This window comes from Streptomyces spirodelae, from assembly GCF_017676385.1.
GTDB lineage: Bacteria > Actinomycetota > Actinomycetes > Streptomycetales > Streptomycetaceae > Streptomyces > Streptomyces spirodelae.
In genome coordinates, this window is the sequence record NZ_JAFFZN010000010.1 from 114,073 (window position 1) to 171,212 (window position 57,140).

Sequence of the window (57,140 nt, forward strand, 5' to 3'; positions counted from 1 at the left end):
GGGACTTTGGTCGGCTTTGTGCCGTCCATCGAGGGCTCCGAGGACTTCGACCTCGATCAGACCGTCGACGCAATCGTGCGGACGGACTACGACAAGCCGATCGCCCGCCACCAGCCCACTGCTCCGCCGCCGTCACCCCCGCTGGCCCCCGAGGGCGGCCTTTTTCGCCGCTTCCTCGGCGGTTTCCGTGAACGCTGAGAGAGACGGTCTCCTTGCCGGCCGCGAGCACGAGCATCGGTGATGACCAATAGTGGATTGCGCATCAGCTCGTCGCCCCTTCCGTCTCGTCGCAAGACGCAGAGCGGCGCTGGCGTCGGCGGCGCCTTTCGGGTTTCCGGGTTTCCGGTTTCCTGGATTTCCGAGGCAGCCGTAGCGGTGAACACCAGAACGCACGAGTCCGAGCAGTACCGCCAGCCCGGCGGGTAGAAACGGCGTCGTCAGTCCGCCTTCCCCTTGAGGCGGCGTGCGAGAGGTACGCGCGGATCAGCACCGACGCTGGCCCATCGCGTGTACACCGCCAGCAGGCACAGGTATGCGACCGGCACCTGGGCGAACTGGTACCGAGAAGCGCGTGCTGGCCGACCTCGGCTCCGCGCCGACTTACCACGGCGTCCAGGGCGGGCCCGCCGCAGGCCCCCGACGGGCCACGATCAACGACATGGCGTGACCGTGACGCACCGTAGCCGGTGACGCACCGTATGCGCTATGGCCTACGATCCTCTCCTGGCCGCTGTAGGTCTGTGCAGGGGCTCTCCACCCGTCGGCAGGGTTGACAGTACATTTCCGGCGGATTTCGATCCCTGTCCTCCGGTCCGGCGGCCCGTACAACTCTTGCGCAAGGGAACAGGCACACCAAGGACGGTGACCCATGGCCGGTACAGCCATGACTGCGACGTTTCTCGCGGTGCTCGCCGGGGCGTCGCTGCTCGCGGTCACCGCGCGCCGCCTGCGTCCCAACGACCGGCTTCCGTCCCTGGAGGGCTGGGCGCTGGCCGACCGGAGCCTTGGACCCCTGTGGACCTGGGTTCTGCTCGGCGGCACGATCTTCACGGCGTACACCTTCACCGCCGTACCAGGACTGGCGTACGGCAACGGCGCGCCCGCGTTCTTCGCGGTGCCCTACACGGTACTCGTCTGTCCGCTCGTCTTCGTCCTGCTGGCCCGGCTGTGGACGGTGGCCCGCCGGCACGGCTACATCACCGTCGCCGACTTCGTGCGCGGACGGTACGGATCCGCGCCACTTGCCCTGGTGGTCGCGCTGACCGGGATCCTCGCGACGATGCCGTATCTGGCGCTGCAGCTACTGGGCATACGTGCGGTGCTGACAGCCGGCGACATGTACCCGCGGGGCGCGACCGGCGATCTGGTGATGGTGGCGCTGTTCGCCGGGCTCGCAGTGGCGACCTACCGACACGGGCTGCGGGCGCCGACCGTCATCTCCGCGCTCAAGGCAGTCGCTGTTTTCGTCTCACTGACCGCCGTGACCTGGCTGGTCCTGGTGCGGCTCGGTGGTCCGGGTGCGGTCTTCGAGGGCGCCGCCCAGCGGCTGGGTTCTTCCGCGCTGCTCCTCAGCCCCGCTCATCAGCCCGCCTACGCCACCCTCGCCCTGGGCTCTGCGCTCGCCCTGCTGATGTATCCGCACGTTCTCACGGCGGGCTTCGCCTCCGACGGTTCGCGCACCCTGCGCAAGACCGCCGTGGCGCTGCCCGCGTGGACCGGGCTGCTCGCACTCTTCGGGTTCCTGGGAATCGCGGCGCTCGCGGTGGGGGTGCGGGCGCCGGAGGGTGCGGCCGAGGCGGCCGTGCCGATGCTGGTGGACCGGCTGATGCCGGGTCCGCTGACCGGGCTGGTGTTCGGAGCGATCACTGTGGGGGCGCTCGTCCCGGCTGCGGTGATGTCGATCGCGGCCGCGACCAGCTTCGTCCGCAATGTCTATGTCGAGTACGTCCATCCGACGGCCACGCCCAAGCGGCAGGTGCGCGTCGCCAAGCTGGTGTCGCTCACCGCGAAGGTGGGCGCGGTGGCGTTCGTTTTCGGGCTGCGCGATCAGGACGCCGTCAACCTCCAGTTGCTCGGCGGGGTCTGGATCCTGCAGATCTTCCCGGCTGTGGCCGTGGGGCTGTACACCCGGTGGCTGCACCCCCGGGCCCTCCTTGCCGGGTGGGGCGTGGGCATGGTGGCCGGGACGTTCCTCGTGGTGCGGGAAGGGTTCTCGCCCATCGTGCCACTCGGCACGGCTGCCGGACCGCTGGAGATATACGTCGGACTCGTCGCGCTGCTGCTCAATCTGACTGTCGCAGTCGCCGGGAGCGTCGCTCTCGAACGTCTCCGCGTCCCGCGCGGCGCCGACCTCACCGACCTGCCCCCGCGTCTGACCGTCAGGCGGCGCCCCGAGACGGGAGCGAACAACCCATGAGACACAGATCCGGCATCCCTGTGCCCGTGCCGCAGCCCGCAGTTCCAGCCGAGGCACTCGCCCCCGCGATCGACGACCCGGCCGACGCGGAAAGGGAGGCCGGTGTTGCTCGGCTGTTCGAACTGCACTACACCCCGATGCTGCGGCTCGCCGTGCTGCTGGGAGCCGACGATCCGGAGAACGTGGTCGCCGAGGCCTACTACCAGATCTACCGCAGATGGCGACGGCTGCGGGACACCGCGGCGGCTGAGGCATACCTGCGCTCCACGGTCTGCAACCTGACGCGGATGCGGATACGCCATCTGCAAATGGCGCGCAAACACGCCGTGAGATCGCCCGACGAGATGGTCGCCTCGGCCGAGAGCACCGCGCTGCTGCGCGACGATCAGCGTGCGCTGATCGACACGCTGCGGCAGCTCCCGACCCGGCAGCGTGAGGCGCTGGTGCTGCGGCACTGGCTCGGGCTGAAGGAAAGCGAGATCGCCGCTGCGATGGGCATTTCCCCCGGATCCGTCAAGACGCATACGGCACGCGGTATCGCAGCGCTGACCCAGGCGATGGAGGCCCGGAAATGAACGACACCAGTCCCGACCGGACGGAGAGGGAACTGGGCGAGGCCCTGGCCGCCCTCGCGGACGGGGTGCGGGGTGCCCCCGACGCCTACAGCACTGCGCGCGGCGACTGGCTGCGCCGCGAGCGTCGGCGCAGACTCGTCCTCGCGGTGCTCATCGCGGTCGTCTTCACCCTGGCCACGCTGATCGGCCTGTGGGTGCTGAACCAGACGCCCTCGGACCGGGGGGTCATCTTTTCCGGTGCGGGGTCCACCAGCGGGGTTCTCGCGTCACTCCCCCGGACCCTCCCCGGCTGCCTCGTGCCCTGCGCCTCAGCCGTGTGACCGCTCGACCGGTTTGATGCCTGCTTTGTTCGCGTAGTCGGCGAGGGAATGGAGCCGCCGTATGCCGGGGAGACCTCAGATGAGACCAGCGGTGATCACACCGGCGCGGGTCGGCATCGCCCTGTGTCTCGTCGCCCCGTTCGTGGCGATGCTGTGGGTCGGCTCCTACGCCAAGACCGACCCCGCCTTGATGGGCATCCCGTTCTTCTACTGGTACCAGATGCTGTGGGTGCCGATTTCCGCAGTGCTGACGATGATTGCCTACCAGCTCTGGCGACGTGACCAACGGGCACGTCGGCGCGGGGTGGCCGCGGAGTGAAAGACGGGGTCCGTGGCGTTTGGTGTGTGCGTCGCGCTGCTTGAAGACCGGGCCCGTCGAGAGTTCCCCGGGCCCGCACAACCGCCGCCCGCCGCCCGCCACCTGAAACTCGCGGAAATCTCCTGTCAACCGAACCGCAACCCCCGGCAACTCCTGAGCAGACCGCCGGGCGACCGGCTCGCGGCATCCAAGCAGGAGGTCAGGGGGCAGCATTGGCGGACAGCGGGTACGGACTCACGCCGGGCCGGGCGGTGACCGACGGCTACGGGCAGGTGTGTGTGGCCGTGACGGGAGAGCTCCGCCACCGCCGCGGCACAGTCGCCGCCCACGCGCAGCACCCCGTGACCGGGTACACCGCCGAGCCGTGCAAAGCGGGCGCAGGCGCCCGATTCCCCGTTCCGGTCGCCGGTCTCCCTCGGTCGAGGAGGGCCACGCTCCACCGTCCACGCTGTCTGCCTGCCAGGCGCACATCCCGTGCAGGGCAACGGCTCAATTTCCCAGAACCCAGAGAGCGTCTCGCATGAACGCACTTCCGCTGCTGTTGATCGGCCTCGCGATATTCGCGGGCGGATATGTCCTCTACTCGAAATTCCTTGGCAACCGGGTCTACAAGCTCGACGCGTCCTTCAAGACGCCCGCGCACGAGCTGCAGGACGGCGTGGACTACGTCCCGACCAACAAGTTCGTGCTGTGGGGTCACCACTTCACCTCGGTCGCGGGGGCAGCGCCGATCGTCGGCCCCGCAGTCGCCGTGATCTGGGGCTGGGTGCCCGCGTTCCTGTGGGTCACCCTCGGCACGGTCTTCTTCGCGGGCATGCACGACCTGGGAGCTCTGTGGGCCTCGGCACGCAACAAGGGCCGCTCGATGGGCACGCTCTCCAGCCGCTACATCGGCGCCCGGGGCGCGAACCTCTTCCTCGTCGTGATCTTCCTGCTGCTCCTGATGGTGATCGCGGCCTTCGCGGTGGTCATCAAGGACCTGCTGATCTCCACCCCTTCGGCGGTGATCCCCGCCTGGGGCGCGGTCGCGGTGGCACTGCTGGTCGGCCAGGCCGTCTACCGCTACCGGATGAACCTCAGCCTGGTCACCGTGGTGGGCGTCGCCGCGCTCTACGGCCTGATCCTCCTCGGCGACGCCGTCCCCGTAGAGCTGCCCGACCCGATCCTGGGCATGTCCCCGGCGACCTTCTGGATCGTCGCCCTCTTCGTCTACGCCGGCATTGCCTCCCTGTTGCCCGTGTGGGTGCTGCTCCAGCCGCGTGACTACATCAACGGCGTCCAGCTCTTCGTCGGGCTGGGCATCCTGTTCGTCGCAGTGCTGCTGAGCGCCCCGACGGTCGTCGCCCCGGCCTTCAACGACACCGTGCCCGCGGGCACCCCGGACCTCCTGCCACTGCTGTTCGTGACCATCGCGTGCGGTGCGATCTCCGGCTTCCACGGCATGGTCTCCTCGGGCACCACCTCGAAGCAGCTGGACAAGGAGACCGACGCCCGCTTCGTCGGCTACTTCGGCGCGGTCGGCGAGGGCATGCTCGCACTCGGCGCGATCATCGCCGCCATCGCGGGCTACCGCACCATGGCCGACTGGAAGGCCGTCTACACCGCCTTCGGCGAGGGCGGCGTCGGGGCATTCGTCGAGGGCGGCGGCGAGATCGTCAACAGCGGCCTGGGCCTGTCGGCCTCGCTGAGCTCGACGGTCCTGGCCACCATGGCGATCCTGTTCGCCGCTACCACCATGGACACCGGTATGCGCCTGCTGCGCTTCGTCGTCCAGGAGGCCGGCGAGGTCGCGAAGTTGAAGATCAGCAATGGCGTCGGCACCCTCATCGCGCTCGCCGCCGGTATGGGACTCACCTTCAGCCAGGGCGCCGATGGCGCCGGCGGCCTCCGTATCTGGCCGCTGTTCGGCACCAGCAACCAGTTGCTGGCCTCCCTGACCCTGTCCATCGTCGCGGTCATGCTGATCCGCAAGCGGCGCAACCCGGCTCCTGCGCTGGTGCCGCTCGCGGTGGTGTTCGTGATGGCGTTCTGGGCCGCGCTCGCGCAGCTCGGCGACCTCTACGACGCCAGGGACTGGCTGCTGCTGACCATCGACGTCGTCATCATCGTCGCCGCCGTGTGGGTCGCCTTCGAGGCAGTCGTCGCGATGCGGCGGGCGTCCCAGGAGCCGCCGGAGGCCGCTGACGCCGATGTGACGGAGAAGGCAGAGGTGACGGGGTGACATCCCGCTGGGCCTCGTTCCGGGCCGGGCTGGAGGAGTTCTACGCCGGTCCCTACCGGCGTACCTTCGCCCGCGCCCGGCGCGAGGAGGACGACCTCTTCCGGATGGTCGTCCTCGCGGAGGCACTGGGCGTGCCCGACCCGGCGGCGTACTACACCGTCGAGCTCATGCCCGCCCTCTACGAGGACTTCCACGCCTGGCACCGCCGGATGGGCATGGACCGCTCGCCACTGGAGCATGTCGGGTGCTGCTAGATCTCATCACCTCACACAGGGTCGTCTTCGTCGGCGGCAAGGGCGGGGTGGGCAAGACGTCCATCGCCGCGGCGCTCGCCCTGGGCCGTGCCAGGGCGGGCGCCCGCGTGCTGCTGGTTTCCACCGACCCCGCCCACAACCTCGGCCACCTCTGGGACCGCCTCGTGGGCGACGAGCCCACACGCCTCGCCGGCCCCGGGGACCTCGCCCCCGGGGCCGGGACGGCGGGTTACGTCGACGGGCTGGAGATCGACCCCGAGCGCACGGTCGAGCAGCACCTGTCCGCGGTCGCCGGGACGATGCGGCGGCTGCTGCCCGAGCGGATGCACGCACCGGCCGCCCGGCACCTGGAGCTGGCCCGGCTGGCACCCGGCACCCACGAGTCGGCGGTGCTGGAGCGGATCGCCGAGGCGGTGGAGCTCGGGGAGGAGGCGTACGACCTGGTCGTCTTCGACACCGCCCCGTCCGGCCACACGCTGCGGCTGCTCGCGCTGCCCGAACAGCTCACCTCCTGGACCGAGACGCTGCTCGCCAACCGCGACCGGTCCGAGCGGTTCGGCGCCGCGGTGCGCGGCCTCGGCGGCGGTGAGCACACGGACCGCGACGCCGAACTGCGCCGGACCCTGCTGCGCCGACGCGACCGCTTCTCCCGGCTGCGCGGGGTGGTGACGGACCCGGCGCAGGCCGGGTTCGTGCTCGTGCTGACCGCCGAGCTGCTTCCGATCGCCGAGACCATGGAGGTGTACGAGAAGCTCACCGGCCTCGGCGTCGAGGTGGCCGCACTCGTCGCCAACCGCCGTTCCCCCGCGGACGCCGGTGAGGTGCTCGCCCGGCGCCGGAGACAGGAGGACCAGCACCTCGTCCGGCTGCGGCAGCAGGTGGACGTACCGCTGCTCAACGTGCCGCTGCTGCCGGGGGACCTGGTGGGCACTCCGGCCCTTGCCGCGCTGGCCGACCTGCTCGGACCCTCCTCATTCCGAGTTTCCGGATGACTTCGGACCACCTGCTGACCGCTGCCGCGCGACGCCCGCTGGCCGCGGGAGAACCTGTCCTCAAGCCAAAGGGACAACAGGCCCTCAGGTCCCTGGTGTCCTCGTCAAACTGCGCAGTCAGCGGAAGGAAGGGGGTTCGGGGCCGTCTTCAGGAACCAGACCCAGTGCGCATGCTCTGGGGCAACCGGGGCTCGTGGGGTCGGGCGAGCAGTACCACTCCCAGTACCCGTGCCACGGGAAAGTAGCCCAATTGCCGTGAATCGACGCTGTGATGCGCGTTGTCCCCGAGAAGTACGAGACGTCCGCGCGGTACGGGCGCGGCGGGGAAAGCGCCGAGAAACCCGAACACCCTGGGCACGCGAGACGCCCGCCGAACCGCCGTCGGCGTCTTCGGTGTTGTCGGAGCCGGCGGTTTCATGTGTCGGCTGACCCCACCGCGGTCGGCTCGGTCGGCGGCGTACGCTCGCATGAGTTCGCAGCGGTGGCGCAGGAAGGCGCGAGCCAGCGCGAGCCGTTGGCCGCTGTCCTCCGGACAGCGTCACGCCCTCCTCCGGGCTGTCCCCTCGCTGTCCGAGGTCATGAAGGCTGCGCCTGGCGCGAGGTGGCGTTGCCCGCACGCCCTGAGGCGCCGATCTGACTTCGAGGACCTCCCCGCAGAGGCAGACCGAGGACATGCGCGACTGCGGGCAGGGCATGCTGGCGGGAACCAGGGCGCTGGGGCCGCGTGCGGTGGTGGCGTTGCCCGGTGCATTCGCGGTGGCGCCCTGGCGGCGCCGAGTCCGAGAGGGCCGGACGCTGCTCGTCCGGTCAGGGGGCGTGCCTTACGACACGTAGCGGCGTACCGCGCGGAAGACCGACGTCCGGTGCCGCGCCGCACCCGCGCCGCCCCGGCCGGGCTCGCGGGAAGGCAGTCGGTCGGCCTCGACGACGGAGGCGGCCTCGATGTCGGGGACGCCCTCGATGTCGGAGGCGAACGTTCATGGCGGCCGTCCCCGCTCACGGCTGCGGAACGCAGCCTTGCTCCTGTGTGCCGCCCGCTCGGACGTGCCCCTGCTTCGGGAGTCGTCCGAGCCCTTCTTCGCGGTCCGCCCTGTTGTCTCCGAGCCGTGGCCCGAGGCTTTTCCCGAGACCTTGCCGGACACCCGGCTCGTGGACTTCTTCGCCGCACGTCCGGCCGACTCAGCGGTCCCGGATGCGGTGTCCCCCACCTCCTCGGCAGCCCGCCCGGCACTGCCGGCCACCTCCTCGGCGGCCTTTCCGGCTCCCCCACCCACGTCCTCGGCGGCCTTTCCGGCTCCCCCACCCACGTCCTCGACCGCCTTCCCGGCTCCCCCACCCACGTCCTTCACGGCTCCGCCCGCGCCCGCCCCGACGTCTTCCACGGCCTTGCCCGCCCCCTGACCCACGTCCTCGACCGCTTCGCCCGCACCCTCCCCCAGCTCGCCAACCGCCTTCCCGGCGCCGCCGCCCAGGCTCTCCGCCGCGGACCCGACGCCGGAGGTCACCTGCTCCAGGATCTGGGGGTTGCGGTCGATGGTCGACAGCACCCTGCCGACGATCGCGGCGACGTTGTCGAGCCGGACCTTGAGCAGGGCCTGCGCCTCCACGCCCTTGATGTCGAGTTCCACGCGGCCAAGCGACACGTCGGCGCCGACGTTGAGCTTGAGGAGGTCCAGGACCTCCGCCTGCAGGGAGACCCTGGCCTGCAGGTCTTCGACCTGCAGATTGATCTCCTCCACCCTCAGCTGCGGTACGTCCAGGAGAACGTCCGGGTCACCGGACCTGTCAACGGACGACGGTGCCTCTGCCAGCTCGCCTTCCAGAGGCTCGTCACCGCCGTCCTCCTCGGCCCACTCCGCGTCGGCCGGCTCCTCGTCCTCACGTTCGTCGTTGTCGGACGGAAGTTCATCGCGCTCCTCCTCGTCCGCACCAGTGTCGTCCCTCATACCGCACCTCAAAGCATTTGCGTGCTTTCCACCGTTTTCACACTAGGGGAGGTGACGGCCTTCCGCGCCCGGAGGCGGGTTGCACCACCCGGCGCGGGATGTACGGACAGTGAACCCGCCTCGCGGCCGGACAGCTCCGTCTCAGCGACGGCGACGCCGGTGGAGAGAAGTGCGCCATTCGCCGGGGTGGAGGCGGCGCCGCGAGCAAACGGCTCGGCTCACCGTCCGAGCGAGGCCAAGAGTGCGCCATGGGCGCGGGGCCGCCACGACAGGGAGCAGCGAGCGCGTCCCGTGCCGTTCTCTGGCCTCATACTCACTCCGGAACTTCTGTGTCACGTGGGGTACTTGAGTCCGGCCATCGGGCAGTGGCGCACGATGCCGCTCGTCGGCGGCATGGCCGGGTGGGACCCGCCCGGCCTCACCTGACCGCCGGGCCCCGCTCTCCCCCAGGGACCGCGAATCGCTCGATCACAACCGAACGGAACCAGCGGGCAGCTGCTCGGACGTGAGGCTGCTGGTCACCTGAGAACGCTCGACTCCCGGCAGCAGCCCGGACGTGCAGCGGTGTGGACCACCCCTCGCTCTCCTCACACTGCCTGCGGGTCCGCCGAGATGCGCAGGGCCTCCACCAGCTCCCGGTACAGCACGTCCGTGGCGAGCAGCTCATCGTGGCTGCCCCGCGCGCGTATCCGGCCCTCGTCCAGCACCACGACGGTATCCACGTCGATCACGGTGGACAACCGGTGGGCGATCGTGACGACGGCGCCGGTCTCCGCACGGGCACGGATGCACCCCTGGACGGCGGCCTCGGTCAGCCCGTCGAGCTGGGCCGTCGCCTCGTCCAGGAGGAGCACGTCCGGGGCGCGCAGAAGGGCCCGGGCCAGTGCGATGCGCTGCCGCTCGCCACCCGAGACGGCCGTGCCGGACAGAGGCGTGCCGAGCCCGTCGTCCAGGGCGTCGACCTTCTCCGCCAGCCGCACCGCGTCCAGCACCCGGCGCAGTTCCGCGTCCGTCGCGCCGGGACGGGACAGCAGCAGGTTGTCCCGGATCGTCCCGGGCACGATCGGGGTGTCCTGTTCGACGTACGCCAGGCGGGAGCGGATCTCGTCGTGGGTGTGGTCCCGGTAGGGGCGTCCGTCCAGGAGCAGTTCGCCTCCGGTCGGCTCCAGGAAGCGCAGCACCAGGGAGAACAGGGTGGTCTTGCCCGCTCCCGACGGTCCGACGATGGCGGTGTGCCCACGCCGCGGAATCGCCAGGTCGACACCGCGCACCGCCGGTTCGGCGTCGGGCCCGTAGGCCGCGGTGACGTCTCGCAGTTCCAGCACGGGGGTGTCCGGAGCGGCGGGCTCGCGCACCGAAGTCTGCCGCGCGGGTCGCCTCACCGCCTCTTCCGTCCGGAGGTCTTCCGTCTCCCGGATCCGTTCCGCCGCGGCGATGCCGGACTGGAGCGCGGTGACGTTCTGGCCGAGTTCACTGACCGGTTCCATCAGCCCGAACGCGTACAGCAGGAAGGCGACGAGGCTGGAGACCTCGAGCGCCCCCTCAGAGACCCGCCACGCGCCCACGCCCAGAACCAGGACGATCGCCAGTTGGATACCGGCCCCCGCGATCGTCCAGGCCAGGGCCTCGCGGCGGACCGCGCGGATGCCGTACTCGGCGGAGGTGCGCGCGTCGGCGACGATGCGCTCGGCAGTGCGGTCCTCGGCCCGGCCTGCCTTCACCGTCCGGATGGCGCGCAGCGCGCCCTCCAGGTTGCCGCCGAGCCGTCCCAGATGGTCCTGGGCGTGTCGCTGGGCGGTCGCGATCCCGGGCATCAGGACAGCGAACAGGGCGCCGACCACCGCCACGGCCACCACGACCGTGCCCAGCAGCACCAGGTCGAGGACACCCATGAGGACCAGGGTCCCGAGGAGCATGATGACAGCATTGATCAGGCCGACCGGGGCGCTGGTGGCAGCCTCGTGCAGCAGGACCGTGTCGGACGTGACACGGGTGGCCAGTTCACCGGGAGGCCGCCGGGTGACCGCGGGCACCGTGGCCCGCAGGAAGCGATGCACCATCGACTCGCGGGCCCGGAGCACCACACGCTCCCCCAGAGCGCCGATCAGCGTCCACTGCCAGTATGTGACGGCGCTGCCGACGACCAGCAGGAACAGCAGGGCCAGCAGCGGTCCTTGCAGCGAGCCGGAGCTGCCGAGCGCGTCGAGCACGCCCTTGGTGACCATCGGTGTGGCCAACCCCATGCCGGAGCCCACCAGGGCGAGGAGCAGGGCCAGGGCCAGGGATCGCCGGTACGGACGAGTGAACGACCAGAGGAACCGCAGCCGCGGAACGGACACCTGGGGAGACATATCTTCCGGAACAGTCATGCTGCTGGATAGAACAGAGTTGTTCCATAACGGTCAACCGATTTTCATCACGGAAAGCAGCGCTACCGTATGGCGCATGAGTGAGGAGCGGACAGCGGCGGCTGAGAGCGGAACACGGGCACGCACGCGGCGCGCCATCGTCGACGCCGCCGTCGTCCTGTTGGCCGGCGAGCCCACCGCGTCGCTCGGCGACGTCGCGGCAGCGGCGGGGGTGGGGCGGACGACCGTGCACCGCTACTTCCCCGAGCGGTCCGACCTGCTGGCGGCCATCGGCACGGACGTCCTGGAGAAGGTCGACGCGGCGACCGAGCGCGCCCGGCTCGACGACGGCCCGGCCACCAAGGCGCTGGAGCGGCTCTGCCAGGAGTACTTCGAGCTCGGCGACGGCCTCACACTGATGTTCGAATCGCCGCAGCTGGCGACCTGGTCAGGTTGGGACGAGGAGACCGCAGCCGACCACGACTTCCTGCGCACGGTCCGGCGCGGCCACGCGGAGGGCAGCATCGACCCCGAGCTGGACGAGGAGTGGGTCCGCAATCTGGTGTGGGCGCTGCTGTACTCGGCCTGGGAGCACACCCGCAGCGCCGGGGCGTCCAAGCACACCGCCTTGACCCTGTGTCTGCACACCCTGCGCAAGGCCATCGCGCCCTGACGAGTTCGTGCATGGTCGGCGACGAGGCGCCGGGGTCTCATGCGCCACCGGCGGAGCCGGAACGTGCGTGCAGCGAGCCTGGCGCCCGGTGATCTGCGAACCTGCACAGCGTTCCGGCGGCCCGGTCGGCGGAGCTCCGCCGGCGGCGGGCCCCTCGAAAGCTACCGGGGCGCGTCGTCGCTGCCGGCCCCCGCCTCGTACGCCTCGTTGAACGCGGCGAAGGCCCGGGCTCCGTAGATGGTCGCGGGTCCTCCGTTCATCAGGAAGGTGACGCCGATGGCCTCGGCGGCTTCCTGCGGAGTCGCGCCCTGCTGGACAGCGCTGTGGGCATGCGCGGCCATACAGCCATCGCATTGCTTGCTGACGGCTACGGCAAACGCGATCAGTTCCTTGATTTTTGCGTCGAGGGCGCCTGTCTGCAAAGCGGCGTCGTGCAGTTCCCGGTAGCCCCGGTAGACCCCCGGGATGGCGTGGCGCAGCTCCCGGGTGAGCGGGCGTAGCTCTTCCCGGACAGCCCTGCCGTAACTGCTGCTCATGACGTGTTCCGCCTCCGCAGGTCGTGGGTCGAGGTCGTCCGGCACTTCAGTATGAGCCTGGCGACTCCGTACGACTCGAACGCTTCGCTTCGGCGTGGTTCAGCCGCTGGACGGAGGTGCTCGCGGCTGACGCGCGCACCGGCTCACGCGTTCGGCCGAACAGGGTGCCCGCCTGCATCTTCGCGTATCCCGGCGACGCCGGGCGGCATCATCACGGGTCCGCGGGGGCCTGCCTGTTCGCACGTGTCGAGCTGACCCATGTGGCCGACCCGGCCTTGGGCCGGGTGGGTGTTCGCTCGGCCGATCGGGACGTCAACTGCCACCCTGGCCCGCGCACACGTCGCCGCCGCAACCGTCAGCCGCGAATCACCCGACGAGGGTTCCTTCGAGATCGAGATGACGGACTACGATTTCTTGGCTGTTCACCGACATCGACACCGGTGACGACAGCGTGCTGTACCGGTCCGGCCCGACGAGCCACCGCCTCGCCCAGGCGCACACCGGCCGGGAACGCGTGAGTGACACCGCCGTACCACTCACGATCAGCGGCCTCGCCGCTCCCCGGAAGAACGTTCGAGACCGAGCAGCAACTGGACCTGCCCGGACACCCATTCGTGTTCCTCGCCGACGACACCACCGGGCAGCGGGGAACGTCCTGTACCACCGCTACGCGGGCCATCACGGCCCCATCGCCCCCACCGGGCGGGGGCCCCGCCCCCGCCAGTGCCCGACACCCCCGGTCATGCCGGTCATGCCGGTCACGCCGGTCATGCCGGTCACGCCGGTCACGCATGGAAGGAACCACCACATGGCACAGAACGACGCTCCCGGCCCCGACACACCACCCACGGCGGCGGCCCGGCTGAGCCGACTGGAAGCACAGGTGACGACACTGGCCGAGGCCGTGCGCGCGCTGGCTCGCGGCCTGGAGGCGGTCCCGTCGCAGGACACGCCGCCGGAGGAAACAGCCCGCGGCGCACGGCTCGCCCACGAGATCCTGCTCTCCCAGGGCCTGTAGCGACGCTGTCACGCTGAACGGCGCGTCCGGCACCACCTGTCCGACGAGGAACGCCGACAGTGGTTGTCTCGGCTGCCATGCCGCAACATCCGGCCTCGTCCCGGTCCGGGCCGGTTCGCCACGGCAGTTGTGGCCGGCCAGGTCGGTCCTGCTGCCCCGGGAGACGACGACGGCGGCCCGCACATCCGGTTCGGCAGCCGCCACAGCACGGCGGTCGCCCCGGTGCCGGCGCCGAAGTAACCGACGACCAGTCGGTCACGACGACTCCGGCGGAGCACCCTGTCAGGGGTGCCCATCAGCCGGGTCGGGGCCGACACCGTCACTGTCCGCAGCGCCCGTCTGTCACCCGGCGGCCCGTTTCCCTCCTCGACCTCGACCGGTCCGCGCCCCCTTCGCTAGCGACTGCAGGAGGCGAACCGGATCAGGACGCGAGCGGAGTCGCCGGCCCGCCGAGTCGTCGGGCAGCGGTGTACCAGGCCCGGGTCAGCGCACCGCGAGCCAGGGCAAGCGCCTGTGCCTGGGTCAGTTCGCCGCCCAGCCACAGCGGAGCGCCGACGTGCACCTCCAGACCCGTGCGGCGGAGCGGAGCGCTGAGCAGCCTGGCCAGCACTTCGGCGGGGCCGCCCGAGGCAAGCGCCCGGGCCCCGGCCTGGCCGACCGGCACGACCTGGGCGCCGGTCGACCGCGCGAGACGGAACACGCCCGGGTGGAAGGGGCGGGGCGGGGCCTCTTGGACGCCCCCGCGGTGCGGAAGCCCACCTTCCGGGTAGAGCAGGACAGACCGGCCGGCGGCCAGTGCGGCCTGGGCGTCCCGCAGTGCCTGCGTGGCCCGCCGGTCGTGGCGGTGCACCGGGATGTGTCCCTCTCTGGTGAGGGCACGGCCCAGCAGGGGAATTCGCCACAGCCCGGCGGCCGCCAGGGCGACGGGATCGGGGTCGGGGCCGGGGTCGGGGCCGGCATCCAGACGGCGCAGCGCGGCAAGGATGATCGCGGGATCGCTGAGGGAGGTGTGGTTGGCGATGATGATGCTGCCCGCCGCCGGCGCGGCACCGGCATCCGAGGTGATGTTCAAACGGCCGAAGACGGGCACCACGACGCCTGCGATACGGCTGAGCACGACACCCCCTCGGCTTGGCTGACGATCAGCGGCGTACCTCGTCGCCGCAACGGCGCGAACGTTGTGTGCACTTTATGCCGTGTTCGGCTTTATCCCACTGTTGCCGCACTGTGGCCATGGTCGAGCGGAGCACCGCCAACGCCTACGGCACGGCACCGGCGATCCACTCGGCGAGTCCTGACAGTCCCCCGTACGACGCGCTCTCGGAAGGGAGTTGGAGACCTCGACAACCACCCTCACCCGACCACGCCGCCCTGGCGAGCCCGGATCGCTGATCGTCTCGGACCACATCTCCTGGCTCGACGCCCTCGCGCTGTTCGCGGTGGAACCGGCAACCACGCTCGCCAAACGGGAGGTGGCACAGTGGCCGCTGTTCGGGACACTGGCCCGGCAGGCAGGCGTGCGCTTCATCGACCGGGACCGGCTGCGCACCCTCCCCGGCACCGTGGCGCAGGTGACGGCCACTTTGCGCGACGGCCGTTCGGTCGTGGTCTTCCCGCAGGGCACAACCTGGTGCACCGAGTCCGGAAGCGGCTTCAGGCGTGCGATGTTCCAGGCAGCGATCGACGCCGATGCCCCGGTCCGGCCGGTGACGGTCAGCTACCGGCAGCGCGGCACGCCCAGCACCGTGGCGGCGTTCCTCGGCGACGACTCGTTCGGCTCCTCCCTCCACCGCGTGATCAGTGCCTGGGAGCTCAGAGTGAGCGTCATGGCTCATCCCGAACTACGCCTCTATCCGGACAGACGGAAGCTCGCCGACAGCGCCCATGCGGCGATCCGTGGCACGGAAGCGCCCGCGCATGTCTGAACCGCTCGATGACTTCACCGGCCGTATGCGGGGCCGCACGGGCTCGCCGGAGTCCGGTGTCGGGACACAGGATGCGCTGCTGATCAGGCCGTCCGGAAGGTGGTCAGTCTTCGCGGATGCTGAGCAGGTCGCCGGGCTGGCAGTCCAGTTCGCGGCAGATCGCGGTGAGAGTGGAGAAGCGGATCGCCTTCGCCCGGTCGTTCTTGAGAATGGAGAGGTTGACCACCGTCACCCCGACCCTGGCGGCGAGTTCGGACAGGGTCATACCGCGCTCGGCAAGCAGTCGGTCCAGGTGGGCCTGGACCCGGTGTTCCTCCTCAGGCGGCATCAGACCAACCCCTCGGTATCGGCGCGCAGCTTCGTTCCGCGCCGGAAGACTTCCCCCAGCGCCAGGATGAGGAAGGCCAGCAGTACGTAGTCGCCGGTGAAGGTGGCCGAGAAGGGAATCTGCTCGGCCAGCGGGGTACCGCTGACCAGTATCTCCGTCGTGAGCGCCGGCAGTATCGGGGCGAGGACGGCCTGCACCAGCACCGCGATCCCCATGATGCTCAGGCGTCGGGCGTTCATCGGCACGAAGACGTCGCCGCCGCACAGGGTCCGGGCCATCTTGAGGAGGAGGGCCAGGATGAGGAGCAGGAGCAGGCTGCCGACGATCTCCGGCAGGGCGAGCAGCAGGCGCTGACCCAGGTCGGGGTCGGCGAAAACGAGATCGACCCGGTGGTTGCCGGAGAGGCTCATACCGTGCCCCGCCACCGCATCGGTCACGGTTCCCGGTACTCGGGCCGCCGTCTCGGCCTCGACTTCACGGGTGTCCGTCGGATCCGTCAAACCAGCCACCCCGAGGGCAGGGAGCAGCACCCCGAAGATACCGACCAGCAGAACAGCCAGGCCCAGAGCCGCTTCCAGCAACCGGCTGTCGGTCTGGCTCCACCAGGACTTTGCACCCATGATTCCCCTGCCCACTAGCATGCTTATCGCTTGTCGATATTATCGACAAGCGATAATATCCGTCGTCGGTCGGTCACGGGGACGGCCTTGCGCGCGCGGCCGCGCACCTCACTTCGTCGGCCGTGGCCGCCGGAACTTCCGTACGCCGAACAGGGCGTGCGGCGCATGGAACCTGCGCCCCGACTACGGACAGACGCAAAGCCCCTGGCAGGACAAGTCTCACCGTGCTGGTGCTGCGCTGGCTCCGCGAGCATGGATGCGTCCGCTGTCTCGCCCGGATGCCGGCGTCTCCCAGGCCGCCGGCTACCGCTACCGCACGAAGGCGCCGACGTCCTCGCCAGCCAGGCCCGGACTTGCACGAGGTACTGCAACACTGCCCGCCCGAGGGCATGAAACACGTGATCCTCGACGGCACACTCATCGAGACGGTCCGGCTCGCCGACGTCCTTCGGAGATGGCTGGTGACCCCGGGTGGTGCAGCTGCGTCAGCGATCGATTCGTCAAGCGGCCCGTGTGGTGTCAAAGCCCGGACGGTTCGGCTCAGTAGGGTGCTCCAGGTGAACGAGGAGAACCCCGTTGTCGGCGCAGGGAACGGCGCCCAGCGGCTGCTGACGCTCTCCGACGGTGTGTTCGCCATCGCGCTGACACTGCTCGTCCTCGACATCTCGGTCCCCGACGATCTGGGTGTCCGGGAGTACGACAAGGCGCTGCAGGAGACCACGACCCAGCTGTGGGCGTACTTCCTCAGCTTTGTGATCATCGCCTTGTTCTGGCGTGAGCACCAGCGGATCTTCCGCACCACGCAGTGGGTCGGTCCGGTGGAAATGAATCTCACCCTGCTCGGACTCGCGCTGGTGGCCCTGCTGCCGTTTCCGACCTCTCTTCTGTCGGACTACAGCGAACACTCCTCGGCCGTCGCCTTGTACTCGGCTAACGTGGCAGCCACAGAGGCGGTGTTGATAGTGCTGTGGCACATCGTGTGGAGCCGGGAGGGAGTACGTCGGCAGCCGGGCGCCGCAGAAGTTCGCCGGGCTTCGGTCACGGACACGGTCCCCAGCGTGGTGATCTTCACCGCTTCAGTTCCGATCGCGTTCCTCTCCCCCGCCGGGGCGATGTGGCTGTGGGCCTGCCTCATCCCCGTCAAGGCCATCACCGGGCGGAAGCTCGACCGAGCGTGGCGGCAACTGGGAGTCTCGCGGTGAACACAGCCCTGTTCCCGTGACCACCACCGTGCCGGAGCCGGTCGGCCACCGGATCGGTCTCGGCTCGCAGGGAGACAGTGACGGCGACCCTGGCGACCGCGCCGTTCAGATCGTCGGCGGCACGCGCGGTGACGACGATGTGCCCGGACCTGGCCCGGCGTGGCACCCGGTGCGACGCCGGTCACTTCCCCGGCGGGTGAGACGGACAGCCACTCGTCCCCGCTGTCCTTGGCGAAGAGGACCGGCCGGCCGAAAGAGGTCAGCAGCCCGGCCAGCGGAACACAGACCGGCTGCCCGGGGGTCGCGTCAGGGGTGGTGAAAGAGCTGGTGATGAAGTACGGGTCGCTGGTCAGGACGAAGGGGCCGGTTGCTTCCACCTCGTAGAAGACGGGAATGTCCGCTCCGGACCGCAGCGGCTCACTGGTGTACAGGCTGATCCTGTTCGGCATCGCTGGCTCCTGTCACATGACGGCCGGACAGCCGTTGGCCTCCAGAGCGTCGTTGAGTCTTCAGCGCGGACTTTCTCCGGACACTGATGCCCTCTTTCGGGGTCTCCGGCCTGATCTCGGTGTTCGTCGCGCCCTTCCAGCTCGGGGGCAGGGGAACGAGGCTGAAGCGTTGGCTGACGCCCTTGAGGGTGGCGGCGATGAGGTGTCCGCCGTCCGAGCCTCGGCCTCCCCAGCCGCCGACGAGCGTCTCGCACTTGGTCCGCGGCGAGATGCCCTCGGCCGGGTTGATGGCCTTGGCCTGGCCGCGGCGGCCCTTGGAGGTCGATGTTGTGGAAGGTCCACGCGGACCTGATGGTATGGCGGCATGGGCTGTCAGGTACTTCCCGCGGGGAAACTTCTCGTCGCCCGGGGAGGCATGGGCCGGATGCGGGGACCGCAGGACGCTCAGCGCACCGGCCGCGCGCAGGGCTGTCATGGCACGGCGCTTCGCGAAGGAGGGCATGCCGGGTTCCTTTCGGCATGCACCGATACGCCCGCTCCTCCACATCGATTCCATCTTCTGGCGTTTCGCCCCGTACGAGCGGGCAACCCGGCGGTAGTTGTCGCAGGCTTCCACCGTCGACACCGTTGCCCGTCGACCACTGCGGCGCCTCCCACGACGAGATCGGCGGCGGATCGGCAGCCCGGTCCCGCAGCGCCCCAGCACCGTCCTCCCCCGCTGCGGCGGAACCGCTACCGGCCACCGGCGGCGTCACCGTCAACACCGCCGGCACCGCCGCCCACCTGTTACGTCGGTACCAGCCCACACGCGCCATGGCCACTCCCCACCCGGGATCCGACTTCAGTGAAGGGGGACATGCCCCACGACCGGCGATCCGGTGTGAGCAGACCAGAAGCTTCCACCCATCGAAGGACGGACTGTGGCATCAGCAAACGCCAGAGGGGGAATCCCACAGCCACCGCCCACGGAGCAGTGCGGCACGATGCCGACACGGCATGGTCCTCCGGACCGATGCGGCTGCGCTCGCGGGCCTCGACGCCGACTCACCGGGCACAGCACGCTGAAAGAATGAACGGCGAGAGTGGGGACAACGACGGGCTGGACCGGGCCGCACAGCGCGGAATCCGGCGTGCCGCCAGGGGCCCGCCGCCCCTTTTTCAGCCCCTGCCCGGCCCTGCCGCTGCCGGCCTTGTTCGCGTCCTCTCTTCGCCGGGCGGCTCTTCCACTGGCACCGGGGCCACTGGCACCGGGAAGCCCTGGCCGCGGCAGTCGGTCGGCTGGTAATCGCGCGGGGCGTGGCACGGGTGCTGGGCCGGGAATTCCGCTCGCGCCGCCCGCGACAGGCGCCCGCCCGGCGCCGCCCGCAATCCGCGGAATCCGCCCGGGAGGGCCCGTCCGTCCCCTGGGCTCCCGCGGACCGAGGGCCGGTCGGGGGTGACGGTGCGGACGCGGTCCATGTCACTGGTCCTTGTCCGGGGGGAGCTCGGTGGGATAATCGGCGGCCTTCCATGCGGTCATTCCACCGAGCACGTTGAGGACGGGCAGGTCGCGGTGTGCGGCCAGCAGGCTGGCGGCGACAGAGGAGCGGTAGCCGCTGCCACAGGTGAGCGCCACGGGCTTGGTGTCGGGTACCTCATCGAGCCGGTCGGGCAGTTCTGCGCCGGTGATGCGGATGGCCCCGGGCGCGTTCCCGTCGGCCCATTCGCCGGGCTGTCGGACATCGAGCAGGTCGACCTCGCCGCGCTCCAGGCGCTGCTTGAGGTCGTGGACGGTGATCTGCGGGGTCGTCTGGACCGGTTTGGCCGCAGTGCGCCAGGCGGTCATGCCACCGCGCAGCCAGCCGACAGGGGGCGGGTAGCCGATGCGCAGCAGCTGCCGGGTGGCTTCCCCCAGGTCTTCTGGCCGGTCGAGGACGAGCAGCACGCGGGCCTGTTCGGGCAGCACTGTTCCCGCCCAGGTGGCGAACGCCGTACCGAGGCCCACGTTGAGGGCGGCGGGGATGTGACCGCCGCCGAAGGCTTCCGGGGCACGGGTATCAAGTACCACGGCTCCGGAGCGGCGGTGGTGCTCGAACTCGTCAGCGGTCAGGGCGGGTGGCTCTGCCGGCACGCCCAGGGGTTCCACGCCACGCAGATTGCGGCTACGCATGCGCCGCCAGTACGGGGGCACCGCGGGCAGGTTGTCCATCCGTATGCATTCGCGTACGAAGTCGTCCTTGGAGTCGACCTCGGCGAGGACCGGATTGGTGCGCCGCTCGTAGCCGATCGTGGTGGACAGGCGGCTGCCGATGTTGCCTCCGCACAGCGAGCCCGCCACGTGGGTGGGGTAGACCTGCACGTGGTCGGGCAGGGCCAGCAGCTTGGTCTGGACGGTCTCGCAGAACGTCTCTGCCGCCTGGCGCGCCTTCTCCTGGCCGCCGAGGAGGTCCGGGCGGGCCAGGTCGCCCACCAGCAGGGCGCCGCCGGACAGGAGCAGCGCGGGTTCGTCGGCGCTCATGGCCCGGTCGTAGATAAGCAGGCTGAGGTGTTCCGGGGTGTGCCCGGGGGTGTGCAGAACTTCGACGCCGACGTCCCCGAACTCGATGACCTGGCCGTCCCGGAGCGGCTGGTGGAGGTAGCCGAGGTCGGCGGAGGCTGCGCCCCACACCTGGGCGCCGGTGTGGACGGTGATCTCGGTGAGCCCGGAGAGGTAGTCGTTGTGGCCGTGGGAATCGGCCGCGTGCGTGATGCGCAGGCCGTTCTCCCGGGCGGCCTTCAGGTAGGGATCGACATCGCGACGCGGGTCGAACACCAGTGCCTGGCCGGTCTGCTCGTCTGCGACGAGGTAGGAGGCGTGTCCGAGGGAGGGGAGGTAGAACTGCTGGAAGAACACCGTCTACGCCACCTCCCCCGGCTTCTCGTCATGCGGCCGGCGCAGGGGCAGCCCCTGCTCGGTCCATGCCGTGACACCGCCGTCGAGGTTTTCCGCTCGGTAGCCACGCTCGGTGAGGTAGTCGGCCATCTGGCCGCTGCGGTGTCCGCTGCGGCACACCGTGACCACGGGACGTTCCCGCTCCAGCTCGTCCAGCCGCCCGCTCAGCTCCCCCATGGGTATCCATCGGGCGCCGGGAATCCGTCCGGCGTACCACTCGGACGGCTCCCGCACATCCACCAGCTGGACCCGGTCTTGCTGCTGCTGCAACTGGTTGGGTTCCATCATGTCCTCCTTGATCATTTCGTTTCCGCGCCGGTCATCCGAGGACGCCAGGGTTGATGGCGGTCTGCACCGCGACGAAGGCCGCCACCACGAGCACCAGCACGGCAAAGCCCCGCCGCACGACCCGCTGGGGCACCCGCCTTGCCAGTCGTCCGGCTGCCAGCGACGCAGCCAGCGCAGCCCCGGCGAAAGTGCCGGTGACGCTCATGTCGAGGCTTGTCTGTCCGAGGTGGGCAGCCAGCCCGGCAAGGGAGTTGATCACCAGGATCGCCAGGGAGGTGGCCACCGCGGCCGGGAGCTCCAGTCCGAGCAGCCACATCAGGGCGGGCACGGTGACGAAGCCGCCACCCACGCCCAGCAGCCCGGTCACAAAGCCCACCCCGGCTCCGGTGAGCAGTGCTTTGGGCAGGCACGCCCGCCAGTTGATCCGGCCACCGCTGACCGCGCAGGCACCTTCGGGGGCGGGCCCGGAGCGCAGCATCCGCAACCCCACGATGACCATGAGGAGCGCGAAGAGCCCGAGAAGCACTCGCGCGGGCACCATGCGGTTGACCGCCGTACCGGCGAAGGCCGCTGCCGCCCCGGTCACCCCGAAGACCCCGGCCACCGGCCAGCGCACCAGGCCCTGCCCCAGGCGCGGCGCCAGTCCCGCGGCCGATGAGACAGCCACCACCAGCAACGAGGTGGGCACCGCCTGTGCCACCGACTGCCCCAGACCGTAGACGAGGGCAGGCAGGGCCAGTACCGCGCCGCCCCCGCCGGTCAGGCCGAGCGCGGCGCCGGTCACCAATCCGAACAGCACTGCCAGCGCGAGCATCACATCCACCTGAGCACGCCACAGGACGGCTCGCACCTGCGCACCAGCGGTCTCCCCGTGCCCGTAGACAACCTCCCTTCGGGCGCGGGTTGCCCTCGATCGGCCCAGGCAATCCTCGCCCCGCCGCTCAGCCGGTCTCTGTTGCCGGGTCGCTGCGGGTTCCGTCGCCACTCCGCTCGCGGGCTCCGCGGCGGGGCTGTCTCACCGGACGACAAGCACCTCGAGCGTACGGGGGCCGTGCACGCCCGCCACTCGTTCAAGTTCGATGTCGCTGGTTGCCGAGGGGCCGGAGACGAAGGTCAGTGGCCCCAGCGGGTCCAGCCGGGACAGCGCCTCCGGCACGGAGGCCACCACCTGTTCGGCTCTCAGTACGCACAGGTGGCGGTCCGGCACCAGCGTTGCCGCCCGACGGCCCTGACCGGGGCCACCGTCCAACACCAGGGTGCCGGTGACCGCGATCGCCGCCGCCGCGGTGGTGACCACGGCGTCGACGGCGTCCAGGTCGTCCGCCGACAGCGGACCTTCGTCGCCGAGCACTGCGGCGGCGGGCAGATGGGCGGACCACGGTGCCGGGAAGCGGCGCGGCACCAGCACCTGCTCCGCGCCCCAGGACGCAAGCGTCTTGGCCACCTCGGTGCCGGTCTGTGCGGGGCTCACCGTGCGTACCGAGGCACCGTAGTCGGCGAGCCGCTCGACGAACAGCGACACCGTCTCCTGCACACCGGCCGGTGCGTCAGCGCCGGTGGCGTACTGCCGTGCCACCGGGACGTCGGCGGGCCGCTCGGGTTCCGGGACGTCCGCAAGTGCCGCGCGCACCCGGGCCAGGATCTCGTCACGTGCTGCGTTCATCGGTGCGTCCTCTTCCACCACTGTCGAAACGATTCGCGGGCTGGAGCCGGTGCGTCCCGGGCGTCGGTCCAGCCGGCGAGCGGTCCTGGGAGCCGGCCGACGCGCCCCCGGCTGCCCACCGCACGGCCGCCCAGTGCCGCGACGCGCTGTGCTGCCGCAAGCCGCGCCGGGGAGGAGAAGACCCATCGGGCCGCCCGCATCGCCAGTGCCTCCGGGCTCGGCGTCCGGCGTCGCTCACCGGTCTCCTCGACCACTCGGGCACGCAGGTGTACCAGCACCTCGGGGATATCGATCTTCACCGGGCACACTTCGTAGCAGGCACCGCAGAGCGTGGAGGCGAACGGCAGTGAGCGGTCCACCGCGCCGCCGGTGCCGCGCAGCTGAGGGCTGAGCACCGCACCGATCGGTCCGGGGTAGACGGACCCGTAGGCGTGCCCGCCTGTTCGTTCGTAGACCGGGCAGACGTTGAGGCATGCCGAGCAACGGATGCAGTTCAGTGCCTGCCGCCCGATCGGGTCCGCGAGGGTGTCGCTCCTTCCGGCGTCCAGCAGCACCAGGTGGAAGCTGCGCGGCCCGTCCCCGTCCTCGATACCGGTCCAGGTGGAGGTGTAGGGGTTCATCCGCTCGCCGGTCGAGGAGCGGGGGAGCAGTTGCAGATAGACCTCCAGGTCCTGCCAGGTCGGCACCACCTTCTCGATGCCCACGACGGAGATCAGCGTCTCGGGCAGGGTCAGGCACATGCGTCCGTTGCCCTCCGACTCCACCACCACGGCCGTCCCCGTCTCGGCGACCAGGAAGTTGGCACCGGAGATGCCCACCTTCGCCCGCAGGAACTTCCGGCGCAGATGCCGCCGTGCGGCCTCGGCCAGTTCCGCCGGTTCGTCCCCCACCTCACCGGCCTCCGCCATCTCCCGCCGGAAGAGATCCCGGATCTCCGCCCGGTTGCGGTGGATGGCGGGTACCAGGATGTGCGACGGCAGGTCCTCGCCGAGTTGCACGATCAGCTCAGCGAGGTCCGTCTCATAGGCGGTGATACCCGCCGAGCCCAGCGCTTCGTTGAGGCCGATCTCCTGGGTGGTCATCGACTTGACCTTGACCACTTCGTGCTCGCCGGTCTCCTGGACGAGCCGGGTCACGATCCGGTTGGCCTCCGCCGCGTCGCGCGCCCAGTGCACCTGCCCGCCCGCAGCGGTGACCCGTTCCTCCAACTGGAGGAGATAGTGGTCGAGGTGGCGGAGCGTGCGCTCCTTCAACGCACGTCCCGCCTCCCGTAGTTCTTCCCAGTCAGGCAGCTCGCGCACGACCTCGGCGCGCTTGTCCCGGATCGTTCGGGTGGCACCGGCGAGGTTGCGCCGCAGTTGTGTGTCGGCGAGCGCCCGACGGGCGGCCTGGGGGAAGGGCGGCATGCCGAGGAAGGCCGAACTCATCGCGGACTCCGTCCCGCGGTGGCGGCTGCGTCGGTGACGCGGGCGTACTGCGGATCGCCCGCCCCGACGCGCTGTGCCGCAGAGTGCTCACCGGCGGCGAGGATCTCCGCCAGGTGCATGGTCCGAACCCCGGTGCGCAACCGGGAGAGCAGCCCCCCGACATGCATCAGACAGGAGTTGTCCCCCGCGCAGAGGACCTCGGCCCGGCTCTCCAGCACGCCACGCACCTTGTCCGCGCCCATGGCCACCGAGGTGTCGGAGTTCTTCAGTGCGAAGGTGCCGCCGAAACCGCAGCACTGCGCGGCGTCGGGGAGTTCCACCAGGTCGATGCCCCGCACCGCGCGCAACAGGGCGAGCGGCCGGTCCCCCACGCCCAGCATCCGCGACGAATGGCAGGTGGGGTGGTAGGTGACCCGGTGTGGGAAGTACGCACCGACATCCGTGACCTCGAGCACGTCCACCAGGAACTCGGACAGTTCGTAGACCGGGGGTGCAGTCCGTACGGCCTGCTGCAGCTCCCGGTCCCCGGCCACCTCGGCCACTCTCTTGTGGTGGTGACGGATCATCGCAGCGCAGGACCCCGAGGGCGCGACCACGGCGTCGTAGTCCGCGAACACCTCACCGAAGCGGCGCACCAGCGGAACACAGTCACGCTGGTACCCGGTGTTGAAATGCATCTGTCCGCAACAGGTCTGGCCGAGCGGAAAGTCCACCGTGCAGCCGAGTCGCTCCAGCAGGGTCACCACCGCGCGACCGGTGGCCGGGCGCATGGTGTCGTTGAAGCAGGTGATGAACAGTGCGGTCCTCATGGTTTCTCCGTTTTCTCAGCCATCGCGTTTCCCTTCGCGCATCTCTTTCCGCGTTTTCGTTGCGGGTTTCGTCGCGCGTTTCTCTTCGATCGCGGTTGCCTGCGATCGTCGCGACCGACATCGGGGGCGCGGGCACCGGCGGATGCCCCTGCCAGTGGTCAGGGGAGCATCCAGGCCAGCAGGTGGGACTGCAGGAAGACCAACACGCACATCACCAGTAGCAGGAGCAGACTCCACCTGATCGCCTTGCGGAACAGCTCCGCCTCGCGACCGAGCATGCCGACCGCTGTGGCGGCGATGGTGAGGTTCTGCGGGCTGATCATCTTGCCGACCACCCCGCCCGAGGTGTTCGCGGCGACCATCAGTGCCGGGTCCAGCCCCGCCTTCCCTGCTGCGGTCTGCTGCAAGGTGGCGAACAGGGCGTTGGCCGAGGTGTCGGAGCCGGTCACAGCGGTGCCGAGCCAGCCGAGGATCGGCGAGAGGAAGGCGAAAGCGGCGCCCGTTCCGGCGATCCAGGCCCCCATGGTGATGGTGAGGCCGGAGAGGTTCATCACGTAGGCGAGGGCCAGCACCGAGGCGACCGTCAGCATGGCCCAGCGCAGCTTGGCCACGGTGGCGGCGAACTCGCGCACCACGACCGCCGGCCGGATCCGGTAGACGGCGGCAACCACCACGCCGGAGACGAGCAGCAGGGTGCCGGGGGACGACAGCCAGGGGAGGACGTACTGCGTGGTGGTGGAGACGTCGCCACCGGGGGTCAGCACCTTCCCGTCGATCCCGGGCCAGGGGATCGACACGTCGGTCGAGCTGAGGAAGTCCTTGGCCGGGCTCCAGAGCTTCGCCACCGAGAAGACGCCGATGACCACGAGGTAGGGCAGAAAGGCCAGCAGGACGCGGGAGTTGGCGATCCGGGGAGGGGCCGGCACGGTGCCGTGCGGGGACGGGGTGGTGCGGGTCGTGGCCGGGGCTGGGGCCGTGTGCGGGTCCCGGCTGGTGGTCGGGCCCGAGGTTGTGGCCGGGTCCGTTGTGGCCGACTCACTCAGGCCGTCCGCGGAACCACCGGATGCGGCCGAGTCGCCGGAACCGTCCGGTCCGCCCGTACGAGGGCCGCTCCCCCGCCTGGCCTGGCCGCTGTCGCCGCCGTCGGCGTGGCCCGTCCCGGCTCCGGAACCGTCCGTCACGGTGCCCTCGGCCCCCGCGACGCGTTGCAGGTCAGCGCGTACCTGGTCGCCACCCAGCGGGCGCCAGACCCGGAGGAACAGCACCACCGCCGCGAGCGCCACCAGGGAGGCGATGATGTCGGTCAGTTCCACCGACACGTAGTTCGCGCTGACGAACTGTGCCGCGGCGAAGGCCGCACCGCACACCACAGCGGCGGGCCAGGTCTGGCGGACCCCGCGGAGTCCGTCGACCAGCGCCACCAGCAGCAGCGGGACGAACAGTGCGAGAACCGGGGTCTGGCGGCCGACGTAAGCACCGATCTCGGCGTAGGGGATGCCGGTGAGGTTGCCCGCGGTGATGATCGGGATACCGATGGCCCCGAACGCCACTGGCGCGGTATTGGCGACGAGCACGGTGACGGCCGCGCGGAGCGGGGAGAAGCCGAGCGCCATCAGCATGACGCCGGTGATCGCCACGGGGGCGCCGAAGCCGGCCAACGCCTCCAGCAGGGCACCGAAGCAGAAGGCGATGATCAGTGCCTGCACCCTGAGATCGCTGCTGACCAGGTTGAAGGAACGGCGCAGATCCTCGAACCAGCCACTGACCACGGTGAGCTGGTAGACCCAGATCGCCGTCACCACGATCCACATGATCGGGAACAGTCCGAACGCGGCGCCCTCCGTCGCGGAGAGCAGCGCGTGACCGACCGGCATGCCGTACGCGGTCACAGCGACGGCGAGAGCGACGCCGAGCGAGGCCAATCCGGCCCAGTGGGCCTTGAGACGCAATCCGCCCAACAGGACGAACAGGGTCAACAGCGGCAGTGCCGCGATGAGAGCGGACAGGGCCAGGCTGTCCAGAACCGGGGAGATGTCTGGCTGAAACATGCGACCCTCACTTTGGGGGCTTGGTCAGACCATTGATTGGGTCGCTACAACGTAGAGAGGTGACCGCGCCCTGTCCAGAGGTATGACGCGGGGGAAATGAGTGGTCGGACCAAGCATTGGGCGGACGGGATACGATGAAACGGAACGAACATGGGGGAACTCCCCGCGTGAGCGTCGGGTGGGAGCTCCCGCGTGAGCGTCGGCGAGGTCCTCCGCGTGAGCAGGAGCGATGCTCCGGAGCGAAAGGGCGGTCCGTGTCAGAGCCGATTGCTTGGGAGCCGGTTCCGCGCTCCCGTACCTTTGAGCTCGTTCTCGCACGGATCGAGGAACAGATCCTCACCGGCAATCTGCGGGTCGGCGACCGGCTGCCGCCGGAGCGCGAGCTGGTCGAGCTGCTCGGCGTGAGCAGGGCAGCGGTTCGCGAGGCGCTGCGGGTGCTCGAGGCGCAGGGCGCCCTGCGACCACGGGTGGGCACCGGTCCCGCCTCCGGCAGCGTGATCGCCGCCATGCCCAGCGCGGGGCTGACCCAGTTTCTGCGCCTGCACATGGCACTGGCCCACTTCCCGTTCGCCGACGTCGTGGAGGCACGCGCCACGCTGGAGCGCGCGAGCGCCCGCCTGGCAGCCGCACAGGCTTCCCCGGAACACCTCTCCACGATGCGGGACCGGCTGGAGCGTATGGACGATGCCGCGCTGAGCCGGGAGGAGTTCAACGACTGCGACACCGAGTTCCACGCGGCGATCGCCGAGGCCGGCGGGAACCGGCTGATGGCCGACATGACCATCGCGGTACGCAACGCGGTCCGGCACACCCTTCTGAAGGTTTTCCACGGACTCGACGACTGGGAAGCCACCGCGGCTCGGCTGCGGTCGGAGCACCATGCGATCTACAACGCCGTGGCGGCCGGCGACTCCGAACGCGCCGGGGACCTCACCGAGGCACACATCCGCGGGTTCCACCACGACCTGGTCTATTCGGTCCTGGACGAGTCGGAGAGCGGCGCCGGGGCATAGCACCGCATAGCCGCGTACGGCATGCCGCACCTGGCGTCGGGGCAGGGCGGCAGGGCCCGGTGCCGCACCGGCCGCGCAGGCCGGCCGCTGCCGGTTGTGGGGGGACCGGGCCGGTCGGGGGTTTCGCTATGCGGGAGTCTTCGCCGCCGCCTACTCGGCGTCCTCTACCGCCATCTCAGGAGCGTGCTTCGGCCTCACATCCGCCAGGGTGACCGCGTTGACGTTGCCGTCCTCGTCCTTGCCGAGGCCCTTGGGGTAGCCCATCACGCTTTCCCGCGAGTTGAGGGGTGCCCACTTCTCCGTGGCGGAGAGGACCTGCTGATCCGTCTCGTAGATGTTCTCGTCGACGGTGGCCCGCTTCCGGCCTTCGGCGTGGGCCGGGGTGGAGGAGCCGAGCAGCGATATGCCAGTGAGGGAAAATCAGTTCGTGGTTCACCGCGCGGCCACGGGAGCACATGTGGCTCCGCGAACAGAAGCTCAAAGCCGGAATCGGCTTCAACACGGCCGTACTCCAGCTACTGGACCACATGAAGGAAACACAGCTGAGTGACGACGGCCCCGGAGCCGACGAGTTGGCGAACCAGATGCAGGAAGCACGCTCAGCGCTCTACCTGCTCTGTACCGACGACACCGTGGATCTCGCCGATGCTCTCGCGCGTCGGGTCCGGAGCACCCGTCCCACCGACGGCAGGGACGACCGCCGGGCCGAGTTCCGGAAGACGTTGGACCTCCTGTGTTTGGACCTCCTGCGTCACTTCACCCATCAACTCCGACAGGAGATCGCCAGATCGTAGTCCCCCTTTGGATCACCGGGCGGACCAGAGGAAGATACCTGCGATGTGGACTCCGGGCAGACGGGTGGTCGCGGTCCTCCTGTGCCGTCACATCCCCAGCCAGTTGCAGATGCCGCGCCAATTCCGCGGAATCTTCGTGCTGGTCATGGGAGACCGTGCGGGGCACGGTCGATGACCGTTTCATCGTCAGGCCCCACATCTTCGATCAGGATGATCTCCGAGAATTCGGAGACGACATGAATCGGGTAGGTCGGCCCTTCGTCGCGGTATGAGCGCATGCGGTCAAGGTGATCGTTCTGGAAGAGGACGGTGCGTTCAGGGTGTTGCACGACCCAGCACGGAAAGAAGATCACGCCGTGGGAGAGTCGTTCGGCCGGCACCAGAGTGACGCACACCGATGTGCCGGTGGGTTCGTTCCAGGAAATCTTGTACACGCCCTCGGTGAGGGTGACGAGGTCGACATTCTGGTCTTTGACCCAGCGGCCGCCGACCATGCCGCTGTGGATGCGGTAGTCGATGGTTGTGGCGTTCTTGACATACATCTCGTAGCGCCAGCCGTTGGCGTAGGTGTACTCGATCCGATGGCCGATGATGCCTTCGGTGTCCCTTTCGCCTGTCGTGCTGACTGGGGATGTTGTTTGGTGCGTCATGCGTGGCTCCTGGGCGGGCACCGGGTGGTCAGGGTTTGCGGGCGATGACGCCCGCGTTGGCGGTGGGTGCATGGATGCGGGTGACGTGGACGTCAGTGAAGCCTGTCCGGGTGAGCCAGTTGGTGAGCTCGGCGGCGGTGAAGCTGCGGCCCCAGGTTTCCACCTGCATCGCGAGACCCATCAGAGCAGCGTCGAGGGGTCCGTCCTCGGCGTCATCGATCAGCAGCTCGGCGATGACGAGTCGGCCGTTCGAGGGCAGTGCGGTGAAGGACCTGGCCAGCAGTTCGCGGCACTGGGAATCGGACCAGTCGTGCAGGACGGAGGAGAACAGGTGGGTGTCGTAGCCTTCGGGGAACGATGTGTCGGCGAAGAAGTCACCGGCGATGGTGGTGATGCGGTCCCCCAGGTTGGCCTGGTCGATCTTCTTCTGAGTGAGCTCGCACACGTGTGGCAGGTCGTAGACCGCGGCGAGCAGCGGGGGATGCATACGGCACAGTTCGATGTCCCAGGCGGCACCGCCCCCACCCACGTCGAGCAGCGCACGCATCTGGGTGAGGTCGAGGCGGGAGCCGAGTTCGCGGGCAGTGACGGTGGAGACCGTCGTCATGGCTTCCCAGAATGTCTCGAGCACGATGGGGTCGGCGTTGTCGAAGAGGGAGTTCTGTTCGTCGGGGTTCCAGGCGGTGGGTCGGTTGTGGCGTAGGGCGTCGTGCAGTTGCATCCAGCCCGGGTAGTCATGGCGGTCGAGCATCTCGACCCAGCCACCGAAGTAGTCGGGGCTCGTGCGCACGAGGTGACGCTGCGAGAGAGGGGTGTTGAAGCACTTCTCGCCGACGCGGGTCAGCAGGCCGAGCGCCGCGCACGCGGCCAGAAGTGATCGCGTGGGGCGAGCGGAGATGCCCAGCAGGTCGGCGAGTTCGGTGTGCGTCGCACCGGGGTGGGCCGCCAGGGCACCGAAGAGGTCCAGGTGCAGTGCGGTGGACAGGGTCTTGGAAGCCCACAGGCCGGAGGACAGCTCCATGATGCGCTGCGGTCCCTGTGCGTCGTTGGACAAGTCCGTCATGAGCAAGCCTTCATGGTGAGGTGTTCGTCATCGCGCTTGCGGGTCAGGGTCAGGCCGTCCGCGATGGGAAGCATCACGTTCTCGACGCGGGGATCGTTGTGCACGTGAGCGTTGAAAGCCCGGATGGCCTGGGCGTTTCCGGTGGCGTCGGGGTTGGCCGCGTCGCCGGAGTAGAGCACGTTGTCGGCCAGGAGTACGCCTCCCGGGCGGACACGAGGGAGCAGTTCCTCCCAGTAGTCGCGGTAGGAGGGCTTGTCGGCGTCGATGAAGGCCAGGTCGAAGGACGGCTCATGGGGTAAGGAGCGCAGGGTCTCCAGTGCCGGGCCCAGGCGCAGCTCGATGCGGTCGGCGACGCCCGCCTGCTTCCATGCGTCCTGGGCGATGCCTGTCCACTCGGTGGAGGTGTCGCAGGTGAGGACGCGACCGTCGGGAGGAGAACCCAGTGCGAGAGCGAGGGCCGAGTAGCCCGTGAAGGTCCCGATGTCGATGATGGTGCGGGCAGCGGTCAACTTGGTGAGCAGGGTCAGAAATGCCGCCTGCTCATGGGGGATCTGCATCTCGGCGACCGTCCCCAGGGCGTGGGTGTGGTCCATGAGGTCCTGCTGGACGCGGCTGGGTGCCATCGTGTGGCTGACCAGGTACCGGTGCAGAGCAGGGGTGATGGGCACGGTCTTCGTGTCGTCGGTCCGGGACGTCATCGCACCTCCCGTGTGCGTGCTGAGGTCGACGAGGCTGGGTGAGGAAGTCACGAGGAAGCCGGCCAGCTCCGTGAAGCGGCCGACGATGGAGCCGAGCAGAGCATCGAGGTCTGCGCGGTACCGTGCGGCGACCTGGGGCGGTGAGTCCAGATCGGTCAGGCCGTAGGTACGGATGTCGCATACGACTTGGACGAGGCGCCGGACGGCCTGAGTGATGAACGCCTTCTCACAGATGGGCGCACGCCGCACCTGGAAGAAGTCGTCGATGACATCACACTCGGCTTCGGTCGGCTGCAGCCCTGCTTGCTTCCCGGCCTGCTGAAGCAGTGACTGGCCGCTGGGAACGAGCTTGCCCGCAACAGCCATGTGGACGTGGTGACTGCGCTTGACTGCCGCTGTGAGCGGAGCCAGCACGGGCCCCGGGCAGCTGGCCCGCGCCTGGCGCAGCAGGTCGGGCAGGGCAATGTGGTCACGGTGCCACTCACCGCTGAGCGCGGGATCATGGGCCGCCATGTCGGCCCGCACCGTCGCCGCGTAGCGTGCGGCCGAGCAGCTGCCGGTGTAGAGGAACAGCACGGTGTAGATGTCGTACAACCGTGCTGCGCGGTCCGCGGCCCGGGGAGCCGAGGTGCGGATGAGTTCCTGCAGGGTGTGCCGGATCAGTCGCCAGACGGTGAAGGCCAGTTGATGGCCGATGAGCCACCGGTAGCGAATACGGGCACCGGGGTCCGCAGGTGGCCATTCGGCGGGGGGAGCCGGCCCGTGCACGACTTGGGTGAGGATGCTCAGGTCGTCTTCGATGTGCTGGGCAGCACGCGTGCAGGTATCGCCCAGGCAACGGCGGCAGGCGGTGAACTCCTCATCCGGTAGGGGCAGTGTCAGCACGGCACCGTCGGCAGCGGCGCTCGGCGTACCGGTAACTGTGCAGCCGTGACGGTCAGTGAAGTGTTTCATTACAGGCCCTGCCCGTCGGTCAGATAGGTGTCGGCCATGTCGTCGAGGAGAGCGGCGGCGCGCCGAACATCAGCATCCAGGGGACGGTCCCTGTCGATGGGTGCGATCTCCGCACCGATCTCGCTGAGAATCTCTGCGCAGAGCGGCGCTGTTGGCTGCCGGGTTCCCACACCTGCGGCTTGGCGCAGGACGACGGCAAGGGATCCGTGCAGGAGCCGCAGCTTTGTCGCGAGGTCGAGGGCGTTGAGCGCAGCCTGGGTGCCGAACGGAATCACGTCCTGGTTGTGGAGGTTCGTCGGCAGGCTCTGGGTCGAGGCCGGTGTGGCGGCGCGACGCATCGACGCGATGAGTGCCGTGGCCGCGAGTTGCACTCCCTGCACGGCATGTTGACGGCCCGGCTCGGGCGCCAGCATGGGCGGCAGCCCTCCGTTGCGGTGCGGATCGATGAGTAAGTCGAGTTGCCTCTCGGCCAGATTTCCGAGCTGCACGGCGGTCACGGCGAGCGCGTCCCCGCTGAACGCGGCCGGCTGGCCGAAGAAGTTACCGCCGTGCGCGACCACGTCCTGCTCCGGGAAGAACAGCGGATTGTCACTGATGGCGTTGATGTCATCGCGCATGACACCAGCGCAATGCTCCACGAAAGAGGCTACGGCGCCGATCAGCTGAGGAGCGCAGCGGATACTGTACGGCTCCTGCAAACCGCGCGTTTCTGAAGGAACGAGGCCCTTGAGCAGTTGGTTGATGCGTTCACCTGCCAGAGCCGCGTGCGGGTGCCCGAAGGCGGCGAGCAGCCTCGGGTCCACGAACGCAGTGGAGCAGCCCAGGATGTCCACAAGCAACGCAACGAGCAGCACCGCGCCGCGCAGCGACCTCTGCAGGGAGGACACGGCCAGGGCACCCGCGCCCGCGGTCAGGGACGTTCCATTGACCAAGGCCAGAGCGTCACGTCCGTCGAGCTCCACCGGCTTCAGGCCCAGCTTCGTGAGAGCCTCACCGGCGGTAAGACGTTGTCCGCCTGTGTAGGCGTGACCATGGCCCTGTAGCGCACGGGCCATATAGGCGAGCGGAATCAGATCGCCGCTTGCCCCGAGTGACCCCAGCCGGGGCACGGCCGGCGCGAAGTCCGTCCCCAGAGCATGTGCCAACCCTTCCAGCACGGCGAGGGATGCCCCGGACCGTCCCTGGCACAGTGAATGCAGTCGTACGAGCATTGCCGCCCGCACTACCGAAGGCTCCAGGTCCACACCCTGTCCTGCAATGAGGTGGTTGAGCGCGTTCTCGCACTGCTCCGCCGTGGTCTCGCGCCCGCGGAAACCGACCAGCGGGCCGAACCCGGTCGTCGCCCCGTACACGGACCGGCCCCTGTCCAGGCTGCCGAACATGAAGTCGCGACACACCTGAATGCGGTCGCGCACGGTGCGATCGATTCGAATTCTCACCGGCTCACGCATGCGATCCAGGTCGCGCAGCCGGAGCTTCGTACCGGTGGATATCTGCAGCGTTGTTTCGGACTCATCGGCAGGCGAAGTCACTCACACCTCCGTACAGGCAGCAGCAAAAGCCCCGCATCTCGCGGGCTCCCATGCCGCGGCGCGGCATCGGCCTTCGTGTTCTGCATGGTGGGAAACGAGAACGACGTGCCGGAACCCGGGACCTCCCCCAGATGCGTGAATACGTTGAAAGGTCCCCTTGCGCTCTCGTGGACTCCTCTGGTGGCTACGTGAGCCGGGCAGACCTCCGACCTCCACAGACGCAGACGGGGGGCCGGGCGGTGAGTCCCTTCAACCCCGACCGGCCCCGTCACGAGGACCGAACCCGTAAGGGCTCCCCCGGGTTCCGAAACTGGTGAAGTGGACATGGCCGACCAGTCACGGAGTGGTCCGCGAGAGCTATGAGTCAGTACGGGACCCGCAGTGATGCTTCGGGAAGCACCTGTTCGCGTGGTGGACGGCCGACGTTGCCAGCAGCGACCATACGTGCGATTTTGAAGTGGAGCCCGGCAGTAGGGCTTCCGGACGAGGGGTGCCGTACCCGGTGTGCGACAAGACGGCCCGTACGGAGGCTGTCATGTCGTGGCTCATTCTCGCTTTCTCGGGCGTTCTGGAGGCCGTGTGGGCTACAGCCCTGGGCAAGTCGGAGGGTTTCAGCCGGCTCACCCCATCTCTGGTCTTCGCCGTGGCCCTGGCCGGAAGTATGGGCGGGCTGGCCTACGCCATGCGGGACCTGCCCACCGGAACCGCGTACACGGTGTGGGTGGGTATCGGCGCGGTGCTCACCGTCCTGTATGCAGTGCTCACCGACGGTGAGCCGGCAAGCTTTCTGAAGATCATCTTCCTGGCGCTCGTCGTCGGCAGCGTAATCGGCCTCAAGGCCGTCTCCTGAGAACGGCTGACGTGATGCGGCTCGGCGTCGAAGCCAGCAGACGCACGCACCCGAGCCGCATCAGAGCCTCACAAGATCCTCCCGGCCATCATTCTTGTGGCCGCCACGGGCCGCACCGCTTCATCCTCGATGAACTGGGCGCGGGCAGGGACCTGGGCTGGTTACGGAGCGTGATCGAACCGCCCTGATCCGCCTTGGACGCCATGACTCGCTTCCGTCACGAGTCTCCGTCGCTCATTGATCACGCCCGAACGATTCGATCGCGCGCCACGCCGGCCGCTCCCCTCCGCCCGACGCCTCGTCCCACCGAAGGGCTGCCGGATCTGCGCTCGCCTGCGCGGCCCGGAGCTTCCGGTCGACGTGCCGTCCTTGGCCGGTCTGCGCCCAGCCCATCATCCGACGGGCAGCATCCCCTACTCGGCCCCGTCCGCCTCGGGGCGGCTCTCGATCTCCTGCATCGTGATCTGCAGGTGGTATTCCATCGCCGCGACCGCTTGCGCCGGATCTCCGGTCAGCACAGCGTCGAGCAATTCCTCGTGTTCGGTGGCGGAGCGGGCGGGATCGGCCCCGGTTGCGAGGTACCGCCGATGGCTCTCCTCCCGGCTTTCGGCGAGTGAGCGTTCCAAAGCGTCCAGGATCTGCGTCAGGCTGGTGTTGCCCGCCGCCGCCACCAGCGCCTGATGGAAGGCGACGTCCGTGCGTATGCGGGTGGGCATGTCGAGCGGGTTGGCGCGCTGCTGGGCGATCGCCTCGCGGGCCCGGGCGATGTGCGGCCGGGTCTGCGGCTCCTCCGGGCCCGCGATGCGCTGCGCGGCGAGTCGAGCGGCGTGTACCTCGAGCGCCTTGCGGATCTCGGTGAACTCCATGAGGGCGCGCTTGTCACGCAGGACCGCGAACGCGACGAACTTCTCCACCGGCAAAGCGTTCGGTGAGGCGACGACAGCCGGCTTGCCCTGGCGCCGCTGCACCAGGCCGCGCGCCTCAAGGGTCTTCATCGCCTCTCTGAGCACCACCCGGCTCACCCCGAACCGTGCCGCGAGCTCGCCCTCCGGAGGGAGTTGGCTACCCGGCTCGACCCCCGGGCCCACGCACAGTTCCTCGATGAACTCCACGACCTGTGTGGTCAGCGACCGTGGCTGGGCGCGCATCGCACTGCGCCCTGCCGACTGCCGCGCGGACTCCCCCTCCGCCGTGTCTCTCAATGCGTTCGCCCCTTAGTCGAAATCGGCCTTCGCACCTGAGCCTACTGAGCGGCCGTCTGCCGAACGGCAGCCTGCTGAGCGGCTTGCGCCGTCCGGTGCGGTGCGGTGCGGACCAATGCCGATCGTATGCGTTCGGTCTTACGCGTTCGTCGGAAAGTGTTGACCACGTAGCAGCTTATATTACAAGCTACGTCGCGTTCGGCGGCTCGCTCGGAGACCCGCCGACGTCCGCACGCAGGTCCGCGACGAGGGGCACGGGTGAACAGCACCGACCAGCAGATATGTATGGGCGCCTGGGACGGTCCGGGCGTCGGGCCCGGTGCCGTGGCGCCGCCCATCTATCAGACGAGCCTTTTCACCAAGCCGTCCTTCGAGGAGTTCGTACGGCAGCAGGCCGCCGAGCACGAGAACTTCGTCTACAGCCGGGGAACCAACCCGACGGTCGCCTTCCTTGAGGAGCGTCTCGCGCTGCTCGAGGGCGGCGAGGCCGCGAAGTGCTTTGCCTCCGGCATGGGCGCGATCGGCGCAGTCTTCGCCGGTCTGCTGCGCGGTGGCGATCACGTGCTCTTCGTCAACACCGTCTACGGCCCGACGGTCGAACTCGCGCAGCACCTCGAGCGCTTCGGGGTCGAGCACACGATCCTCGCCGCCCCGGCCGCCGCCGACGTCGAGGAGCACATCCGGGAGAACACGGCACTCATCTATCTTGAGAGCCCGGGCACCATGCTGATGAAGGTCGTGGACGTGCTGGCGCTGACGAGGGTCGCGCGGCGCCACGGCGTCCGCACGGTGATGGACAACACCTGGTCCACACCGCTCTTCCAGAAGCCGCTCACGGCTGGCGTGGACCTCGTCGTCCACTCCCTGACCAAGTACATCGGCGGGCACAGCGATGTCATCGGCGGCGCGGTGATCGGCTCCAAGGACTCCATCCGGGAGCTCTTCTACCAGGGCCACCAATTGTTCGGCGCCGTCATGTCCGCCATGGAGGCGTCCCTCGTGCTGCGGGGACTGCGGACCCTCCCGGTACGGATGGAGCAGCACCAGCGCAACGCGCTCAGTGTCATCGACCATCTGCGCGCGCATCCCGAGGTCACCGCTGTCCACCACCCGCACGTCGACCACGACCCGGACGAGGCTGTGATCGCCTCCCAGTTCAGCGGCTTCTCCGGACTCCTCAGCTTCGAGCTGCGGGAGGGCACCTTCTCGCGGGTGGCCCGGTTCATCGACGCCCTGAGGCTCTTTCGGATCGGCCCGAGTTGGGGCGGCTACGAGAGTCTCGTGACCTCACCTATGCGTTCCACCGATGCCCCGGCCCCGGGCCTCGGCGGCCTGATCCGGCTCTCCGTGGGGCTTGAGGGCGCACAGAGCCAGATCGAGGACCTCGACCAGGCTTTCGCATCACTCGCCCGCTGACGGCTTCCACACGCCATCACTACTCTTGCCTGAGAGGGAACAATGGAGTTTCAGCAGGAAACGGCGTCGGACGAGCAGGCTGAGAAGCGTGCGCGCTCCCAACCGCGGCTCACCGTCGCGCTCATTCCGGTGGTCATCACCCTGGCGATCTTCGTCGGCGGTATCGGGATTCTGGAATTCCCCGCGGAGCTGATGCTCATATTCGCGGCCATCGTGTTCACGGTCTTCGCCGCCCTCCACGGCGTCAGTCTGGACCAGGTCCTCACTGACATGGGCGAGAAGATCAAGCGAGCCCTGCCGGGCATCCTCATCCTGCTGAGCATCGGGATGCTGATCGGTACCTGGATGATCGCGGGCACCGTCCCGCTCATGGTCAACTACGGCCTCGAACTCATCAATCCGTCGTACCTCTACGTCCTGGCCTTCGTCGTCACAGCCATTGTCGCCACATTCACGGGGACGTCCTGGGGCTCGGCCGGCACGATCGGCGTCGCGCTGATCAGTGTCGCCGCCACGATGGACATCTCACTGGCGATCACCGCTGGTGCCGTGGTCTCGGGCGCGTACTTCGGCGACAAGCTCTCACCGCTGTCCGACACCACGAACATGAGCTCCCTGGCGGCCGGTGCCAACATCTACGAGCACATCCGCCACATGCTCTACACAGCGGTGCCGTCGTCGGTCGTCGCGATCGTGGTCTTCCTGCTCGCCGGACTGTCGATCGACGCGGGGTCGGTCAACCTCGACGTCATCGACCGCACCGTCACCGAGGTGCAAGGACTGTTCGTCCTCAACCCTGTGCTGCTCCTGCCGCCCGCGGTGGTCCTCATCGGGTCGATCATGCGCAAGCCCCCGTTGATCGTGCTCTTCGTGTCCTCGATGACCGCCGCGGTACTCGCCGTACTGGTCCAGGGCTTCAGCATCGCCGACACGTTCGACGCCGCCGTCTCCGGGTTCACCACCGACATGCTGCCCGGCGATGTCTCTGCCCCGGTCACCGAGCTGCTCGACCGAGGCGGCCTGACCTCGATGTACAGCTCGGCGTTCTTCGTCTTCTGCGCGTTCTTCTTCGCCGCGGCACTGGAGAACTCCGGCGTGCTCCGCCTCCTGCTCAGCAAGCTGATCGACAAGCTGCGCTCCACCGGCAGCCTGGTGACGGCCACGCTGCTCTCCGGCTTCACTGTCATCAACGGCACGTCGAACGCCCTTGTCACCTACTTCCTCATCAATGACCTCTACGGCGAGGCATTCAAGAAGCGGAACCTGCACCCGACCAACCTTTCGCGGAGCATGGAGGATTCGGTCACCATCACCGAGGTGCTGGTGCCCTGGACCGTCTCCGGCGCCTTCTTCGCATCGACGCTGGGCGTGGCGAACTTCGACTTCCTGCCATGGGCCGTCTTCTGCTGGAGCGGCATCGTCTTCTCCGCTCTGCTGGCCTGTCTCTCGCCCCTCACTCACGACTTCGGCATCCGCCGCCGGGCCCCCGAGCCCGAGGCGGACCCGGCGAGGGCCTGACCGGCACGGAGAGACGATTTACCACAGGCTCACCCGCTGCGACGGGGTGCCCCCGAGCAAGCTCATGCACTGGACAGAGGCCGAAGCTTCCGCATCGACATGCCACCACGATGGTCACACCAGGGCGTCCTCGGTGCAGGCGAAGGACGCGGCCCGGACGTTGACGGCCACCCGGGCCCCGGCGCGGGCGGGGCCGACGGCGATGGCGTATCGGATGCCCTGGGTGGAGACGGTGACCAGGGCGGTGTGGCCGGAAAGATCGATCCGCACGAGGGTGCCTCTTCGTCGAAGGTGTGCGGCTGTTCACCGATGCCGACGCCGATGCCGATGCCGCTCGATGCCGCGGACGTCCGTCCATGCCGGTGGCCGGTCGGCGCCGCCCGGGGCGCCCGTCCCGTGGCACGCGGGACGAGTGGGCGTTCGGGGCGGGCGCTCGGGGTCAGTTGAGGGTGTCCGGGTTCGGGCCGGTGCGCAGCCCGCGGTCCAGTCCCGCAATGAGGGACACCTCCGCGTCGCTCAGTTCGAAGCCGAAGACGTCGAGGTTCTGCCGGATGCGTTCAGGGGTGACGGACTTGGGGATAACGATGTTGCCGCTCTGCAGGTGCCAGCGCAGCACAACCTGAGCCGGGGACACGCCGTGCGTGCCAGCGATCTTCACGATCGGCTGGTCCTTGAGGACCGCGCCCTGGGCCAGAGGGCTCCACGCCTCGGTGGCGACGCCGTGCTCGGCGTGGAAGGCGCGCAGCTCGCTCTGCTGGAACCCGGGGTGCAACTCGATCTGGTTGACGGCCGGGGTGACGCCCGTGCTTTCCCGCAGGCGCTTCAGGTCGGCGACTCGGAAGTTCGAGACTCCGATGGCGCGGGCGCGCCCGCTGGCCAGGACCTCCTCCAGCACCTTGTAGGTCTCCACGTACAGATCACGGGCCGGGGTGGGCCAGTGGATCAGGTAGAGGTCGACGTAGTCGAGGCCCAGCTTCTCCAGGGAGGAGTCGAACGCGGCCAGGGCCTTGTCCCTGCCTTGATCGTCGTTCCACAGCTTGGTCGTGATGAAGAGGTCCTCGCGAGGGAGGCCGGAGGAGTCGAGGGCCTTGCCGACGCCACGCTCGTTGCCGTAGACCGCTGCGGTGTCGATGCTGCGGTAACCGGCCTCGAGGGCGCCGGCGACGGCAGCGGTGGTCTCCTCGTCGGGGACCTGGAAGACGCCGAAGCCGAGTTGCGGCATGACCACGCCATTGTTGAGGGTCACGCTCGGGATGGCAGTCATGGGGGACCTTTCGGTAGTGCTGTCGGTGTTCTTCTGTACCGGTCGTTCTTCTGTACCGGTCGGTGGGGACCAGGTGTTCTGCGCACGGAGGTGGGTGACTGCGATCGCCGGTAGGCGATCTCGCGTTGCGTGTCGCAGCGGTCAGGAGCGGACGACGCTCGCCGCGTCCGCCACGGCGCCGGGGTCGGCGGCCGGGCGGGCGGTGGGGGCGCGGAGGAGGTCCGCGGCTTCGAGGGGCTCGTGGTCGGTGGGCGTCGTCGCCCCGCGGCCCGGGTGCAGTTCCAGCAGCCGCGAAACGACGGCCAGCACCAGCGCCGCGGCGGCCAGGGCGGCACCGACGGCGTTGGGAGCCGTGTAGCCGAGCCCTGCGGAGATGACCATGCCACCGAGCCAGGCGGACAGCGCGTTGCCCAGGTTGAAGGCGCCGATGTTGGCCGCCGAGGCCAGCGTGGGTGCGCCGTGGGCGTGGTCCAGGACCCGTTTCTGCAGCGGCGGGACGGTGGCGAAGCCCAGTGCGCCGATGAGGAACACAGCCGCGATGGCCGCCACCTTCACGGAGGCCAGAAAGGTGAAGGCCAGCAGGACGAGTGCGAGGCCGCCCAGAGCTGTGTAGAGCATCGGCATCAGCCTGCGGTCGGCGAACCGGCCGCCGATGAGATTGCCCGCCACCATGCCGGATCCGAAGACCACCATCAGCCAGGTGACGGAGGAGTCGGCGAACCCGCCGACATCGGTCATCATCGGCGCGATGTAGGTGATCGCGGCGAACACGCCGCCGAAGCCGAGGACCGTCATCGCCATGGCCAGTACGACCTGGACATTTTTGAAGGCGGCTACCTCGTGCCGCAGCCGCACGCCCTCGGGCTTGGGCGTGTCGGGGACGAGTTCGGCGACGCCTGCCAGGCCGAGCACTCCGAGCGCGGCGACGATGACGAAGGTCACCCGCCAGCCGGCGCTCTGGCCCACAAATGTACCCAGGGGCACACCGACCACGTTGGCCACGGTCAGGCCGGTGAACATCAGGGAGATGGCACCGGCCTTCTTCTGGGGCGCCACCAGTTCGGCGGCGACGACGGAGCCGATACCGAAGAAGGCGCCGTGGGCCAGCGAGGCCACCACCCGGCCGATCAGCATGACGGCGAAGACCGGGGCAGCGGCAGAGATGAGGTTGCCGAGGATGAACAGGCCCATGAGCAGCATGAGCATGTTCTTCCGGGAGATCTTGGTGCCCAGGACGGTCATGATCGGCGCGCCGATCACGACACCGAGGGCGTAGCCGGTGACCAGGAGGCCGGCCGTCGGAACCGATACCCCGAGATCCGCGCCGACCTGGGGCAGCAACCCCATGATCACGAATTCCGTGGTGCCGATTCCGAAGGCGCCTATGGCCAGGGCCAGCAGTGCGAGCGGCATGACGAGGTCCTTAGACGGTGCAAGAGGAGAGGAGACGGGGATGGTGCCCCCGGAGCGTAAAGCGCGTCCGCTCTTTACAAGCGCTCACAATAGTTGCAGACGCTGGATATCTGCAAACGCGGGTATAGTGGACCGAGTGAGACGCCTGGCAACCCCTGCCGCGGCGCCACCGCTGGCAAGACCCGACCGAGGGAGCTTCATGACTGCCACCGACCCGGCGATGACCGCACTGGCGCACCGTTGGTCGGCTCTCTCGTTGCTGCACGGCCGCATCGAGAACTGCGTCGAACGCGCACTCCAGGCCGGGCACAAGCTCAGTGCGCGGGAGTACGCGCTACTGGATGTGCTCAGCAGGCAGCACGACGGCGAGGGCGGCCACCTGCAGATGCGGCAGGTCGCCGACGCCGTCGTGCTCAGCCAGAGCGCCACCACACGGCTGGTGACCCGCCTGGAACAGCGCGGGCTGCTCTCGCGCTACCTGTGCCCCACCGACCGCCGCGGCATCTACACGGATGTGACCGAGACCGGCATGCGCCTGCTGAACGAAGCCCGTCCCACCCACAACACCGCCCTCCGTGAGGCCCTGGACAAGGCGGCCGAGGACCCCGCACTCGCTCCACTCGTCACGGCCGTCGAAGAACTGCCAGGCGCCATCCAGCCGACCTGAACCGGCGCCCGAGCATCAGCGGGCGCCACGACGACCGCCGTGGCCCGGTTCCTCGCCGGCCGCGATGTCACCGTCGCGGGCAAGACTGCAAGCCCGGGCTTGCGGGCCGAGGCCGCTTGGGAGCGCCCGCCGACGGGGGCAGCGCGTCAGGCTTTCCGGGGTGTGACGAGCGTGTTGTCGCCGGCCCGGCCCGCGAGGTGGTCCTCGATGTTGGCCACGGTGGTGCGGGCGATCTGGCCGACGGCTTCCTCGGTGAAGTATGCCTGATGCGAGGTGATCAGCACGTTGCTGAAGGTCATCAGCCGGGCGAGGCGTTCGTCTGTCATCACCTCCAAGGACTTGTCCCGGAAGAAGACGCCGGCCTCCTCCTCGTACACGTCGAGCCCGACTCCACACAGTCGCCCCGCCCGCAGGGTCTCCAGCAGGGCGTCGGTGTCCACCAGGCCGCCGCGACTCGAATTGACCAGGATGGCGTCGTCCTTCATCAGCGCCAGGGCCTTGCTGTCGAGGAGGTGATGGGTGTCCGGCGACAGTGGCACATGCAAGCTGACCAGGTCAGCTTCAGCGAGCAGCCGCTCACGCGGAACGTACTCCATACCGAGGGCGAGGCAGTCGGGATTCTCGCTGAGGTCCCAGCCGAGCAGTCGCATCCCGAAGCCGTGGGCGATCCGTGCGAAGGCGGCCCCGATCTTTCCGGTGCCCATCACCCCGGCGATACGGCCGTGGAGGTCGCGGCCCAGCAGCCCGTCGAGCCGGAAGTCGAACTCCCGCGTCCGGTGCGCCGCCCGTACGATACGGCGGTTGACCGCCAATGCCAGCATCCAGGCGAACTCCGCGACCGAGTACGGCGAGTAGGAGGAGACCCGGGCCACCGACAGGCCGCATGCTTCGGCGGCGGTGAGATCGATGTTGTTGTAGCCGGTGGACCGCTGGGCGATCATCCGGGTGCCGCCCTCGGCCAGGGTGCGCAGGACCTCGGCGTCCAGGGTGTCGTTGACGCTGCTGAGCACCACTTCATGGCCGAGCGCGGTCGGTGCGGTGTCGCGGTCCAGGAAAAGACCCAGGCAGCGCAGTTCATGACGACCCTCGAACGTCTTGTCGAAGGCGTTCCGCAGCAGCGGCTCCTCGTCCGCGAGGACGCCGTACCCGACGATCTCCACTTGCGCTCCTCCCATCGCTCCCGTTGATCTTCAATACACCGTAGGGCGCGATCGCCACAGGCGGCGCGAGCCGGAAGGACGACGGAGTCGGCCACGACGGGCCGCCCGCTCGGCGGTGCGCCTGGTGGTCAGTCGTGGGCGACGACGGCGACGGGCACGGTGGCGTGGTGCAGGAGAGCATGGGTGACGGAGCCGATGCGGGTGCCGACGGAGGCACGGCGGATACGCCGGCCGACGACGACCAGGCTGGCCTCGCGGGCGGCTTCGACCATGAGGAAGGACGGGCTGCCGAAGCGGGATTCCGCAGTGGTCTCGACGTCCGGGTACTTCTGCCGCCAGGGCCTCAACGCCTCGTTCAGGGCGTCGGTGTTGCTCTGCGCCATCATCCCGCTCACCTCGGCCACGGGGGCCATGGCGTAGCCGTAGAAGGCGGGGAGGTTGCAGCCGTACAGCACGCGCAACGGCGCTTTGCGCCTGGCGGCCTCCTCGAAAGCGAACTCGATCAGATCCGGGTCAGGACCGCCGATGTCCAGTCCGAGCAGAACGGGGCGGCGTGAGGCTGCCGCGGCACGTACGTCCGCCGGCTCCTCCCGCCCGTCGGTGTTCTGCTCCCCGGCGCGGACCAGGACGACGGGCCGCTCGGCGGACGCGACGACAGCCAGACCGACCGAGCCGGCCAGAAAACCGCCCACCCCGCTCAGGCCCCGTGAGCCGAGGACGAGCAGTTCGTCATCCCGGGCGGCACGCACGAGAGCCTCGGCGGGCCGCCGCCCGCTGAGCCGTTCGACGGTCACCCGCACTCCGGGATGACGCAGCCTCAGGCCCTCGGCTGCCTCGCGTCCGATGCGCTCGGTCCAGCGCTGGTGGGTCTCGGTGCCGCGGAGCGGAAGCTGCGCCATGGGTTCCGGCACCGGTTCCCGGACCTGGACGAGCCGCACGGCCAGCCCGCGCAGCTCCGCCTCACGGGCCGCCCACTCGGCAGCGGCGCGGCTCTGCGGAGAACCGTCGAGCCCGACAGTGATACTGCGGGTCATGATTTCCACCTCCTGAATCCGGGCCACCGACTCCGATGGCGTGCGCGAGGTACTGGACCTCGTTGGGATGTTTTGAGCTGCAAGGGCCACCCCGTCGGTCGCCAGGCGGCTGACGGGGCGTCTCCCCGGGCGTGGAGGAATCAGCGCAGCCAGGCGTGGTCGCGGATGACGGGGAGCCCTGCCCACATCCGGCCGAAGCCCCAGGTGGTGCCCGCGCCGGCAGCCGCGACGGCGATCAGTGCCACCGCGTAGATCACGTGGTAGTCGTCGAACGGATTCGTCGACATGCTCGGAGAGCCGTTCGCCAGGTGCTTGGCCGGCGGCCACTCGGCGAGCCACATGAGCGCCATCATCGCGGTGCCCGCTACGGCGGCAGGGCGCAGTGCCAGACCGGCCGTGACCGCCGCGCCGATACCGAGCAGCCCGAGCATGAACAGCCAGTCCGCCCAGGTCTGGCCGGCCCAGGAGTGGAACGTGGATCGCATGGGACCGGCGGCGACACCGCTGAGGAAGCCTCTGGTCGGGGAGCCGCCGTCGATCCAGCTGTGGCCGGAGGCCGTGGCGTATCCGAGGCCGAAGGTCTTGTCCAGGAACGCCCACAGGAAGACGAACCCGGTCAGCACGCGCAGGGACGCGAGAGCGCGGGCCTGAGCGGTGTGCGTGGCGAGGGCTGCCGTGTCGGCGGTCGCGGAGCCGGTCCGGTTCCCGCGGAGTGGCAGGTGGAAACCGGGGGTGCGGTGAGAATGCTGGTGCACGGCCATGGTGGTCGACCCTTCCGGCGCAAGTCTGCGGGTGGTTGCGGCTTGGCTTCTGCCACTCTCGCGTGGTGCGCTGCGCCGCACCGTGTGCCGAAGGGCTCCGGCGGTGGGGCTGAACGTCCCTCTCGCCGGGGCCGGTCGGCGGTGCAGCCGCGATCCTCCTGACCCGGTGGCCCGTCGAAGGTTCAGCCGGCCTCCCGCCAGCCCTTTCGCCAGGCGGGGCCATCCCTGCGTGCGCGCAAGGACGGCCCCATCACGGTCGGCACCGGAAAGCCTCCGATGAACTGCTCCCCTGTGCTCCTCCTCCAGGTTCGCTCAGCGGGAGACCCTGCCGGCCACCTCACTGCAAGAGCCCGGCGCCGGCGCTGGACGGGCCGCAAGGCGGGCGACGTTCACCATGGCACAGACACGTTCGGGCCGTGCGTCACAGAGCACGCAACAGGTACTGGGTACTGAAGCCACCGCTGGTGGAACAGCTCAGCGTGCTGCGCGTGGAGGTGTAGGTGAATCCGGAGGGAACGGTGCACGCCCACAGCCCGGTCGTCGGGGTACGCAGCAGATACTGGGTGCGGAAGCCGCCACTGGTGGAGCAACTGGTGCTGCTGCGGGTGGAGGTGTAGGTGAAGCCCGACGCCGGCACGCACGACCACAGGTTGTCGGTGGGCTGCTGGACGTAGTACTGGGTGCGGAAGCCGCCGCTGGTGGAGCAGCTCAGCGTGTTGCGGGTGTTCGTGTACACATAGCCCGACGGAACGGTGCAGGACCAGAACGCGGCAGACGCCGTCGTGGTCCCGCGCTCCGGCGCCCGCGGTGCGGACGCTGCGGCAGACCCGTTTGCGGCCGTCACAGCGGCGGCGGCCGTGGCCGCGACCACCAAGGTACGCAGTGCCGTTCTCAGCATGGGAAAGTGCTCCCCTCATCGGTCGTTCCCCAAGCAGAACCAACGGGTGGGGGGCCGACCGGAGTCTGCCCCGCCCGGCCGCCGCTCAGCGCACTCAGCCATGCTGACAGCACGGCCGCTCGGCGCCTACGCCTGTATCCGGCCACCCTCGACGCCGGCGAGGAAGGCCCGCATGTTGGAGCGGCGGTGAGCCAGGAACGAGGTGCGGGACCACGGCGCCGGGCAAGCCGCTCCGGTGGAAGCGCGGCAGCCGGCTGCCCGGCACGCAACCTCTGTGTATGGCGGCACCCGTAGACCTGCAGGCTCGCGCCGATCGGACGGGCGACCAGCTCGACCGGGTGTGCGCGGACCCCGGAGGCGCAAGGGGTGGCCCCGCACCTTCGCCGTATGCGCAAGGCCGGGTGCCTCCTCTCACCTTCGCCGGCGTATCCACAGCTCCGGCTGCCGCCGACTCACCGACCGGAGCGGGGTCTTAGGGTGGTCCTCGGTGAGGGCTCGACGTCCCGTGGGGTGATGTCCGGCCGGCGATCGTGATGGGCACGCTTGTGAGGACCGGCAAAACGGCAAGAGGAGCTGCGGTGGACGAGGACAGCCAGGACTTCCGCGCGGCCGGGGATGCCGGAGCCCTGCCGCAGCTGCGGTTGGACGAGCTGCTGGACGGCCTCCAGCAGCAGGTGGCTCAGGTGCGGGCGGCACGGGACCGGGTCCACACCCTGCTGGACGCCGTACTGGCCATCGGCTCCGACCTCGATCTGGAAGTGGTGCTGAAACGCATCGTGGAGTCCGCCGTCTCCCTGGTCGACGCCCGGTACGGGGCGCTCGGTGTACTGGGCGAGGACGGGACGATCAAGCAGTTCATCACCGTCGGCATGGACGAGGCGACCATCGCCCAGATCGACCACTACCCGCGCGGTGAGGGCATCCTCGGCCTGTTGATCCGGCACCCGGAGCCGCTGCGCCTGGCCCGCCTGTCGCAGCACCCCGATTCGACGGGCTTCCCGCCGGGACACCCGCCGATGAGCAGCTTCCTCGGCACGCCCGTCCGGGTGCGTGAGCAGGTCTTCGGCAACCTGTATCTGACCGACAAGCAGGGTGCAGCCGAGTTCGACGCCGACGACGAGGCTGTGCTGCGCACCCTTGCCGCGGCGGCCGGCGTGGCGATCGACAACGCCCGGCTGTACGACGACGCCCGCCGGAGACAGCGCTGGCTGGCGGCGAGCAACGAGCTGACGCGCAGCCTGCTGTCCGGCACCGATCCCGGCGCCGTGCTGAGATCTTTCACCGCCACGGTGCGGGAGATGGTCGACGCGGACCTGGTCACCCTGGCCGTACCGGTGGGCGACAGCGGGGAACTGGTCATCGAGGCGGCCGACGGCAACGGCGCGGAGAAGGTGCGCGGTCTGGTGCTGGGCTCCGGGGCGCTGGCCGCCCAGGTGTACACCTCCGGTGAGACGATCACCAGCGACGCGGTCAGCTCCGATCCCCGTGCGGAGGGCGGCAGTGCGACGCTGGTCGAGCTGGGCCCGGCGTTCTTCGTGCCGCTCGGCACCCGGGACCACGTCCGCGGTGTGCTCCAGATGGCGAACGTGCCGGGAGGGCCCTCGTTCCACAAGTCCGTCATCGACATGGTCATCGGCTACGGCAACCAGGCGGCGCTCGCCCTGGAGGTCGCCGAGCACCGGCAGGACGCCGAGCACATGCTGGTGCTCAACGACCGTGACCGCATCGCCCGCGACCTGCACGACCTGGTCATCCAGCGCCTGTTCGCCGGAGCCCTGACCCTCCAGTCCACGCTCGGACGCCTCACCGACCAGCCGCGACTCGGCGACCGGGTGCAGCGGGTGGTGGACGACCTGGACGACACCATCAAGGTCATCCGCTCCACCATCTACGCCCTCCGCGAGCAGGACCGGGCCCGCAGCGATGGGCTCCGTGCCCGCCTGGTGAGCGCCATGGAGCCGGGCGCCCAAGCCCTCGGTTTCACACCGGCACTGCGCATGACCGGTCTGCTGGACACCAATGTTCCGGCCGAGCACGCCGACAACCTGCTGGCCGCGCTCGGTGAGGCCCTCTCCAACGCCGCCCGGCACGCCCGGGCCACCTCGGTCGACGTGAGCGTGGAGGTCACCGAGACGCAGCTGAGGCTGCGGGTGACGGACAACGGTCGCGGCATCGACCCGGCCGTCACCCGCCGCAGCGGCCTGGCCAACCTCCGGCAGCGCGCCGAGGAGCTGGGCGGCACGCTCACGATCGGCCCGAACGAGCCGACCGGTACCCAGGTCGAATGGGTGGCCCCGCTGCCTTCCGCGTCGTGAGCCCCACCCACCGCCCCGGCCACGTGCCTCGCCGTGCGCGCCAGGCACCCGGTCAGCCGACGCGTTCCCCGCAGTCGTCAACGGCGATGGCCTGGACGGACACGCACCCGCCCCCATGAGCACCGTCTCCGTCAGCGGGTGGGCTCCGGTGCCCCGGTACCGACACGGGCGCGCACGGCCGCGACCGCTTCCCACTCCTCGGGACCCAGGAACGCCAGCGCCGCGGGGAAGACGCCGTCCTGCTCCTTGAGGATGTGGTCCCGCAGCAGGTCCAGCACCTCGATCAGCCGGTCCGGCCACCCCGGGTCGGCCGGAAGGCCGACCGCTGCCTCCCGGAGCACCGCGTCGACCCGGCGGTGCTCGTCCTCCAACGCGCTGATCTTCTCAGGGAATTCGGCGGCCATGGCCGGGAACAGGCCGTACTCCTCCACCTGGGTGTGCGGCTCCAGCACCTCGGCGATCTTCCGGGCGGTGCCGATCATCCGGGAGACGTCGCCACCGCGGCGAGCCTCGCGCGCGTGGCTGATCAGCGTCACCACCGCATCGTGTTCCCGGGTCAACTCCGCGATGGCCGTCAGCGACTGGCAGCCGCAGTACTCGCACATGGACTCTCCCCTCCTACGCGGTGCCGCCTGTGCACTGCTGCCGGGCCGGCGTCCGGTGGGTGACCACGCTGCGCACCCCGGTCTCGGTGAAGGTCAGGGCCGCGGCGGCCACCACGGCGAGCAGGACCAGACCGATCGCGTAGGAGCCGAAGGCCCCGTACACCGAACCCATCACCAGCGGTGGGACGAAGCCGCCCAGCCCGCCCGCGGCGCCGACGACACCGGTGACGGAGCCGACCTTGTCTGCCGGAGCCAGCAGCGCTACCAGGGCGAAGACGGCTCCGCTCCCGGCACCGAGCGCGGCGGCCATGGTCAGGAAGGCGATCGTGCCCACGGGGGCCAGGGACGGGGTGAAGGACTGGGCGAAGGCCCCCGCCAGCACCAGGGCGAGCGATCCGGCCAGCACCCGGACCGGGCCGACGCGGTCCGACAGCCAGCCGCCGACCGGGCGCATCGCGACCGCCAGGAGCACGAAGCCGGCCATGCGGTTCGCGGCGTCCGTCTGGGAGAGGCTGTAGCCGGTCTTGAGGTAGGTGGGCAGGTAGACGGAGAAGGCCACGTAGCCGCCGAAGGCGACCGCGTAGAGGGCCGAAGCCTGCCAGGTGACGCCGAGCTTCACGGTGGCGGCCAGACGGTGGGCCAGGGGCTCGGCGGGCGCGGCGTGGCCGGGCGCGTCCCGCATCACCAGGGCGGCCACCACCGCGTAGACCGCCAGCGCAGCCGCAGCGATCAGGAAGGGGCCGGCCATGCCGTGCGCCTCGACGAGCTTCACCGTGGTCAGGGCGCTGATCGCGGTACCGCCCATACCGGCACCGAAGATCCCGATCGCCAGACCGCGCCGCTCGGGCGGGAACCAGGCGCTGACGTACGGCACACCGACGGCGAACGCGGTACCGCCGATGCCGAGGAAGAACCCGCCCACCAGCAGGGCGGCGAACGTGGAGTGACCGGCCAGGCCCAGGTACAGCACCGAGACGATGGTGGCCGCGGAGACCAGTGGGAACATCACCCGTCCACCGAATCGGTCGGTCAGCGCGCCCACCGGGACCCGGCCCAGCGAGCCGACCACCACCGGCACCGCGACCAGCAGCGACTGCTCGAACGAGGACAGATGCAGGCTGTCCTGGAAACGCGGGCCCAGCGGACTGAGCAGCGCCCATGCCCAGAAGTTGATCGCGAAGCCCACCGTGGCCAGCACCAGCATCAGCCAGGCCCGGCCCGATACCCGCTCAGGTACCGACGGAGAGGCTTCGTTTCTCCCGGACTGTTGGAGCACCATGTGTTCCTCCTGCTCGCAGTGGTTCGCCGCGGTGTTGCCGGACGGCTCAGGCGGCCTGAGTACAGGCTTCGCGACATGGGGCGCTCACGCACGGGGCCCTCGGTACCTCCCCCCGGACCGGTCCGGCCCGTCTTGAGGGCCATAAGGCCCCGCTCGACGGGCGAAGGCCGGGCCGAAGGGCCCCACGCCGGGGGGGCCGGGACTTTCCTCCGGCTGCCCGAGGGTCCCGTGCTGCCCCCGGCCGTCTCCCGACCTTCGCCGGGCAGGACCGGACCGGCGGGCACCGGGTGAGGACCGTCCGGCCCTACGCGGGACCGGTTGCGCGAGCGAACATGGAGAAATGCTTCCAGATGACGGCTTTCACGCGCTCGACCGGCAGGAGTGCCTGCGTCTGCTGGCCAAGGTGCCGGTGGGCCGCGTCGTCTACACCCGGCAGGCCCTGCACGCGATCCTTCCGGTCAACTTCGGTCTCGACACGGATTCCTCCGTCATCCTGCGCACCTCGGCGTCCTCGCACCTCGTCCGCGCGATCGACGGAGCCGTGGTGGCCTTCGAGACAGACGACTTCGACGCCGAGGAGCGCTCGGGATGGAGCGTGGTCGTCACCGGCCGCGCCGCCGTCGTGACCGACCCGGCCGAGCACGAGCGCCTCTCCCGGACGGGGCTGCGGTCCTGGGTGGACGTACAGGACGGCGTCTTCGTCCGTATCGAGTCGGAGATGGTCACGGGGCGAGTCGTCAACGGCGCCGGCAGCGCGGACCGACGGATCTGACCGGCGCCCTCACGTGTCCCGGCTCCCGCGCCTGTGTGCGGGGTCGGGCAGCTACGCCGAGGCGCGCGGGACGCGGGCACCTTCCGGGCCGTAGCCGTAGCGGATCAGCAGTTGGGGGCTGCACCGGCGGTGCGCAAGGCCCGTCGCCTCCCGCAGGTCCGGCCATTCCATCGCCTCGTGCAGGATCGAGGTGCGCACCTGCTGCTCGGTAGCGGTGAGCAGGATGTGTTCGAGGGCCTGACCCGCCCGCAGCCAGTCCTCCCGCCGGTCGTGGGAAGTCCACAACAGCGCCACCTGCACATGGCGTTCGAAGCGCACATCCGGGCGGCGCAGCACTGGCAGGGGGCCGGTGAAGTCCCGCAGCGGTACACGGCCACTCGCGTCCTGCGGGCCGAGGGCGGTGAGCGGAATGCCGTAGGGGAGGTCGGTTCCCGGCGCGGTGATCCAGGCGCGGCTCTCGGCCGTGTGCGCCGGACTGGAATGGTGGCGCTCCTCGGCCGCCGCGGTCAGGAGCAGCAGCCGCCGTGTGGTGGCGTAGTCCGGTGAGTGCAGCCGAGCGCCCTCGGCCTGGGCAGCGGCGATCATGTCCGCCACGACCGGCTCGGGCACCGGGCGGCCGGTGAACGGCAACCTGCTGGTGTGGCGCCGCTCGACGGCCGGGTACAGCCGCCCGATCTGCGGCGGCTCGCCGGCAGGAGTGGTCAGTTGCACGGTGGCCACCAGGTCGGGCTGGGCCGGTTCGGGCAGCAGCCGCACCACCGGGTCCCAGCCCAGGTGGGCGGCGGCCACCCGGAGGTTGAAGACCGCGGCGCCCACGGACAGATGCTGCGCGCGGCGCTCCGGGTCCGCCAGCGGCAGGACCCGCCTGTCGTCGAGGCGGACCTCGACGGACCGGGTGGCCGCCCGCATTCCGAAGCGCCACGGCTGGGTGTTGTGGATCGACGGTGCCGCCACCGCGGCGGCCATCAGCGTCTCCAGGACGGTGGCGTCGATTGCCCGAGTGCTCATACGCTGCTCCTCACCTCTGACGAGGGGGCCGCTGCTGCCGCGCGGTTCCCCGGCGTCCTCCACTCTCGGTCGTCCTCTGGAAGCCCGGCGAGGGTTGACCGTCCCTGCCTGGGGACCGGACGGCCCGGAACTCCGGCCGCCGACCGGGCCGTCCGGTCCTGGGGAGGGCGTCACGGGCGCTCGGCGGGCTCAGGTGGCGGGCAGGGACGTCGCGAGCAGGACGACGCCCAGGGAGCCGACCAGCGAGCGACCGCCAGTGCGCGGGCCGGATCGGTGCGGCCTTTACATGCGCGACGCCGTGCCCGGCCGCGGCGAGCATCACCACCGCGAACAGTGCGAGCCCCCGCCCAGCTCGCGGCCCGGGCGGCAGGTGGTCCGGAGCGCTGGGAAGGCCGGAGCCGCCGGGCACCGTGGCGGTCCGGATGGTGCGGCGGACCGGTGGCCAACGGCCGGGAGGCGGGGCTCCCCGGCACCGGCCCCAGGGACCAGAGACCTACCGGTGCGGACGAATGTCAGGCCGTACAGGTCCCCGGCCAGGGCCGTTCGGCCCCGGGCTCGGCGCGGGGCCGGACCCTAGCGTTCTCGACCATGGAGAACGACCAGAACGTACGACCGGGACAGTCGCACGCCGCGCAAGGCTGGCCGCTGGCCGCCCGGCGACTGCTCACCCGCCGTGAGACCTCGGCCGACGGCAGGGCCGTGTTCGAGGATGCCGACGGCAAGTGGGAGGGGTTCTACCGGAGCCGCTGGGCGCACGACAAAGTCGTACGGTCCACGCACGGCGTCAACTGCACCGGCTCCTGCTCCTGGATGGTGTATGTCAAGGACGGGATCATCACCTGGGAGCACCAGGCCACCGACTACCCGTCGATCGGCACGGACTGTCCCGAGTACGAGCCGCGCGGCTGTCCGCGCGGCGCTTCGTTCTCCTGGTACACCTACTCCCCCAGCCGGGTCCGCTATCCGTATGTACGCGGCGCACTGCTCAAGCTGTGGCGCGAGGCCCGTGAGCGCCTCGGCGACCCGGTGGCGGCCTGGGCCGAGATCACCTCCGACCCGGCGAAGGCCCGCGCCTACAAGCGGGCGCGCGGCAAGGGCGGCCTGGTGCGCGCCGACTGGGACGAGGTGACCGAGCTGGTTGCCGCAGCCCAGGTGCACACCGCCGAGCGGTACGGCCCCGACCGGGTGGCGGGCTTCTCGCCCATTCCGGCGATGTCGATGGCGTCGTTCGCTGCCGGTGCCCGCTACCACTCGCTGATCGGCGGCACCCTGCTGTCCTTCTACGACTGGTACGCGGACCTGCCGGTCGCCTCGCCGCAGGTCTTCGGCGACCAGACCGATGTGCCGGAGGCCGCCGACTGGTGGAACGCCGGCTACCTGGTCATGTGGGGCTCCAACATCCCGGTGACCCGCACACCCGATGCCCACTTCCTCACCGAGACCCGCTACAACGGCACCAAGGTCGTGGCGGTCAGCCCCGACTACGCCGACAACGTCAAGCACGCCGACGAGTGGCTCGCTCCCCATCCCGGCACCGACGGGGCACTGGCCATGGCCATGGGGCATGTGGTGCTGCAGGAGTTCCTCGTCGACCGTGAGGTCCCCTACTTCCAGGACTACCTGCGGAAGTTCACCGACGCCCCGTTCCTGGTGTCGCTGCGTGAGCACGCGGGGGGCGGACTGGTCCCGGACGGCTTTCTGACCGCGGCCGACCTGGGCCGGGAAACGGAGCACGCGGAGTCCAAAACCGTACTCGTCGACTCGGCCACCGGCGAGCCGGTGGTGCCAGGCGGCTCCCTCGGCTTCCGGTGGGGAAAGACCGAACCCGGCCGCTGGAACCTGGACCAGGGCGACACCGTGCCCGAGCTGAGCCTGCTCGACACGGCGGAGGAGACGGTGGCCGTGGCCCTGCCCCGCTTCGACGTCGGCAGCACGGAGGGCGGCTCGGTGATGGTGCGCGGGGTGCCTGTGCGCCGCCTCGGCGGGCGCCTGGTCACCACCGTATTCGACCTGATGCTGGCGCAGTACGGGGTCGGGCGTCCTGGCCTGCCGGGAAGCTGGCCCTCGTCGTACGAGGACGCGTCCGAACCGTGCACCCCTGCCTGGCAGGAGACGATCACCTCGGTGCCGGCCGAGCAGGCGGCACGGATCGCCCGGGAGTTCGCCCGGAACGCGGAGCGGACCCGGGGGCGCTCGATGATCGCGATGGGAGCGGGGACCAACCACTGGTTCCACTCCGACACCATCTACCGGGCATTCCTCGCGCTGACCACCATGACAGGGTGCCAGGGCGTCAACGGCGGTGGCTGGGCACACTACGTCGGCCAGGAGAAGGTCCGTCCGGTCACCGGGCAGCAGCACCTGTCGTTCGCCTTCGACTGGCACCGGCCCGCGCGGCACATGGCCGGCACCTCCTACTGGTATCTGAACTCCGGCCAGTGGCGCTACGAGGCGTTCGGGCCCGACGAGCTGGCCACCCCGCTCGGGCAGGGCAGGTTCCGGGGCAAGGCGTTCGCCGACTGCCTGGCGCAGGCCGTACGGCTGGGCTGGACGCCGGGCCACCCCGGTTTCAACCGCAACCCGCTCGACCTGTGCGACGAGGCGGCGCGTGCGGGCCGGCCGGTCGCCGAGCACATCGTGGAGGAGCTGAAGTCCGGCCGGCTGCGGTTCGCCGCCGAGGACCCGGACGACCCGGCCAACTTCCCCCGGGTGCTGACCGTGTGGCGGGCCAACCTGCTGGGCTCGTCCGGCAAGGGCAACGAGTACTTCCTGCGGCACCTGCTGGGCACCGACGCGGCCGTCCGCTCCCAGGAGACCCCGCCCGAGGGACGGCCCGAGGACGTGGTGTGGCGCGCGGAGGCCCCCGAGGGAAAGCTCGACCTGATGGTCACCATGGACTTCCGGATGACCTCCACCGGACTGTTCTCCGACGTGGTGCTGCCCGCGGCCACCTGGTACGAGAAGGACGACCTGTCCAGCACGGACATGCACCCCTTCGTGCACGCCTTCACCCCCGCCATCGCCCCGCCCTGGCAGGCACGCACCGACTACGACACCTTCCTGGCCGTCGCCGACAAGTTCAGCGAGCTGGCCAGTGAGCACCTGGGCACCCGCACCGATGTCCTGGCCGTGCCCCTGCAGCACGACACCCCTGACGAACTCGCCCAGCCAGGCGGTGCCGTACAGGACTGGAAGACGGGCGAGTGCGAGCCCGTTCCCGGCCGGAACATGCCGAAGATCGTCACGCTCGAGAGGGACTTCGCGGCGACAGGGCAGAAGATGCGCGCCGTCGGCCCGCTGCTGGACACCCTGGGCGCCAGCACCAAGGGGGTCACCGTCCACCCGGACCAGGAGATCGAGGAGCTGCGGCATCGCTGCGGCACCGTACGCGACGGCGTCGCCGCCGGAAGGCCCTCCCTGGCCACCGCCTCCGACATGTGCGAGGCGATCCTGGCCCTGTCCGGAACCACGAACGGGCGCCTGGCCACCGAGGGCTTCCGCGCGCTGGAGAAACACACCGGCAGCGAGGGCCTGGCGGAACTGGCCGCCGAACGCGAGGCCGAGCGGATCACCTTCGCCGACACCCGTACCCAGCCCCGTGCCGTGATGACCTCCTACGAGTGGTCCGGTTCGGAGACCGGGGGCCGCCGCTACTCCCCCTTCGTCATCAACGTCGAGCACAAGAAGCCCTGGCACACCCTCACCGGCCGCCAGCACTTCTTCGTCCAGCACGACTGGATGGCCGAGCTCGGCGAACAGCTCCCGGTCTACCGGCCACCGCTGAACGCGCCACGCCACTACGGCGACGAGCATCTGCGCGACGGCGACCGGGCCGAGGTGACCGTCCGCTACCTGACCCCGCACTCCAAGTGGTCCATCCACTCGAACTACCAGGACAACAAATACATGCTCGACCTGTCCCGGGGCGGGCCCACCATCTGGATGTCCGCTGGCGACGCCGACAGGATCGGCGTCAAGGACAACGAGTGGGTCGAGGCATACAACCGCAACGGCGTCGTCGCCGCCCGTGCCGTGGTCACCCACCGGATGCCCGAGGGCACCGTGTACATGTACCACGCGCAGGACCGCACCGTGAACGTTCCCAGGACCGAGGTCAGCGGCAAGCGCGGGGGTATCCACAACTCCCTGACGCGGCTGCTGCTCAAACCCACTCATCTCGCGGGCGGCTATGCCCAGTTCACCTACGCGTTCAACTACTACGGGCCCACCGGCAACCAGCGCGACGAGGTGACCGTCATCCGCCGCCGCTCCCAGAAAGTGGAGTACTGAGATGAAGGTCATGGCCCAAGTGGCGATGGTGATGAACCTCGACAAGTGCATCGGGTGCCACACCTGCTCCGTCACCTGCAAACAGACGTGGACCAACAGGACAGGAGTCGAGTACGCCTGGTTCAACAACGTCGAGACCAAACCGGGCGTCGGCTACCCGCGCCGATACGAGGACCAGGAGCGCTGGAAGGGCGGCTGGATGCTCGACAAGCGCGGCCGGCTGGTGCTGCGGTCCGGCGGCCGGGTCAAACGGCTGCTGTCCCTGTTCTCCAACCCCGACCTGCCGTCCATCGAGGACTACTACGAGCCGGTCACCTACGACTACGACAACCTGGTCAGCGCGCCCGCCCAGGACGACGTCCCCGTCGCACGTCCCCGCTCGGTCCTCACCGGCAAGCCCACGGCCATCACCTGGGGCGCCAACTGGGAGGACGGCCTCGGCGGCGCCCCGGAACACGCGGGCGGAGACCCGAACCTGAGCGGTGAGTGGGCCCAAAAGGTCAAGTTCGAGTTCGAGCAGACCTTCCTCTTCCACCTGCCCCGCCTGTGCGAGCACTGCCTCAACCCCGCCTGCGTCTCCGCCTGCCCCTCGGGCGCGATGTACAAGCGGGTCGAGGACGGCATCGTCCTCGTCGACCAGGACCGCTGCCGCGGCTGGCGCATGTGCGCCACCGCCTGCCCGTACAAGAAGGTGTA

50 protein-coding genes, 2 pseudogenes and 1 riboswitch (2 of these 53 only partly in view) are annotated in these 57,140 nt (G+C 69.6%); of the genes and pseudogenes, 22 read left to right on the forward strand and 30 right to left on the reverse strand.

Annotated elements, in window-relative coordinates; translation table 11 throughout:
* The 8 genes from JW592_RS13255 to JW592_RS13290 all read left to right on the forward strand — a co-directional run.
* Positions 1–198, forward strand: the 3' portion of a protein-coding gene (locus JW592_RS13255; RefSeq protein ID WP_185015900.1) for a hypothetical protein. The gene continues 177 nt to the left of window position 1, outside the view; only the last 198 of its 375 coding nucleotides appear in the window; the start codon falls outside the window, past its left edge; it ends in the stop codon at positions 196–198.
* 670 nt (positions 199–868) lie between these two features.
* A complete protein-coding gene (locus tag JW592_RS13260; RefSeq protein ID WP_209265235.1) occupies positions 869–2,416 on the forward strand; it encodes a sodium:solute symporter family protein in 1,548 nt (515 codons plus the stop codon).
* A complete protein-coding gene (locus JW592_RS13265) occupies positions 2,413–2,991 on the forward strand; it encodes a sigma-70 family RNA polymerase sigma factor (RefSeq protein ID WP_209265236.1) in 579 nt (192 codons plus the stop codon). Before JW592_RS13260 ends, JW592_RS13265 begins: the two co-directional genes overlap by 4 nt.
* The gene (locus JW592_RS13270; RefSeq protein WP_209265237.1) at positions 2,988–3,311 is read left to right on the forward strand and encodes a hypothetical protein; all 324 of its coding nucleotides are present in this window, start codon (positions 2,988–2,990) and stop codon (positions 3,309–3,311) included. Before JW592_RS13265 ends, JW592_RS13270 begins: the two co-directional genes overlap by 4 nt.
* 79 nt (positions 3,312–3,390) lie before the next feature.
* Positions 3,391–3,630 (forward strand): DUF3311 domain-containing protein, encoded by a 240-nt coding sequence (locus tag JW592_RS13275; RefSeq protein WP_229375895.1) that lies wholly within the window; start codon positions 3,391–3,393, stop codon positions 3,628–3,630.
* 520 nt (positions 3,631–4,150) lie between these two features.
* Complete coding sequence (locus tag JW592_RS13280) at positions 4,151–5,851, forward strand: carbon starvation CstA family protein (RefSeq protein WP_209265239.1); 1,701 nt, start codon at positions 4,151–4,153, stop codon at positions 5,849–5,851.
* Positions 5,848–6,105 carry a cory-CC-star protein gene (locus JW592_RS13285; RefSeq protein WP_019359067.1) on the forward strand — a complete coding sequence of 86 codons (258 nt, stop codon included), beginning with the start codon at positions 5,848–5,850 and terminating at the stop codon, positions 6,103–6,105. The genes JW592_RS13280 and JW592_RS13285 overlap by 4 nt, the downstream gene beginning before the upstream one ends.
* Complete coding sequence (locus JW592_RS13290; protein WP_209265240.1) at positions 6,096–7,097, forward strand: ArsA family ATPase; 1,002 nt, start codon at positions 6,096–6,098, stop codon at positions 7,095–7,097. Before JW592_RS13285 ends, JW592_RS13290 begins: the two co-directional genes overlap by 10 nt.
* A gap of 148 nt (positions 7,098–7,245) precedes the next feature.
* On the opposite strand, the gene JW592_RS32755 is transcribed toward JW592_RS13290, so the two are convergent.
* From JW592_RS32755 to JW592_RS13300, 3 genes are all read right to left on the reverse strand, one after another.
* Positions 7,246–7,566 (reverse strand): S26 family signal peptidase, encoded by a 321-nt coding sequence (locus JW592_RS32755; protein ID WP_307805400.1) that lies wholly within the window; start codon positions 7,564–7,566, stop codon positions 7,246–7,248.
* 508 nt (positions 7,567–8,074) lie between these two features.
* The gene (locus JW592_RS13295) at positions 8,075–9,043 is read right to left on the reverse strand and encodes a TrbL/VirB6 family protein (protein WP_229375897.1); all 969 of its coding nucleotides are present in this window, start codon (positions 9,041–9,043) and stop codon (positions 8,075–8,077) included.
* 587 nt (positions 9,044–9,630) lie between these two features.
* Entirely contained in the window at positions 9,631–11,412 is a 1,782-nt protein-coding gene (locus JW592_RS13300) for an ABC transporter ATP-binding protein (protein ID WP_229375898.1), read from the reverse strand.
* A gap of 76 nt (positions 11,413–11,488) precedes the next feature.
* Here JW592_RS13300 and JW592_RS13305 point away from each other — a divergent pair, with 76 nt between their 5' ends.
* Positions 11,489–12,064 carry a TetR/AcrR family transcriptional regulator gene (locus tag JW592_RS13305; RefSeq protein ID WP_209265241.1) on the forward strand — a complete coding sequence of 192 codons (576 nt, stop codon included), beginning with the start codon at positions 11,489–11,491 and terminating at the stop codon, positions 12,062–12,064.
* Between the two features lie 161 nt (positions 12,065–12,225).
* Here JW592_RS13305 and JW592_RS13310 read toward each other — a convergent pair whose 3' ends face one another.
* Positions 12,226–12,600 carry a carboxymuconolactone decarboxylase family protein gene (locus JW592_RS13310; RefSeq protein WP_209265242.1) on the reverse strand — a complete coding sequence of 125 codons (375 nt, stop codon included), beginning with the start codon at positions 12,598–12,600 and terminating at the stop codon, positions 12,226–12,228.
* 808 nt (positions 12,601–13,408) lie between these two features.
* On the opposite strand from JW592_RS13310, the gene JW592_RS13315 reads away from it, so the two are divergent.
* Positions 13,409–13,618: a hypothetical protein gene (locus JW592_RS13315; protein WP_209265243.1), complete on the forward strand. Its 210-nt coding sequence runs from the start codon at positions 13,409–13,411 to the stop codon at positions 13,616–13,618.
* Positions 13,619–14,039: 421 nt separating this feature from the next.
* Here JW592_RS13315 and JW592_RS13320 read toward each other — a convergent pair whose 3' ends face one another.
* Positions 14,040–14,735, reverse strand: coding sequence for a lysophospholipid acyltransferase family protein (locus JW592_RS13320; RefSeq protein ID WP_209265244.1), 696 nt, complete (start codon positions 14,733–14,735; stop codon positions 14,040–14,042).
* Between the two features lie 214 nt (positions 14,736–14,949).
* Here JW592_RS13320 and JW592_RS13325 point away from each other — a divergent pair, with 214 nt between their 5' ends.
* Positions 14,950–15,543, forward strand: coding sequence for a lysophospholipid acyltransferase family protein (locus JW592_RS13325; protein ID WP_209265245.1), 594 nt, complete (start codon positions 14,950–14,952; stop codon positions 15,541–15,543).
* A gap of 103 nt (positions 15,544–15,646) precedes the next feature.
* On the opposite strand, the gene JW592_RS13330 is transcribed toward JW592_RS13325, so the two are convergent.
* Together JW592_RS13330 and JW592_RS13335 are read right to left on the reverse strand one after the other, a co-directional pair.
* Complete coding sequence (locus JW592_RS13330) at positions 15,647–15,871, reverse strand: helix-turn-helix domain-containing protein (protein WP_209265246.1); 225 nt, start codon at positions 15,869–15,871, stop codon at positions 15,647–15,649.
* Entirely contained in the window at positions 15,871–16,491 is a 621-nt protein-coding gene (locus JW592_RS13335; RefSeq protein WP_209265247.1) for a DUF2975 domain-containing protein, read from the reverse strand. The genes JW592_RS13330 and JW592_RS13335 overlap by 1 nt, the downstream gene beginning before the upstream one ends.
* 557 nt (positions 16,492–17,048) lie before the next feature.
* On the opposite strand from JW592_RS13335, the gene JW592_RS13340 reads away from it, so the two are divergent.
* Positions 17,049–17,693 (forward strand): TMEM175 family protein, encoded by a 645-nt coding sequence (locus tag JW592_RS13340; RefSeq protein WP_209265248.1) that lies wholly within the window; start codon positions 17,049–17,051, stop codon positions 17,691–17,693.
* A gap of 417 nt (positions 17,694–18,110) precedes the next feature.
* On the opposite strand, the gene JW592_RS13345 is transcribed toward JW592_RS13340, so the two are convergent.
* From JW592_RS13345 to JW592_RS32765, 8 genes are all read right to left on the reverse strand, one after another.
* The gene (locus tag JW592_RS13345) at positions 18,111–18,644 is read right to left on the reverse strand and encodes a hypothetical protein (protein WP_209265249.1); all 534 of its coding nucleotides are present in this window, start codon (positions 18,642–18,644) and stop codon (positions 18,111–18,113) included.
* A gap of 957 nt (positions 18,645–19,601) precedes the next feature.
* On the reverse strand, positions 19,602–21,014 hold the full coding sequence (locus JW592_RS33350; protein ID WP_209265250.1) for an MBL fold metallo-hydrolase: 1,413 nt from the start codon (positions 21,012–21,014) through the stop codon (positions 19,602–19,604).
* A 3-nt stretch (positions 21,015–21,017) separates the two neighbouring features.
* Entirely contained in the window at positions 21,018–21,356 is a 339-nt protein-coding gene (locus tag JW592_RS13355) for a rhodanese-like domain-containing protein (RefSeq protein WP_229375902.1), read from the reverse strand.
* Positions 21,357–21,372: 16 nt separating this feature from the next.
* Positions 21,373–22,155, reverse strand: coding sequence for a sulfite exporter TauE/SafE family protein (locus tag JW592_RS13360; RefSeq protein WP_209265251.1), 783 nt, complete (start codon positions 22,153–22,155; stop codon positions 21,373–21,375).
* Between the two features lie 201 nt (positions 22,156–22,356).
* On the reverse strand, positions 22,357–23,004 hold the full coding sequence (locus JW592_RS13365) for a LutC/YkgG family protein (protein ID WP_209265252.1): 648 nt from the start codon (positions 23,002–23,004) through the stop codon (positions 22,357–22,359).
* Entirely contained in the window at positions 23,001–24,431 is a 1,431-nt protein-coding gene (locus JW592_RS13370; RefSeq protein ID WP_209265253.1) for a LutB/LldF family L-lactate oxidation iron-sulfur protein, read from the reverse strand. Before JW592_RS13370 ends, JW592_RS13365 begins: the two co-directional genes overlap by 4 nt.
* Complete coding sequence (locus JW592_RS13375) at positions 24,428–25,240, reverse strand: (Fe-S)-binding protein (RefSeq protein WP_209265254.1); 813 nt, start codon at positions 25,238–25,240, stop codon at positions 24,428–24,430. The genes JW592_RS13370 and JW592_RS13375 overlap by 4 nt, the downstream gene beginning before the upstream one ends.
* Before the next feature lie 158 nt (positions 25,241–25,398).
* Complete coding sequence (locus JW592_RS32765) at positions 25,399–27,288, reverse strand: L-lactate permease (RefSeq protein WP_229375904.1); 1,890 nt, start codon at positions 27,286–27,288, stop codon at positions 25,399–25,401.
* A gap of 254 nt (positions 27,289–27,542) precedes the next feature.
* On the opposite strand from JW592_RS32765, the gene JW592_RS13385 reads away from it, so the two are divergent.
* Together JW592_RS13385 and JW592_RS13390 are read left to right on the forward strand one after the other, a co-directional pair.
* Complete coding sequence (locus JW592_RS13385) at positions 27,543–28,301, forward strand: FadR/GntR family transcriptional regulator (protein WP_307805401.1); 759 nt, start codon at positions 27,543–27,545, stop codon at positions 28,299–28,301.
* Between the two features lie 425 nt (positions 28,302–28,726).
* A pseudogene (locus JW592_RS13390) lies at positions 28,727–29,095 on the forward strand (hypothetical protein); the annotation flags it as partial.
* Positions 29,096–29,238: 143 nt separating this feature from the next.
* Here JW592_RS13390 and JW592_RS13395 read toward each other — a convergent pair.
* The 4 genes from JW592_RS13395 to JW592_RS13410 all read right to left on the reverse strand — a co-directional run bounded on the left by JW592_RS13395 (position 29,239) and on the right by JW592_RS13410 (position 33,992).
* A complete protein-coding gene (locus JW592_RS13395; protein ID WP_209265256.1) occupies positions 29,239–29,745 on the reverse strand; it encodes a phenolic acid decarboxylase in 507 nt (168 codons plus the stop codon).
* A 28-nt stretch (positions 29,746–29,773) separates the two neighbouring features.
* Positions 29,774–30,808 carry a methyltransferase gene (locus tag JW592_RS13400; RefSeq protein WP_209265257.1) on the reverse strand — a complete coding sequence of 345 codons (1,035 nt, stop codon included), beginning with the start codon at positions 30,806–30,808 and terminating at the stop codon, positions 29,774–29,776.
* A complete protein-coding gene (locus JW592_RS33355) occupies positions 30,805–32,274 on the reverse strand; it encodes an O-methyltransferase (protein ID WP_307805402.1) in 1,470 nt (489 codons plus the stop codon). Before JW592_RS33355 ends, JW592_RS13400 begins: the two co-directional genes overlap by 4 nt.
* A gap of 185 nt (positions 32,275–32,459) precedes the next feature.
* Entirely contained in the window at positions 32,460–33,992 is a 1,533-nt protein-coding gene (locus JW592_RS13410) for an HAL/PAL/TAL family ammonia-lyase (protein WP_307805403.1), read from the reverse strand.
* A 457-nt stretch (positions 33,993–34,449) separates the two neighbouring features.
* Positions 34,450–34,516: riboswitch (guanidine-III (ykkC-III) riboswitch) on the forward strand.
* Between the two features lie 11 nt (positions 34,517–34,527).
* On the opposite strand from JW592_RS13410, the gene JW592_RS13415 reads away from it, so the two are divergent.
* On the forward strand, positions 34,528–34,842 hold the full coding sequence (locus JW592_RS13415; RefSeq protein WP_209265258.1) for a DMT family transporter: 315 nt from the start codon (positions 34,528–34,530) through the stop codon (positions 34,840–34,842).
* Between the two features lie 413 nt (positions 34,843–35,255).
* Here JW592_RS13415 and JW592_RS13420 read toward each other — a convergent pair whose 3' ends face one another.
* Positions 35,256–35,990, reverse strand: coding sequence for a FadR/GntR family transcriptional regulator (locus JW592_RS13420; protein WP_229375908.1), 735 nt, complete (start codon positions 35,988–35,990; stop codon positions 35,256–35,258).
* Positions 35,991–36,302: 312 nt separating this feature from the next.
* Between JW592_RS13420 and JW592_RS13425 the strand changes: the two genes are divergently transcribed.
* Both JW592_RS13425 and nhaC read left to right on the forward strand, forming a co-directional pair.
* On the forward strand, positions 36,303–37,460 hold the full coding sequence (locus JW592_RS13425) for a trans-sulfuration enzyme family protein (protein WP_209265260.1): 1,158 nt from the start codon (positions 36,303–36,305) through the stop codon (positions 37,458–37,460).
* A gap of 42 nt (positions 37,461–37,502) precedes the next feature.
* Positions 37,503–38,978, forward strand: coding sequence for a Na+/H+ antiporter NhaC (gene nhaC, locus JW592_RS13430; protein ID WP_209265261.1), 1,476 nt, complete (start codon positions 37,503–37,505; stop codon positions 38,976–38,978).
* Positions 38,979–39,125: 147 nt separating this feature from the next.
* Here the strand turns inward: nhaC and JW592_RS13435 are convergent.
* From JW592_RS13435 to JW592_RS13445, 3 genes and pseudogenes are all read right to left on the reverse strand, one after another.
* Positions 39,126–39,248: pseudogene (locus tag JW592_RS13435) on the reverse strand (oxidoreductase); the annotation flags it as partial.
* Between the two features lie 169 nt (positions 39,249–39,417).
* Entirely contained in the window at positions 39,418–40,242 is an 825-nt protein-coding gene (locus JW592_RS13440) for an aldo/keto reductase (RefSeq protein WP_209265262.1), read from the reverse strand.
* Positions 40,243–40,383: 141 nt separating this feature from the next.
* The gene (locus tag JW592_RS13445; protein WP_209265263.1) at positions 40,384–41,655 is read right to left on the reverse strand and encodes an MFS transporter; all 1,272 of its coding nucleotides are present in this window, start codon (positions 41,653–41,655) and stop codon (positions 40,384–40,386) included.
* Between the two features lie 199 nt (positions 41,656–41,854).
* On the opposite strand from JW592_RS13445, the gene JW592_RS13450 reads away from it, so the two are divergent.
* The gene (locus JW592_RS13450) at positions 41,855–42,322 is read left to right on the forward strand and encodes a MarR family winged helix-turn-helix transcriptional regulator (protein ID WP_209265264.1); all 468 of its coding nucleotides are present in this window, start codon (positions 41,855–41,857) and stop codon (positions 42,320–42,322) included.
* A gap of 146 nt (positions 42,323–42,468) precedes the next feature.
* Here the strand turns inward: JW592_RS13450 and JW592_RS13455 are convergent, their stop codons facing one another.
* The 4 genes from JW592_RS13455 to JW592_RS13470 all read right to left on the reverse strand — a co-directional run bounded on the left by JW592_RS13455 (position 42,469) and on the right by JW592_RS13470 (position 46,175).
* Positions 42,469–43,482, reverse strand: coding sequence for a 2-hydroxyacid dehydrogenase (locus JW592_RS13455; protein WP_209265265.1), 1,014 nt, complete (start codon positions 43,480–43,482; stop codon positions 42,469–42,471).
* A 128-nt stretch (positions 43,483–43,610) separates the two neighbouring features.
* A complete protein-coding gene (locus JW592_RS13460; protein WP_209265266.1) occupies positions 43,611–44,516 on the reverse strand; it encodes a universal stress protein in 906 nt (301 codons plus the stop codon).
* Between the two features lie 140 nt (positions 44,517–44,656).
* Complete coding sequence (locus JW592_RS13465; RefSeq protein ID WP_209265267.1) at positions 44,657–45,277, reverse strand: hypothetical protein; 621 nt, start codon at positions 45,275–45,277, stop codon at positions 44,657–44,659.
* A 421-nt stretch (positions 45,278–45,698) separates the two neighbouring features.
* Positions 45,699–46,175 carry a hypothetical protein gene (locus JW592_RS13470; protein WP_209265268.1) on the reverse strand — a complete coding sequence of 159 codons (477 nt, stop codon included), beginning with the start codon at positions 46,173–46,175 and terminating at the stop codon, positions 45,699–45,701.
* A 578-nt stretch (positions 46,176–46,753) separates the two neighbouring features.
* On the opposite strand from JW592_RS13470, the gene JW592_RS13475 reads away from it, so the two are divergent.
* Complete coding sequence (locus JW592_RS13475; RefSeq protein ID WP_307805404.1) at positions 46,754–48,490, forward strand: GAF domain-containing sensor histidine kinase; 1,737 nt, start codon at positions 46,754–46,756, stop codon at positions 48,488–48,490.
* Between the two features lie 131 nt (positions 48,491–48,621).
* On the opposite strand, the gene JW592_RS13480 is transcribed toward JW592_RS13475, so the two are convergent.
* A complete protein-coding gene (locus tag JW592_RS13480; RefSeq protein ID WP_209265270.1) occupies positions 48,622–49,095 on the reverse strand; it encodes a hemerythrin domain-containing protein in 474 nt (157 codons plus the stop codon).
* Between the two features lie 13 nt (positions 49,096–49,108).
* Positions 49,109–50,374, reverse strand: a complete 1,266-nt coding sequence (locus tag JW592_RS13485; protein ID WP_307805405.1) for a nitrate/nitrite transporter — start codon at positions 50,372–50,374, stop codon at positions 49,109–49,111.
* A 340-nt stretch (positions 50,375–50,714) separates the two neighbouring features.
* On the opposite strand from JW592_RS13485, the gene JW592_RS13490 reads away from it, so the two are divergent.
* A complete protein-coding gene (locus tag JW592_RS13490; protein ID WP_209265271.1) occupies positions 50,715–51,146 on the forward strand; it encodes a pyridoxamine 5'-phosphate oxidase family protein in 432 nt (143 codons plus the stop codon).
* A 51-nt stretch (positions 51,147–51,197) separates the two neighbouring features.
* Here JW592_RS13490 and JW592_RS13495 read toward each other — a convergent pair whose 3' ends face one another.
* Positions 51,198–52,154 carry an Acg family FMN-binding oxidoreductase gene (locus JW592_RS13495; RefSeq protein WP_209265272.1) on the reverse strand — a complete coding sequence of 319 codons (957 nt, stop codon included), beginning with the start codon at positions 52,152–52,154 and terminating at the stop codon, positions 51,198–51,200.
* A gap of 588 nt (positions 52,155–52,742) precedes the next feature.
* Here JW592_RS13495 and JW592_RS13500 point away from each other — a divergent pair.
* Both JW592_RS13500 and narH read left to right on the forward strand, forming a co-directional pair.
* The gene (locus tag JW592_RS13500; protein ID WP_209265273.1) at positions 52,743–56,444 is read left to right on the forward strand and encodes a nitrate reductase subunit alpha; all 3,702 of its coding nucleotides are present in this window, start codon (positions 52,743–52,745) and stop codon (positions 56,442–56,444) included.
* Position 56,445: 1 nt separating this feature from the next.
* On the forward strand, positions 56,446–57,140 hold the 5' end (the start) of the coding sequence (narH, locus tag JW592_RS13505; RefSeq protein WP_209265274.1) for a nitrate reductase subunit beta. Its footprint extends 850 nt past the window's final position; only the first 695 of its 1,545 coding nucleotides appear in the window; its start codon is at positions 56,446–56,448; its stop codon lies beyond the right edge, outside the window.

Bases quoted from the DNA above. Each gene is read 5' to 3' on its own strand.
- JW592_RS13330 (WP_209265246.1), bottom strand. From the start codon at position 15,871: ATGCCGCCTGAGGAGGAACACCGGGTCCAGGCCCACCTGGACCGACTG.
- JW592_RS13480 (WP_209265270.1), bottom strand. From the start codon at position 49,095: ATGTGCGAGTACTGCGGCTGCCAGTCGCTGACGGCCATCGCGGAGTTG.
- JW592_RS32755 (WP_307805400.1), bottom strand. From the start codon at position 7,566: ATGCGAGCGTACGCCGCCGACCGAGCCGACCGCGGTGGGGTCAGCCGA.
- JW592_RS13315 (WP_209265243.1), top strand. From the start codon at position 13,409: ATGGCACAGAACGACGCTCCCGGCCCCGACACACCACCCACGGCGGCG.
- JW592_RS13460 (WP_209265266.1), bottom strand. From the start codon at position 44,516: ATGACCCGCAGTATCACTGTCGGGCTCGACGGTTCTCCGCAGAGCCGC.
- JW592_RS13345 (WP_209265249.1), bottom strand. From the start codon at position 18,644: ATGCCCTCCTTCGCGAAGCGCCGTGCCATGACAGCCCTGCGCGCGGCC.
- JW592_RS13270 (WP_209265237.1), top strand. From the start codon at position 2,988: ATGAACGACACCAGTCCCGACCGGACGGAGAGGGAACTGGGCGAGGCC.
- JW592_RS13400 (WP_209265257.1), bottom strand. From the start codon at position 30,808: ATGACGGACTTGTCCAACGACGCACAGGGACCGCAGCGCATCATGGAG.
- JW592_RS13465 (WP_209265267.1), bottom strand. From the start codon at position 45,277: ATGGCCGTGCACCAGCATTCTCACCGCACCCCCGGTTTCCACCTGCCA.
- JW592_RS13310 (WP_209265242.1), bottom strand. From the start codon at position 12,600: ATGAGCAGCAGTTACGGCAGGGCTGTCCGGGAAGAGCTACGCCCGCTC.
- JW592_RS13485 (WP_307805405.1), bottom strand. From the start codon at position 50,374: ATGGTGCTCCAACAGTCCGGGAGAAACGAAGCCTCTCCGTCGGTACCT.
- JW592_RS13265 (WP_209265236.1), top strand. From the start codon at position 2,413: ATGAGACACAGATCCGGCATCCCTGTGCCCGTGCCGCAGCCCGCAGTT.
- JW592_RS13495 (WP_209265272.1), bottom strand. From the start codon at position 52,154: ATGAGCACTCGGGCAATCGACGCCACCGTCCTGGAGACGCTGATGGCC.
- JW592_RS13260 (WP_209265235.1), top strand. From the start codon at position 869: ATGGCCGGTACAGCCATGACTGCGACGTTTCTCGCGGTGCTCGCCGGG.
- JW592_RS13450 (WP_209265264.1), top strand. From the start codon at position 41,855: ATGACTGCCACCGACCCGGCGATGACCGCACTGGCGCACCGTTGGTCG.
- JW592_RS13295 (WP_229375897.1), bottom strand. From the start codon at position 9,043: ATGAGGGACGACACTGGTGCGGACGAGGAGGAGCGCGATGAACTTCCG.
- JW592_RS32765 (WP_229375904.1), bottom strand. From the start codon at position 27,288: ATGTTTCAGCCAGACATCTCCCCGGTTCTGGACAGCCTGGCCCTGTCC.
- JW592_RS13335 (WP_209265247.1), bottom strand. From the start codon at position 16,491: ATGGGTGCAAAGTCCTGGTGGAGCCAGACCGACAGCCGGTTGCTGGAA.
- nhaC (WP_209265261.1), top strand. From the start codon at position 37,503: ATGGAGTTTCAGCAGGAAACGGCGTCGGACGAGCAGGCTGAGAAGCGT.
- JW592_RS13305 (WP_209265241.1), top strand. From the start codon at position 11,489: ATGAGTGAGGAGCGGACAGCGGCGGCTGAGAGCGGAACACGGGCACGC.
- JW592_RS13490 (WP_209265271.1), top strand. From the start codon at position 50,715: ATGCTTCCAGATGACGGCTTTCACGCGCTCGACCGGCAGGAGTGCCTG.
- JW592_RS13500 (WP_209265273.1), top strand. From the start codon at position 52,743: ATGGAGAACGACCAGAACGTACGACCGGGACAGTCGCACGCCGCGCAA.
- JW592_RS13275 (WP_229375895.1), top strand. From the start codon at position 3,391: ATGAGACCAGCGGTGATCACACCGGCGCGGGTCGGCATCGCCCTGTGT.
- JW592_RS13300 (WP_229375898.1), bottom strand. From the start codon at position 11,412: ATGACTGTTCCGGAAGATATGTCTCCCCAGGTGTCCGTTCCGCGGCTG.
- JW592_RS13365 (WP_209265252.1), bottom strand. From the start codon at position 23,004: ATGAACGCAGCACGTGACGAGATCCTGGCCCGGGTGCGCGCGGCACTT.
- JW592_RS13370 (WP_209265253.1), bottom strand. From the start codon at position 24,431: ATGAGTTCGGCCTTCCTCGGCATGCCGCCCTTCCCCCAGGCCGCCCGT.
- JW592_RS13395 (WP_209265256.1), bottom strand. From the start codon at position 29,745: ATGACGCACCAAACAACATCCCCAGTCAGCACGACAGGCGAAAGGGAC.
- JW592_RS13280 (WP_209265239.1), top strand. From the start codon at position 4,151: ATGAACGCACTTCCGCTGCTGTTGATCGGCCTCGCGATATTCGCGGGC.
- JW592_RS13415 (WP_209265258.1), top strand. From the start codon at position 34,528: ATGTCGTGGCTCATTCTCGCTTTCTCGGGCGTTCTGGAGGCCGTGTGG.
- JW592_RS13420 (WP_229375908.1), bottom strand. From the start codon at position 35,990: ATGCGCGCCCAGCCACGGTCGCTGACCACACAGGTCGTGGAGTTCATC.
- JW592_RS13375 (WP_209265254.1), bottom strand. From the start codon at position 25,240: ATGAGGACCGCACTGTTCATCACCTGCTTCAACGACACCATGCGCCCG.
- JW592_RS13360 (WP_209265251.1), bottom strand. From the start codon at position 22,155: ATGCTCGCGCTGGCAGTGCTGTTCGGATTGGTGACCGGCGCCGCGCTC.
- JW592_RS13355 (WP_229375902.1), bottom strand. From the start codon at position 21,356: ATGATCAAGGAGGACATGATGGAACCCAACCAGTTGCAGCAGCAGCAA.
- JW592_RS13470 (WP_209265268.1), bottom strand. From the start codon at position 46,175: ATGCTGAGAACGGCACTGCGTACCTTGGTGGTCGCGGCCACGGCCGCC.
- JW592_RS13440 (WP_209265262.1), bottom strand. From the start codon at position 40,242: ATGACTGCCATCCCGAGCGTGACCCTCAACAATGGCGTGGTCATGCCG.
- JW592_RS13445 (WP_209265263.1), bottom strand. From the start codon at position 41,655: ATGCCGCTCGCACTGCTGGCCCTGGCCATAGGCGCCTTCGGAATCGGC.